The sequence below is a fragment of the Pseudomonas sp. yb_9 genome (assembly GCF_043103635.1).
Taxonomy (GTDB): domain Bacteria; phylum Pseudomonadota; class Gammaproteobacteria; order Pseudomonadales; family Pseudomonadaceae; genus Aquipseudomonas; species Aquipseudomonas monteilii.
This window is the reverse complement of record NZ_JBICKA010000056.1, coordinates 1-57,085: the sequence shown is the minus strand read 5'-3', so window position 1 is coordinate 57,085 and position 57,085 is coordinate 1. Positions and strand designations below refer to the sequence as shown.

Genomic DNA, 57,085 nt, shown 5'->3' with positions numbered 1-57,085 from the left:
CTGCCGAACAGCCAGGCTTCACCGTCCTTGAGCAGCACGTAGCTGTCCGTCAGGTGTGCCTTGCCGGCGCGCAGGCTTTTTACTTCCCAGCCGGACAGGACCAGCCCGGCCTCGAACTTGTGTTCGATGAAGTAATCGTGTCGCGCTTTTTTATTCTGCGCGATGGTCCCGGTCGGATGTTTTTTTTGCTTAGCCATAGGGGCGGCATTATAGGCAAGTCCGCGCGTCGTCCGCTATGGGATTTCGGTGTGCTTGAGCCACTGGAATGAATACCGGACAATACAAACCCTGTCATACGCACAGAACCTGTTTTCGGCACGCTGCGAAGCGCCGCCACCCAGCCTTGGAAGTGACTCCTGGATGACTACCCATATTCAACGCTCTGCCCTGCTGCCATACCCCGCCCAGGCGCTCTACGATCTGGTCAACGATGTGGCCAGCTACCCTGAGTTTCTGCCGTGGTGCTCGGCCTCGACGGTAATGGAAGCCAGCGAGACGCATATGCGCGCCAGGCTCGAAGTGGCCAAGGGGGGCATGAGCCAGCACTTCGTCACGCGTAACGTGCTGGTACCGGGGCAGTCCATCGAGATGAACCTCGAAGAAGGGCCGTTCACCCAGCTGCATGGTGTGTGGGTGTTCAAGCCGCTCGGTGAAAAGGCCTGCAAGATCAGCCTCGACCTGTCCTTCGACTATGCTGGGCCGATTGTGCGCGCCACGTTAGGCCCGCTGTTCAACCAGGCGGCCAACACCTTGGTTGATGCTTTCTGCCAGCGGGCCAAGCAGCTGAATGCCTGATTAAGCCAGCGAAAATAAAAAGCCCGGAACACGTCCGGGCTTTTTTGTGCCTGCTGGCCCGATTAGCGGGTTTCCAGCGGTGCAGGGGTCGGGACCGGGGTGGTCTCGATGGTGTCGATTTCGCGCTGGATGGACTCTTCGGTCGAGCCAGGCTTGGCTGGTTTTTCCGCGGGCTGCGCGGCTGGCTGTTCGGCCTGGCCAGGCTCGGTGGCCGGGCTGACCGTGGTGTCGCTGCTGCCGCCGAGGATTTCCTGGTCACGGCTGACACCTGGCATGAAGTCGCCAGACAGGCTGACCAGCTGGTCGCTTTCGTTGAAGAACACGCTCATGCGTTCTTGCTGACGTTTACCGCCACCTGGCTGCAGGCTGTACAGGTAGTCCCAACGGTTGGTGTTGAAGGTGTCCTGAATCAGCGGGTTGCCCATGATAAACCTTACTTGCCGTCGGGTCATTCCGGGGCGTAATTGGTCTATCATGTCTTGCGTTACGACATTGCCCTGCTGGATGTCGATTTTGTAAACCCCGGGAAACGAGCAACCGGCGAGTGCGAGCAGTCCCGCGAGGGCGAGGCTGTTTAGCAAGAGCTTGGTGTTTTGCATCGGTGGGCGACTTCCACTATCTTGGCTGGACAACGTAAACCCCGATCATACCCGTATTAAGAGAAGCTGCGAAGCAGCATCGGCGAGAAAGCTGACCATGGTTGAAAATAGCGAATTGCGCAAAGCCGGTCTCAAGGTGACCCTGCCTCGAGTCAAGATCCTTCAGATGCTCGACTCCACCGAGCAGCGTCACATGAGCGCCGAAGATGTCTACAAGGCGCTGATGGAGGCAGGCGAGGACGTAGGCCTGGCCACTGTCTATCGCGTACTGACCCAGTTCGAAGCGGCGGGCCTGGTGGTTCGCCACAACTTCGACGGCGGCCACGCCGTGTTCGAGTTGGCCGATGGTGGTCACCACGACCACATGGTGAACGTGGATACCAGTGAAGTCATCGAGTTCATGGACGCCGAAATCGAGAAGCGCCAGCGCGAGATCGTGGCCGAGCATGGCTACGAGCTGGTGGACCACAATCTGGTCCTGTATGTGCGTAAGAAGAAGTAACGATTTTTATCGTTATGAATGGCAAAGGCGACCCTAGGGTCGCCTTTGTGCTTTTGGAGGAGCCGAACAAGAAGGGGTCAGGCTTTGCCGCTCACGACCATCTTGCGCGCATGCGCCAGGGATTCTTTGGTCAGGTCGATGCCGCCTAGCATTCGCGCCACTTCCTCGACCCGCTCACGCTTGCCCAGGCTGGCCACGGCGGTGTGTGTGGTATCGCTGTTGCGCACCTTGTGCACGAACAGGTGGTGATGCCCTTGCGCAGCCACCTGTGGCAGGTGGGTTACGGTCAATACTTGCCCGCGCTCGCCCAGGCGGCGCAGCAGTTGGCCGACAATTTCGGCGGTAGGGCCGCCGATGCCCACGTCGACTTCGTCGAACACCAGGGTAGGAATGCGTGATGTCTGCGCGGTGATCACTTGAATCGCCAGGCTGATACGCGACAGTTCGCCCCCCGAGGCTACCTTTGCCAGCCCTTTGAGCGGTTGGCCGGGGTTGGCGCTGACCAGCAGTTCGATCTGCTCCAGGCCGTGAGGCGACAGGTCTGAGCCTTCGTTGGGTGTCAGTTCGATGCAGAAGCGCCCACCAGGCATGCCCAGGCGTTGGATTTCTTGCTCCACCGCGCCTGCCAGCTGCTGCGCCGCTTGCTGGCGCAGGCCGCTGAGTTCGCGAGCCTTCTCTTTATAGTGCTGGGCGAAGGCGGCAAGCTCTTCGCCCAATCGTTCGATTGACTCGTCGCTGGCGTTCAGGCCTTCGATCTCTTCCATCAGCTGCTGCTGCAGATGAGGCAGCTCGGTAGGGTGCACGCGATGTTTGCGCGCCAGCGTATAGATGGTGTCGAGGCGTTCTTCCAAGGCTTGCAGGCGCATAGGGTCGGCGTCGAAGTTGTCGAGGAAGCGGTTGAGCTCGCCCACGGCTTCTTCTACCTGGATCTGCGCGCTGGCAATCAGGTTGGCTGCTTCACCCAGGGCTTTGGGTGAGTGGGTGGCTGCACCCAGCCGGTTGAGGCTGGAGGTGAGGGCGCTCAGCACGTTGCCCGAATCGCTTTCGCTGCACTGATCAATAACCTGGCGGCAGATGCCGAACAGCGCTTCGGCGCTGGTCAGGTTCTTGTGCTCCTGCTCCAGGTGTTCCAGTTCGTGTTCACCCAGGCCAAGGTTGTCCAGCTCTTCCAGTTGGTAGCTCAGCAACTGGTGTCGGGCGCGCTGCTCATCGCCTGAGTTGGACAGGCGTTCCAGCTCCAGGCGCGTCTGGGTCCAGCGCTTGGCCGCCAGTTGCACCTGGCGGGCCAGGTCGACGGCACCCGCGTACTCGTCGAGCAGGCGGCGGTGAGTATCGGTCTTGAGCAGCGACTGGTGTTCGTGCTGGCTGTGGATATCGATCAGCAGTTCGCCCAGCGCCTTGAGGTCGCCGAGCGGGCAGGGCGTGCCGTTGATGTAGCCGCGGCTACGGCCTTCGGCGGTGATGACCCGGCGCAGGATGCACAGGCCGTCGTTGTCCAGGTCGCGTTCGGTCAGCCAGGCATGGGCCTCGGGAATGTCCACCAGGTCGAAGGTGGCGAGGATGTCCGCCTTGTCGGTGCCGGGGCGCACCACGCCGCTGTCGGCCCGGTCGCCCAGGGCAAGGCCGAGGGCGTCGAGCATGATCGATTTGCCGGCACCGGTCTCGCCGGTGATGACGGACATGCCGCGGGCAATTTCGAGGTCGAGGTGCTCGACGATGGCGTAGTTGTGAATGGACAGGTGCACCAGCATGGGGGCGGCTCCCGAAAGTCAGGTCTGGTTATTTATACAGTACTTTTTTCAGGCCTGCCAATGCTCCTTGGCAGATTCTGTTACTGCCCGGAAAACCACCTTGCCCCTTGAAGCTGGTTTTTCCGGCCCCATATAGCCGACATCCAAGGCGAGCCTGGCTCGCAGTCCACAAAATTGCGCAGGAGAGACCCCATGGCTGACGAACAGCTGAACGAAAAAGACCTTAACGTTGAAGAAACCGGTGCAGAAACCACTGCAGATGCCCGTGTTCTGGAACTCGAGGAGCAGCTGGCCGCCGCCAAGGATCAGTCGCTGCGTGTCGCTGCGGAAGCGCAGAACAGCATTCGTCGCGCTGAGCAGGAAGTCGACAAGGCCCGCAAGTTCGCCCTGGAGAAATTCTCCAGCGACCTGCTGCCGGTGATCGATAGCCTGGAGCTGGCCCTGGCGCACTCCAGTGCCGAGGATGAGCACGTCAAGCAGATCCGTGAAGGCGTCGAGCTGACCTTGAAGATGTTCCAGGACACCCTCAAACGCTACAACCTCGAAGTTGTCGATCCGCACGGCCAGCCATTCAATCCTGACCACCATCAGGCCATGGCCATGCAGGAAAACGCTGAAGTAGAGCCAAACAGCGTGCTGAACGTGTTCCAGAAGGGTTACCTGTTGAACGGCCGCCTGCTGCGCCCCGCCATGGTGGTGGTCAGCAAGGCGCCGAGCGCGGCGCAACCCTCGATCAATGAAAAGGCTTGAAATCCATCGGGGCATCCCCATCTAGGTGTCAAGCCTTCAAGTATTACCGCAGTTGGCCAAAGTAGTCGCTGCTACCAAATTCAAGTTTCGGGAGAGTTAACATGGGCAAAATCATCGGTATCGACCTGGGGACCACCAACTCGTGCGTCTCCGTTCTGGAAAACGGTAACGTCAAGGTGATCGAAAACGCCGAGGGTGCGCGTACCACCCCTTCGATCGTGGCCTACGCCAACGACGGCGAAATCCTGGTTGGCCAGTCGGCCAAGCGCCAGGCCGTCACCAACCCGCACAACACCCTGTTCGCAGTGAAGCGCCTGATCGGCCGCCGCTTCGAAGAAGACGTCGTGCAGAAAGACATCAAGCTGGTGCCGTACAAGATCGTCAAGGCCAATAACGGCGACGCTTGGGTGCAGGCCAGCGGCAAGGACATGGCACCGCCGCAGATCAGCGCCGAAGTCCTGAAAAAAATGAAGAAAACCGCCGAAGACTACCTCGGCGAGCCAGTCACCGAAGCGGTCATCACCGTTCCGGCCTACTTCAACGACAGCCAGCGTCAGGCCACCAAAGACGCCGGCCGTATCGCTGGTCTGGACGTAAAACGTATCATCAACGAGCCGACCGCCGCTGCGCTGGCCTACGGCATGGACAAGGCCAAGGGCGACCACACCGTCATCGTTTATGACCTGGGTGGCGGTACCTTCGACGTGTCGGTCATCGAGATCGCCGAAGTCGACGGTGAGCACCAGTTCGAAGTACTGGCCACCAACGGTGACACCTTCCTGGGTGGTGAAGACTTCGACATGCGCCTGATCGACTACCTCGTCGACGAGTTCAAGAAAGAGTCCGGCATGGACCTGAAGAACGATCCGCTGGCTCTGCAGCGCCTGAAAGAAGCTGCTGAAAAGGCCAAGATCGAGCTGTCGTCCGCCCAGTCGACCGACGTCAACCTGCCGTACATCACTGCAGACGCCACCGGTCCGAAGCACCTGAACGTGAAGATCTCCCGCGCCAAGCTGGAGTCGCTGGTCGAAGACCTGGTCAACCGTACCATCGAGCCTTGCCGCATCGCCCTGAAAGACGCTGGCATCGATGCCAGCAAGATCGACGACGTGATCCTGGTCGGTGGCCAGACCCGTATGCCGCTGGTGCAGAAAGCCGTTGCTGACTTCTTTGGTAAAGAAGCTCGCAAGGACGTCAACCCGGACGAAGCCGTTGCCATGGGTGCTGCCATCCAGGGCGCCGTTCTGGCTGGTGACGTGAAAGACGTACTGCTGCTGGACGTCAGCCCGCTGACCCTGGGCATCGAAACCATGGGTGGCGTGATGACTTCGCTGATCGAGAAGAACACCACCATCCCGACCAAGAAGTCGCAGGTGTTCTCGACTGCCGACGACAACCAGGGCGCCGTGACCATTCACGTGCTGCAAGGTGAGCGTAAGCAGGCTGCGCAGAACAAGTCGCTGGGCAAATTCGACCTGGCTGACATTCCGCCAGCGCCGCGTGGCGTGCCGCAAATCGAAGTCACCTTCGACATCGACGCCAACGGCATCCTGCACGTTAGCGCCAAAGACAAGGCCACCGGCAAGTCGCAGTCGATCGTGATCAAGGCCAACTCCGGCCTGTCGGACGACGAAATCGAGCGCATGGTGCGTGACGCCGAGGCCAACGCCGAGGAAGACCGCAAGTTCGAAGAGCTGGCTGCTGCCCGTAACCAGGGTGATGCGCTGGTTCACTCGACCCGCAAGATGGTCGCTGATGCAGGTGACAAGGTTACCGCTGAAGAGAAAACCGCCATCGAGGCTGCCGTTGTTGCCCTGGAAGCCGCTGTCAAAGGCGACGACAAGGCCGCAATCGATGCCAAGGTTGAAGAGCTGTCCAAGGTCTCTGCCCCGGTTGCCCAGAAGATGTACGCCGAGCAGTCGGCTGAGCAGCCTCAAGGTGGCGCGCAGCAGGCCGAGCCGGAAGCCAAGCACGATGACGTGGTTGACGCCGAGTTCGAAGAAGTGAAAGACAACAACAAGCAGTAATCCCTGCATGTTGTCGGCCAGTTCACCGCCGTTTGGCGGTGAGCTGGTAGGATGTCGCCGCGCGGGGGCTTGCTCCCGCGTTGGCGTATCTGGAATTCGAGAATTTTTACAGTATCTGTCAGAGCCCCTGGAGGGGCGGCAGGTGCTGATGGCGCGGCGCAGATGCCAGACGCCCAACAAGGTGCAAATGACCTATGTCCAAGCGTGATTACTATGAGGTTCTGGGTGTCGAGCGCGGCGCCAGCGAAGCTGACCTCAAAAAGGCTTACCGCCGACTGGCGATGAAGTACCACCCGGACCGCAACCCGGGCGATAAAGAGTCGGAAGACAAGTTCAAAGAGGCCAACGAGGCCTACGAAGTGCTGTCTGATGCCAGCAAGCGTGCGGCGTTCGACCAGTACGGCCATGCCGGCGTAGACCCAAGCATGGGTGGCGGCGGTGCTGGTTTCGGCGGCGCCAACTTCTCCGACATCTTCGGCGATGTATTCAGCGACTTCTTCGGTGGTGGCCGTGGTGGTGGTCGTGGCGGTGCCCAGCGTGGCAGCGACCTGCGCTACACCCTGGAGCTGAACCTGGAAGAAGCGGTGCGTGGTACCACCGTGAGCATCCGCGTACCTACCCTGGTCAACTGCCAGCCTTGCGATGGTTCCGGCGCCAAGAAGGGCTCGACTCCATCGACTTGCCCGACTTGCGGTGGCATCGGCCAGGTGCGCATGCAGCAAGGTTTCTTCTCGGTGCAACAGACCTGCCCGCGCTGCCATGGCCAGGGCAAGATCATCACCGACCCATGCACTTCATGCCACGGCGAAGGCCGGGTCGAGGAATACAAGACGCTGTCGGTCAAAGTGCCGGCGGGCGTCGATACGGGCGACCGCATCCGCCTGTCTGGCGAGGGCGAGGCGGGTACCCATGGTGGCCCGACCGGCGACCTGTATGTGGTGATCAGTGTGCGTGAGCACGAGATCTTCCAGCGTGATGGCAAGCACTTGTATTGCGAGGTGCCGATCAGCTACACCGATGCTGCCCTGGGTGGCGAGCTGGAAGTGCCGACCCTGGATGGCCGCGTGAAGCTGAAAATTCCGGAAGGTACCCAGACCGGCAAGCAGTTCCGCCTGCGTGGCAAGGGTGTGGCGCCGGTGCGTGGCGGTGGTGCGGGTGACCTGCTGTGCCGTGTGGCGGTGGAAACCCCGGTCAACCTCAGCCGTCGCCAGCGCGAGCTGCTGGAAGAACTGCGTGACTCGCTGGAAGGCGACAGCTCACACTCGCCCAAGGCCAGTGGCTGGTTCGATGGCGTGAAGCGCTTCTTCGGCGATCTCTGACAAGGAAAAGGCTATGCGACGTATTGCAGTGATGGGTGCGGCGGGGCGGATGGGCAAGACCCTTATCGAAGCCGTGCAACAAGCGCCGGGTGCTGGGTTGACGGCGGCGATCGATCGCCCTGACAGCTCGCTCGTTGGGGCCGATGCTGGAGAGCTGGCGGCGCTTGGTCGGATTGGTGTGTTGTTGTCTGACGATCTGGCCAAGGTCGCCGACGAATTCGACGTGCTGATCGACTTCACTCACCCTTCGGTGACCCTGAAAAACCTCGCATTCTGCCGCAAGCACGGCAAGGCGATGATCATCGGTACCACCGGTTTTACGGTTGAAGAAAAGCAGTTGCTGGCTGAGGCAGGTAAGGACATTCCAATTGTGTTCGCCGCCAACTTCAGCGTGGGAGTGAACCTTAGCCTCAAGCTGCTTGATCTGGCCGCTCGGGTGTTGGGCGATGATGTCGATATCGAGATCATCGAGGCGCATCACCGCCACAAAGTCGATGCCCCGTCGGGTACGGCGCTGCGCATGGGTGAAGTGGTTGCCAACGCGCTGGGCCGAGACCTGCAGGAAGTGGCCGTGTATGGCCGTGAAGGACAGACGGGTGCACGTGATCGCAAGACGATCGGTTTCGCCACCGTGCGTGCCGGCGATGTGGTGGGTGATCACACCGTGCTGTTCGCGGCAGAAGGCGAGCGCCTTGAGATTACTCATAAAGCTTCCAGCCGCATGACCTTCGCCAAGGGGGCTGTACGTGCAGCGCTGTGGCTGGATGGGCGCGAGCCTGGGCTGTATGACATGCAGGATGTGCTTGAACTGCATTAAGCAGCTCGAGCGGTGTTGGCTTCTTCGCGGGCTTGCCCGCTCCCACAGGTATTGCACAAGCCTGAGGGTTTGTGGGGCCCCTGTGGGAACGGGCGAGCCCGCGAAGAAGCCAGCGCCAATGTCAGCCTGTCGCAATCTTGTGTTTTAGAGACACATCCGCGGTAGACCCAAAACGCACTTTTCTGTAAGCTACAGCTTTAGTGTGTCCACTAAAAGCGCGCAGCGAATTGAATTCAGCACATGAAAGCGGGGTGACGTGTCCATACGTCACTCCGCTTTTTTGCAACCTGCGATCGCCCTTTCATGCTTGATTTACGGGAGGTCTTCTTGACAAAGCCAGCCATACTCGCCCTTGCCGACGGCAGTATTTTCCGCGGTGAAGCTATCGGTGCCGACGGTCAGACCGTTGGTGAGGTGGTATTCAACACCGCTATGACCGGCTACCAGGAAATCCTTACAGACCCTTCCTACGCGCAGCAAATCGTTACCCTGACCTACCCGCACATCGGCAACACCGGCACCACGCCGGAAGATGCCGAGTCGAACCGTGTCTGGTCCGCTGGCCTGGTCATCCGTGACCTGCCGCTGCTGGCCAGCAACTGGCGTAACACCCAGTCGCTGCCTGAGTACCTCAAGGCCAACAACGTCGTTGCCATCGCCGGCATCGACACCCGTCGCCTGACCCGAATCCTGCGTGAAAAGGGCGCTCAGAACGGTTGCATCCTCGCCGGTGACAACATCAGCGAAGAAGCCGCCATCGCCGCCGCCCGCGGCTTCCCGGGCCTGAAGGGCATGGACCTGGCCAAGGTCGTTTCCACCAAGGAACGCTACGAGTGGCGCTCCAGCGTGTGGGAGCTGAAAACCGACAGCCACCCGACCATCGACGCGGCCGACCTGCCGTACCACGTGGTTGCCTTCGACTACGGCGTCAAGCTGAACATCCTGCGCATGCTGGTGGCCCGTGGCTGCCGCGTGACTGTGGTACCAGCCCAGACCCCGGCCAGCGAAGTGCTGGCACTCAACCCGGACGGCGTGTTCCTCTCCAACGGCCCTGGTGACCCTGAGCCGTGCGACTACGCGATCCAGGCGATCAAGGAAATCCTCGAAACCGAGATCCCGGTATTCGGCATCTGCCTCGGCCACCAGTTGCTGGCCCTGGCTTCCGGCGCCAAGACCGTGAAAATGGGCCACGGTCACCACGGTGCCAACCACCCGGTCCAGGACCTGGACACCGGCGTGGTCATGATCACCAGCCAGAACCACGGCTTTGCCGTTGACGAGGCCACCCTGCCGGGCAACGTCCGCGCCATTCACAAGTCGCTGTTCGACGGCACCCTGCAGGGTATCGAGCGCACCGACAAGAGCGCGTTCAGCTTCCAGGGCCACCCTGAAGCGAGCCCAGGCCCGACCGACGTCGCGCCACTGTTCGATCGTTTCACCGATGCCATGGCCAAGCGCCGCTGAGCATCCTGCTTCAAGGCCCCGGGCCGGCTCGCGCCGCGCCCGGAAGCGCCTGACCCAGATTGTTCAAAGCGGCTTGCCGACTGACCCCGGATTTGAGTGACAACCATGCCAAAACGTACAGACATCAAAAGCATCCTGATTCTTGGCGCTGGCCCGATCGTGATCGGCCAAGCCTGCGAATTCGACTACTCCGGCGCCCAGGCTTGTAAAGCCCTGCGCGAGGAAGGTTTCCGCGTCATCCTGGTGAACTCCAACCCAGCCACCATCATGACCGACCCGGCCATGGCCGACGCTACCTACATCGAGCCGATCAAGTGGCAGTCGGTGGCCAAGATCATCGAGAAAGAGCGCCCGGACGCCGTCCTGCCGACCATGGGTGGCCAGACCGCACTGAACTGCGCCCTGGACCTGGAGCGCCACGGCGTTCTGGAGAAGTTCGGCGTAGAGATGATCGGTGCCAACGCCGACACCATCGACAAAGCCGAAGACCGTTCGCGCTTCGACAAGGCCATGAAAGACATCGGCCTGGAGTGCCCGCGCTCCGGTATCGCCCACAGCATGGAAGAGGCCAACGCGGTTCTCGAGAAGCTGGGCTTCCCATGCATCATTCGTCCATCGTTCACCATGGGCGGCACTGGCGGTGGTATCGCCTACAACCGTGAAGAGTTCGAAGAAATCTGCACCCGTGGTCTGGACTTGTCGCCGACCAAAGAGCTGCTGATCGACGAATCGCTGATCGGCTGGAAAGAGTACGAGATGGAAGTGGTCCGCGACAAAAAGGACAACTGCATCATCGTCTGCTCGATCGAGAACTTCGACCCGATGGGCGTGCACACCGGTGACTCGATCACCGTTGCTCCGGCACAGACCTTGACCGACAAGGAATACCAGATCATGCGCAACGCCTCGCTGGCGGTGCTGCGTGAAATCGGTGTTGAAACCGGCGGTTCCAACGTGCAGTTCGGGATTTGCCCGAACACCGGCCGCATGGTCGTGATCGAGATGAACCCACGCGTGTCGCGTTCCTCGGCACTGGCCTCCAAGGCTACCGGCTTCCCGATCGCCAAGATCGCTGCCAAGCTGGCCATTGGTTACACCCTCGACGAACTGCAGAACGACATCACCGGCGGCCGCACCCCGGCGTCCTTCGAGCCGTCGATCGACTACGTCGTCACCAAGCTGCCACGCTTCGCCTTCGAGAAATTCCCGAAAGCCGACGCCCGCCTGACCACCCAGATGAAATCCGTGGGTGAAGTCATGGCCATCGGCCGTACCTTCCAGGAATCCCTGCAGAAAGCCCTGCGCGGCCTTGAAGTCGGTGCCTGCGGCCTCGACCCGAAAGTCGACCTGGCCAGCCCGGAAGCTGCCAGCATCCTCAAGCGCGAGCTGACTGTGCCGGGTGCCGAGCGTATCTGGTACGTGGCTGACGCCATGCGTTCCGGCATGACCATCGAGCAAATCTTCGAACTGACCGGTATCGACCTGTGGTTCCTGGTGCAGATGGAAGACCTGATCAAGGAAGAAGAGAAGGTCAAGACCCTGGCCCTGTCGGCGATCGACAAGGACTACATGCTGCGCCTCAAGCGCAAGGGCTTCTCGGACCAGCGTCTGGCCAAGCTGCTGGGCATCACCGACAAGAACCTGCGCCGTCACCGTCACAAGCTGGAAGTGTTCCCGGTGTACAAGCGCGTCGACACCTGCGCCGCCGAGTTCGCCACCGACACCGCCTACCTGTACTCCACCTACGAGGAAGAGTGCGAGGCCAACCCGTCGACCCGCGACAAGATCATGATCCTGGGCGGTGGCCCGAACCGTATCGGTCAAGGTATCGAGTTCGACTACTGCTGCGTACACGCCGCACTGGCGCTGCGTGAAGACGGTTACGAGACCATCATGGTCAACTGCAACCCGGAAACCGTCTCCACCGACTATGACACCTCCGACCGCCTGTACTTCGAGCCGCTGACCCTGGAAGACGTGCTGGAAGTTTGCCGCGTCGAGAAGCCGAAAGGCGTGATCGTGCACTACGGCGGCCAGACTCCGCTGAAACTGGCCCGTGCCCTGGAAGAAGCCGGCGTACCGATCATCGGTACCAGCCCGGACGCCATCGACCGCGCCGAAGACCGTGAGCGTTTCCAGCAGATGGTTCAGCGCCTGAACCTGCTGCAGCCGCCAAACGCCACCGTACGCAGCGAAGAAGAAGCCATCAGCGCTGCTGGCGCCATCGGTTACCCGCTGGTGGTGCGCCCGTCGTACGTGCTGGGTGGCCGCGCCATGGAAATCGTCTACGAACTGGACGAGCTCAAGCGCTACCTGCGTGAAGCCGTACAGGTGTCCAACGACAGCCCGGTACTGCTCGACCACTTCCTCAACTGCGCCATCGAGATGGACGTGGATGCCGTGTGCGACGGTACCGATGTGGTGATCGGCGCAATCATGCAGCACATCGAGCAGGCTGGTGTTCACTCCGGTGACTCGGCGTGCTCGCTGCCACCTTACTCGCTGAGCAAGGAAGTGCAGGACGAAGTTCGCGTACAGGTCAAGAAAATGGCCCTGGAGCTGGGTGTCGTCGGCCTGATGAACGTGCAGCTGGCCCTGCAGGGCGACAAGATCTACGTGATCGAAGTCAACCCGCGCGCCTCGCGTACCGTGCCGTTCGTGTCCAAGTGCATCGGCACTTCCCTGGCCATGATCGCCGCCCGCGTGATGGCTGGCAAAACCCTGAAAGAGCTGGGCTTCACCCAGGAAATCATCCCGAACTTCTACAGCGTCAAGGAAGCCGTCTTCCCGTTCGCCAAGTTCCCGGGGGTTGACCCGATCCTCGGCCCTGAGATGAAATCGACCGGTGAAGTCATGGGCGTGGGTGACAGCTTCGGTGAAGCCTTCGCCAAGGCCCAGATGGGTGCCAGCGAAGTGCTGCCGACCGGCGGTACCGCGTTCATCAGCGTGCGTGACGACGACAAGCCACAAGTGGCTGGCGTTGCCCGCGACCTGATCGCCCTGGGCTTCGAAGTGGTTGCAACTGCTGGCACCGCCAAGGTTATCGAAGCGGCTGGCCTGAAAGTGCGCCGTGTGAACAAGGTGACCGAAGGTCGCCCGCACGTGGTCGACATGATCAAGAACGACGAAGTGTCGCTGATCATCAACACCACCGAAGGCCGCCAGTCGATCGCCGATTCCTACTCGATTCGTCGCAATGCGCTGCAGCACAAGATTTACTGCACCACCACCATTGCGGCCGGTGAAGCCATCTGCGAAGCGCTGAAGTTTGGTCCGGAAAAGACCGTTCGTCGCTTGCAAGATCTGCATGCAGGACTGAAAGCATGAGCATTACCAAGTACCCGATGACCGTCCAGGGCGCTCGCGCCCTGGAAGAGGAGCACCTGTTCCTGAGCAAGACCGAGCGCCCGCGCCTGAGCCAGGCAATCGGCGAAGCGCGCGAACTGGGCGACCTCAAGGAAAACGCCGAATACCATGCAGCCCGCGAAGAGCAGGGCATGGTCGAGGCGCGTATCCGCGATATCGAAGGCCGCCTGCAGAACTCGGTGGTGATTGATGTGACCACTATCCCTCACACCGGCAAGGTGATTTTCGGTACCACCGTGGTACTGGCCAACACCGAAACCGATGAAGAGGTGACCTACCAGATCGTCGGCGAGGATGAAGCCGACGTGAAACAGGGCAAGCTCTCGAGCGGTGCGCCGATTGCCCGTGCCATCATCGGCAAGGAAGAAGGTGATACTGTCGTCGTCAAGACGCCTAGCGGCACGGTCGAGTACGAGATTGTCGAAGTCAAGCACATCTGACCGGCGCCTGCGGGCGCCATCCCTCGAGGGGATCCTCTGGCAGCTGGCCCAGGTTTTCTGGGTCGGTGGCCTGTGGGTTTTTCATGTAGGGCTGGTGCCTGCGCTCAAGGTCAGTGGCCTGGCGCCGCTGCTGGTGCAGGATATCGCCGGGCAGATCGACCGCTGGTTGATCGGTGTGGCGTTGCTTGGCTTGTTGACCCAGCTGGCAGTGCTGGCAAGGGTGGACGGCCTGGCGGCCTGGTGGCGGCAGTTCCGTGGCCAGATGCTATTGCTCGGCTTCGGCGCCTGCGTGGGGTACTACACCTTGCGCTACGGTATTTCCGTGGGCGAGCGCTGGCAGATGTTCTGCTTCCTGGTACTGGGCTTTTCCGGCATCGTGCTGGTGGCCCAGCCGGTGCCGGTCAGGGCGCGTTCGCCGCGCCACTGACCGGAGCCACCGTTACTTGTAGCGGTGGATGTTGGACAGCTGCTTGTTCGGCTGTGGATTCTTGCGGTAGATCAGGGCTTTCTTGCCAATGGTCTGCACCAGCTCGGCACGGCCAGCCTTGCACAGCTCGGCAATGGTTTCGGCGCGTTCTTCGCGGTCTTCCGAGCGAATCTCGACCTTGATCAGTTCATGGTCGACCAGCGCGCGTTCCAGTTCGGCGATGACGCCTTCATTCAAACCGTTGCCAGCAACGATCAGGACCGGCTTCAGGTCATGACCAATGGACTTGTATTGCTTCTTCTGCTCGTTATTGAGCGGCATAATCTGACCCTTTCCGTCTGATTCTGTAAAATTGACGGGCATTTTACCCGAGGGCCACCGGCTCCGCCCAGTCAATCACGACGCATATCATCGAGGTGCCCCGTGGTACAACGTTCCAAAAGCAGCGCAAACTGGCTGCGAGAGCATTTCAACGATCCTTTTGTGAAACAGGCGCAGAAGGATGGCTACCGCTCGCGTGCGAGCTACAAACTGCTTGAGATCCAGGAAAAAGACCGCCTGATCCGTCCAGGCATGAGCGTAATCGATCTCGGTGCGGCCCCGGGGGGCTGGTCGCAGGTGACCAGTCGTCTGATTGGTGGCCAGGGCCGGCTGATCGCGTCCGACATCCTGGAAATGGACTCGATCGCCGACGTGACCTTCATCCAGGGCGATTTCACCCACGACGAAGTCCTGCAGCGCATTCTCGAAGCGGTCGGTGATTCGCACGTAGACCTTGTGATTTCCGACATGGCCCCCAATATGAGTGGTACGCCTGCGGTGGACATACCGCGCGCCATGTTCCTCTGCGAGCTGGCCCTCGATCTGGCGACCCGCGTGCTCAAGCCCGGCGGCGACTTCCTGATCAAGATTTTCCAGGGCGAAGGTTTTGACGTGTACCTGAAGGACGTGCGCAGCAAGTTCGACAAGGTGCAGATGCGCAAGCCGTCGTCGTCGCGGGATCGTTCCCGTGAGCAGTACCTGTTGGGTAGGGGCTTCAAAGGGGCGTGAAAGGTGTGAAGCGGGGTGGCCGATAGTTAATTCCAATCGGCCACTGCGTCAGGATTGTCCGAACTTCGTGTAGTCTAGCTTTCACAAAGGGTTACAGACGGTGCCTGCGGCTGCGTGGGTAATGTAGTAAGTTAGGGCGATGAATATCATGCGAGGCACGGCTGCGTCGTGCGCCGGCCTCAGAGGGTAGCGAATTGAACGACATGGCAAAGAATCTGATCCTGTGGTTGATCATCGCAGCTGTCCTGGTGACAGTGATGAACAACTTCTCCAGCCCTAACGAGCCGCAGACCCTCAACTACTCCGACTTCATTCAGCAGGTCAAGGATGGCAAGGTCGAGCGTGTGACCGTCGACGGCTACATCATTACCGGCAAGCGCGCCGACGGCGACAACTTCAAGACCGTGCGCCCGGCCATTACCGACAATGGCCTGATCGGTGACCTGGTCGATAACCACGTCATCATCGAAGGCAAGCAGCCAGAGCAGCAGAGCATCTGGACGCAACTGCTGGTGGCCAGCTTCCCGATCCTGGTCATCATTGCCGTGTTCATGTTCTTCATGCGCCAGATGCAAGGCGGTGCGGGCGGCAAGGGCGGGCCGATGAGCTTTGGCAAGAGCAAGGCGCGCCTGCTATCCGAAGACCAAGTCAAGACCACGCTGGCCGATGTTGCCGGCTGCGACGAGGCCAAGGAAGAAGTTGGCGAGCTGGTCGAGTTCCTGCGTGATCCGGGCAAATTCCAGCGTCTGGGCGGCCGCATTCCGCGCGGTGTGTTGATGGTAGGTCCGCCAGGTACCGGTAAGACCCTGCTGGCTAAGGCAATTGCCGGCGAAGCGAAAGTACCGTTCTTCACCATTTCCGGTTCGGACTTCGTGGAAATGTTCGTAGGTGTCGGTGCCAGCCGTGTGCGCGACATGTTCGAGCAGGCCAAGAAGCATGCCCCGTGCATCATCTTCATCGACGAGATCGACGCTGTGGGTCGCCACCGTGGCGCCGGCATGGGCGGCGGTCACGACGAGCGTGAGCAAACCCTCAACCAGTTGCTGGTAGAGATGGACGGCTTCGAGATGAACGATGGCATCATCGTCATCGCTGCTACCAACCGACCGGACGTACTCGACCCGGCGCTGCTTCGTCCTGGTCGTTTCGACCGCCAGGTGGTGGTAGGCCTGCCAGACATCCGCGGTCGCGAACAGATCCTCAAGGTGCACATGCGCAAAGTGCCGGTCGGCGAAAACGTCAACCCGGCGGTCATTGCTCGTGGTACTCCTGGCTTCTCCGGTGCTGACCTGGCCAACCTGGTCAACGAAGCCTCGCTGTTTGCCGCACGCTCCAACAAGCGCCTGGTCGAAATGAAAGAGTTCGAGCTGGCCAAGGACAAGATCATGATGGGCGCCGAGCGCAAGACCATGGTCATGTCCGAGAAAGAAAAGCGCAACACGGCCTACCACGAGGCTGGCCACGCCATTGTTGGTCGCCTGGTGCCTGAGCACGACCCGGTCTACAAGGTTTCCATCATTCCGCGCGGTCGCGCCCTGGGTGTGACCATGTTCCTGCCGGAAGAAGACCGCTACAGCCTGTCCAAGCGTGCGCTGATCAGCCAGATCTGCTCGCTGTACGGTGGCCGTATCGCCGAAGAAATGACCCTGGGCTTCGATGGCGTCACTACCGGTGCGTCCAACGACATCATGCGTGCCAGCCAGATCGCTCGGAACATGGTTACCAAATGGGGACTGTCCGAGAAGCTCGGGCCGCTGATGTACGCTGAAGAAGACGGTGAGGTGTTCCTCGGTCGTAGCGCCGGCAGCCAGCACGCCAGTGTTTCTGGCGAGACTGCCAAGCTGATCGACTCCGAGGTGCGCAGCATCATTGATCACTGCTACGCCACAGCCAAGCAGTTGCTGATCGACAACCGCGACAAGCTCGAAGCGATGACCGAAGCACTGATGAAGTATGAGACCATCGATTCCGATCAGATCGACGACATCATGGCTGGGCGTACGCCGCGTGAACCGCGTGACTGGGACGATGACAAGGATTCGGGCACGCCTGCCGCCCAGAATGACCGTCCGGAATCGCCAATCGGCGGCCCAGCAGCTCAACACTAAGGGCATCTATGAGCTCAGCGCAGTACCCGACCCGGTTGCCTTGCGGCAACCGGGTTCTTGATTTGTCGCGTACCCATGTCATGGGTATTCTCAATATCACCCCCGACTCCTTTTCCGATGGCGGGCGCTTCAGTCAGCGCGACGAGGCTCTGCGCCATGCCGAGGCAATGGTCGCCGCCGGCGCCACGCTGATCGACATCGGTGGCGAGTCCACACGCCCTGGTGCCCGGGCAGTATCGGTCATTGAGGAGCTGGAGCGTGTCGCGCCGATGGTCGAGGCAATCAACAGCCGCCTCGATGTGGTCATCTCGGTCGATACCTCCACGCCTGCCGTCATCCGTGAGTCGGCCCGTCTCGGTGCCGGGCTCATCAATGACGTGCGGGCACTGGAGCGCGATGGCGCTCTGGACGCTGCGGCAGATACCGGCCTGCCGGTGTGCCTCATGCACATGCGTGGTGAGCCGGGTAACATGCAGGACGACCCGCATTACGATGATGTGACCGCTGACGTTACGCGTTATCTTGAGCAGCGGATGGCCGCCTGTGCGGCGGCGGGCATCGACGCAAACAGAATCATCCTTGACCCGGGCTTTGGTTTCGCCAAGACACTGGCGCACAACCTGAGCCTGTTCAAGCACATGGAAGCGCTCTATTGCCTTGGGCGCCCACTGCTTGTGGGCGTTTCACGAAAGAGCATGATCGGCCTGACGCTGGAACGTCCGGTCGGCGAGCGGTTGTACGGCAGCCTTGCGCTGGCGGCGTTGGCCATGACCAAGGGGGCGAGCATCCTTCGTGTCCATGACGTGGCTGAAACTGTCGATGTGGTGCGCATGATTGCTGCGGTACAAAACGCCGAATAAGAACATTGGAGTCCCTATGAGCAGAAAATACTTTGGTACCGACGGCATTCGTGGCCGTGTCGGCGAATACCCGATCACGCCTGACTTCATGCTGAAGCTGGGTTGGGCGGCCGGCATGGCCTTCCGCAAGCAAGGCCATTGCCGGGTGCTGGTGGGCAAGGACACGCGTATCTCCGGCTACATGTTCGAGTCTGCACTCGAAGCCGGCCTGGCCGCGGCGGGTGCCGACGTCATGCTGCTGGGGCCAATGCCTACGCCGGCCATCGCCTATCTGACGCGCACGTTCCATGCCCAGGCTGGCATTGTCATCAGTGCCTCGCACAATCCGCATGAAGACAACGGCATCAAGTTCTTCTCGGGCCAGGGCACCAAGCTGCCGGACGAAGTCGAGCTGATGATCGAAGAGCTGCTTGACCAGCCGATGTCCGTGGTCGACTCGGGCAAGCTGGGCAAGGTTTCGCGCATCAACGACGCTGCTGGCCGTTATATCGAGTTCTGCAAGAGCAGCGTACCCACGGGTACTGGCTTTGAAGGCCTCAAGCTGGTGGTCGATTGCGCCCACGGTGCCACCTACAAGGTTGCGCCGAGCGTGTTCCGTGAATTGGGCGCCGACGTGACCGTGCTGCATGCGCAGCCGGATGGCCTGAACATCAACGAAGGGTGCGGCTCGACGCACATCGAATCGCTGCAGGCCGCCGTGCTGGTGGGGCATGCCGATCTCGGTATCGCCTTCGACGGTGACGGCGATCGCGTGTTGATGGTCGACCACACCGGCGCCATCGTCGATGGTGACGAGTTGCTGTTCATCATCGCCCGGGATCTGAACGACCGCGGCAAGCTGCAGGGCGGGGTAGTGGGTACGCTGATGAGCAACCTGGGCCTGGAGTTGGCGCTGAAGGACCTGGATATCCCGTTCGTGCGGGCCAAGGTCGGTGACCGTTACGTCATGGCCGAGCTGCTTGAGCGTGAGTGGCTGGTCGGTGGTGAAAACTCCGGTCACGTCGTGTGCTGCAACCACACCACTACCGGTGATGCGATCATCGCCGCGCTGCAGGTGCTGATGGCGCTCAAGCGCCGTGGCGAAACCCTTGCCCAGGCCCGCCAGGCACTGCGCAAGTGCCCGCAGGTGCTGATCAACGTGCGCTTCGGCGCCAGCAAGGTCGACCCGCTGGAGCACCCGGACGTCAAGGAAGCCAGTGCCAAGGTGACCGAGGCGTTGGCTGGCCGTGGCCGTGTGCTGTTGCGCAAATCCGGTACCGAGCCACTGGTTCGGGTCATGGTCGAGGGCGAGGACGAAAACCAGGTGCGTATGCACGCTGAAGCGCTGGCCAAACTGGTCAGCGAAGTTTGTGTCTGAAGGCGCTTGCCAGCGCAGATCTGGTTGGGTAAGATCTGCGCCCACTTTGACCGACGAGGTAAAGCATGCGTCGCCCTATGGTAGCTGGTAACTGGAAGATGCACGGTACCCGCGCTAGCGTCGCTGAGCTGACCGAAGGCTTGAATAATCTCGCCTTGCCGAGCGGAGTGGAAGTCGCGGTATTTCCACCGGCCTTGTTCATCAATCAAGTGATCGATGGCCTGGCAGGTAAAGAAATTACTGTTGGCGCACAGAATTCTGCTGTACAGCCCGAACAGGGTGCGCTGACCGGGGAAGTTGCTCCCGAGCAGCTGGTTGAAGCGGGTTGCAAGTTGGTGTTGATTGGTCATTCGGAGCGTCGCCAGATCATTGGTGAAACCGACGAAGTGCTCAATCGAAAGTTTGCAGCAGCGCAGGCCAAAGGTTTGAAGCCAGTGCTTTGCATCGGGGAAACCCTTGAAGAGCGCGAGGCTGGCAAGACGCTTGAAGTTGTCGGGCGTCAACTAAGCAGTATCATCGAAGCATTCGGTGTTAAGGCTTTTGCCAATGCAGTAATTGCCTATGAGCCTGTATGGGCCATCGGTACTGGCCTGACGGCCACGCCACAGCAGGCCCAGGATGTGCACGCCGCCATCCGCGGCCAGCTGGCGGCAGAAGATGCTGAAGTGGCTGCGAAGGTGCAGTTGCTCTACGGCGGCAGCGTGAAGGCGGCCAATGCGGCCGAACTGTTCGGCATGCCGGATATCGATGGGGGTCTCATTGGTGGGGCTTCCCTGAACGCAGACGAATTCGGTGCAATTTGTCGCGCCGCAGGAAACTGAACAAATGCTGGAAACAGTCATCGTTGTTTTTCATCTGTTGGCAGCGCTGTCGCTAGTAGTGCTGGTTCTGTTGCAACAGGGTAAAGGTGCTGAAGCAGGTGCATCTTTCGGCGCGGGTGCCTCAAACACCGTGTTCGGAAGCCAGGGATCTGCAACGTTCCTAAGTAAATTAACTGCTATACTCGCTGCCACTTTCTTTTTGACAGCACTTGGGTTAGGATACTTCGCGAAGCAACAAGCTCACCAGCTTAGCCAAGCAGGTCTTCCAGATCCAGCAGTGCTTGAAGTGAAAGAGCCGCAGAAACCGGCAGTTAATGATGATGTACCGGTGCTCCAGCAGCAGAAGAGCGAAAACACCAGCAACTCGGGTGATGTACCTCCTCCGGCACAAGAGCAGAAGTAACGGGTTTCAAGTAGTAGTATTGCCGAGGTGGTGGAATTGGTAGACACGCAACCTTGAGGTGGTTGTGCCCATAGGGTGTAGGGGTTCGAGTCCCCTTCTCGGTACCAATTAAAGCTTGAGAGCCCGCTTTAGCGGGCTTTCTTGCAGGTGAAGGTTCTGATTTGACCCTCAACAGGGTTCGGTCTTATACTTTCGCCCCAGCTTTGTCGCGGGGTGGAGCAGCTTGGTAGCTCGTCGGGCTCATAACCCGAAGGTCGTTGGTTCAAATCCAGCCCCCGCAACCAGCTTCAGCGGAGCCCCTTTTCAGGGGCTTTTTGCTAACCGAACAGTTTTCGGCGTCGTTGTCCAACGGCGCTTTCAGGGATGGGCGCTTCGCCCATTTTTTATTTGCACAGCATGCACGAGGGGGTTCAGGTGTCGAGCAAGCTAGAACAGTTGCAGGCCTTGTTGGCCCCGGTTGTCGAGGGTCTGGGCTATCAGTGCTGGGGGATCGAGTTCGTTTCCCAGGGTAAGCATTCGGTACTGCGCATCTACATCGACAAGGAAGGTGGCATCCTGGTGGACGACTGCGAAGCGGTCAGCCGTCAGGCCAGCGCAATCCTCGATGTGGAAGATCCAATCAGCAGTGAGTACACCCTCGAGGTGTCTTCTCCAGGCATGGATCGCCCACTGTTCACTCTGGAACAGTTTGCCTCGCATGCCGGCGAACAAGTGAAGATCAAGCTGCGCTCACCCTTCGAGGGTCGTCGTAACTTCCAGGGCCTTCTCCGCGGTGTGGAGGAGCAGGACGTGGTGGTCCAGGTGGACAACCAGGAGTTCCTGTTGCCGATCGACTCGATCGACAAGGCCAATATTATTCCCAGTTTTGACTGAGACGTGCCGGGCCCGGTGAACTGTCCGGGTCCAATGGCTTGCGCAAGGCGAGGCGTACGATGAGCAAAGAAGTACTGCTGGTTGTTGAATCGGTATCCAACGAAAAAGGTGTACCGCCCGGCGTCATTTTCGAAGCGCTGGAAGTGGCCCTGGCCACTGCAACCAAAAAACGTTTTGAAGACGAAGTCGACCTGCGTGTGGAAATCAACCGCCACACCGGTAGCTACGAGACTTTCCGTCGCTGGACCGTGGTCGACGAAGCCGATCTTGATGATCCGGCAATCGAGACCTGGCTGGACAAGATCAAGGACACCCACCCTGAAGCCAAGGTCGGTGACGTGATCGAAGAGAAGATCGAGTCTATCGAGTTCGGTCGTATCGCCGCCCAGACCGCCAAGCAGGTCATCGTGCAGAAGGTCCGTGAGGCCGAGCGTGCGCAGGTGGTCGATGCCTACCGTGAGCGCGTTGGCGAGATCATCTCCGGCACCGTCAAAAAGGTTACCCGCGACAACGTTATCGTTGACCTGGGCAACAACGCCGAGGCCCTGCTGGCCCGCGAAGACATCATTCCGCGCGAAACCTTCCGTGTTGGCGTGCGCCTGCGTGCGCTGCTCAAGGAAATTCGCACCGAAAACCGTGGCCCTCAGCTGATCCTGTCGCGCACCGCGCCGCAGATGCTGATCGAGCTTTTCCGCATTGAAGTGCCGGAAATTGCCGAGGGCCTGATCGAAGTCATGGCTGCTTCCCGTGATCCGGGTTCGCGAGCCAAGATCGCCGTCCGCTCCAAGGACAAGCGCATCGACCCGCAAGGCGCCTGTATCGGCATGCGTGGTTCGCGCGTCCAGGCCGTATCCGGGGAGCTGGGTGGTGAGCGTGTGGATATCGTCCTATGGGACGATAACCCGGCGCAGTTCGTCATCAACGCCATGTCGCCGGCTGAAGTCGCGGCGATCATCGTTGATGAAGATGCCCATGCCATGGACATCGCCGTCGCCGAGGACAACCTGGCCCAGGCCATTGGCCGTGGCGGTCAGAACGTTCGTTTGGCCAGTCAGCTGACCGGCTGGACCCTGAACGTGATGACCGAGAAGGACATCCAGGCCAAGCAACAGGCCGAAACCGGTGACATCCTGCGCAATTTCATCGATGAGCTGGAAGTCGACGAGGAGCTGGCCCAAGTGCTGGTCGACGAAGGCTTCACCAGCCTCGAAGAAATTGCCTACGTACCGTTGGAAGAAATGCTCAACATCGATGGCTTTGACGAAGATATCGTCAATGAGCTCCGCGCTCGAGCCAAGGACCGTTTGTTGACCAAGGCCATCGCTACCGAAGAAAAACTGGCAGACGCCCACCCGGCCGAAGACCTGCTCTCCCTTGAGGGTATGGACAAGGACCTGGCGGCTGAACTGGCGGTGCGCGGCGTGGTTAACCGCGAAGACCTGGCCGAGCAGTCGATCGACGATCTGCTCGACATCGACGGCATCGACGAAGAGCGTGCCGGCAAGTTGATCATGGCCGCCCGAGCCCATTGGTTCGAGTAATTAGGCGCGGCCTGAGGAGAGAAGTGCATGACGCAAGTCACGGTGAAAGAACTGGCCCAAGAGGTCGAGGCACCGGTAGAGCGCCTGCTGCAGCAGATGCGTGAGGCAGGTCTGCCGCACACCGACGCCGGTCAGGTAGTGACCGACAATGAGAAGCAGACCCTGCTGACTCATTTGAAGAGCAGCCACAAAAGCAAGGCGGAAGAGCCGCGCAAGATTACCTTGCAGCGCAAAACCACCAGCACGCTGCGTGTCGCCGGTAGCAAGAGCATCAGCGTAGAAGTACGCAAGAAGAAAGTATTCGTGCAGCGCAGCCCGGAAGAAATCCAGGCTGAGCAGAAGCGTGAGCTGGATGAGCGCCGCGCGGCTGAAAATGCCGCTCGCGACAAGGTCGAGGCCGAAGTTCGCCAGCGCAACGAAGAGCAGGCTCGCCGTCAGGCCGCCGAAGCTGCTGCATCCGCCCCTGCGCCAGCCGCCAAGCCTGAGCCGGCGCCTGCCGCTGCTCCGGCCCCGGTAGTCGCCGACGCCCCGGCGTCCGAAGACGCCGCAGCCCGTGCTGCCGAGCGCAAGAAAGACGAAGCCCGTCGCAACGAAGGCCGTACCCGTGACGAAGACCGTCGTGGCGGCGAGCGTCGTGGCGAAGCCCCGCGCGTGTCGATCAAGGTCAAGGTCAAGGAGAAGGAAAAGGCTCCGACTCCTCGTGCCGCACCGCGCACCACCGATGAAGAAAGCGATGGCGTACGCCGTGGCCGCGGTGGCAAGAGCAAGCTGAAGAAGCGCAACCAGCACGGCTTCCAGAACCCGACTGGCCCTATCATTCGTGATGTGACCATCGGCGAGACCATCACGGTCTCTGAACTGGCCAACCAGATGTCCGTCAAGGGCGCTGAAGTCGTCAAGTTCATGTTCAAGCTGGGCACCCCGGTTACCATCAACCAGGTGCTCGACCAGGAAACCGCTCAGCTGATCGCAGAAGAGCTGGGCCACAAGGTCACCCTGGTCAGCGATACCGCACTGGAAGACTCCCTGGCCGAATCGCTCAAGTTCGAAGGCCAGACCGAGTCGCGTGCACCGGTCGTTACCGTCATGGGTCACGTTGACCACGGTAAGACCTCGCTGCTGGACTACATCCGTCGTGCCAAGGTGGCTGCTGGCGAAGCCGGTGGTATTACCCAGCACATCGGTGCGTACCACGTGGAAACCGACCGTGGCATGGTCACCTTCCTCGACACCCCTGGCCACGCCGCGTTTACCGCCATGCGTGCCCGTGGTGCCAAGGCCACCGACATCGTCATCCTGGTGGTGGCGGCGGACGACGGCGTGATGCCGCAAACCCGCGAAGCGGTTCAGCATGCCAAGGCAGCTGGCGTTCCGCTGGTGGTTGCAGTGAACAAGATCGACAAGCCGGGTGCCGACCTCGATCGCATCCGCAACGAGCTGGCCGTCGAAGGCGTTACCTCCGAGGACTGGGGTGGTGACACGCCGTTCGTCAAGGTTTCGGCCAAGATGGGTACCGGTGTCGACGAGCTGCTCGAAGCCGTGCTGCTGCAGGCCGAGATTCTCGAACTGACCGCTACCCCGACCGCTCCAGGTCGTGGCGTGGTCGTTGAATCGCGCCTGGACAAGGGCCGTGGCCCGGTGGCGACCATCCTGGTTCAGGACGGTACCCTGCGTCAGGGCGACATGGTCCTGTGCGGTTCCAACTATGGCCGCGTGCGCGCCATGCTCGACGAGAACGGCAAGCCTGTGAAGGAAGCCGGCCCGTCGATCCCGGTCGAAATCCTCGGCCTGGACGGTACTCCGGAAGCCGGTGACGAGCTGTCCGTGGTTGCCGACGAGAAGAAAGCCCGCGAAGTTGCCCTGTTCCGTCAAGGCAAGTACCGCGAGGTCAAGCTGGCCCGTGCTCACGCCGGCAAGCTGGAAAACATCTTCGAGACCATGGGTCAGGAAGAGAAGAAGACCCTCAACATCGTCCTCAAGACTGACGTGCGTGGTTCCCTGGAAGCACTGCAGGGCTCGCTCGGCAGCCTGGGCAACGACGAAGTTCAGGTGCGCGTGATTGGTGGCGGCGTCGGTGGTATCACCGAAAGCGACGCCAACCTGGCGCTGGCTTCGAATGCAGTACTGTTCGGCTTCAACGTGCGTGCCGATGCCGGCGCCCGCAAGATCGTCGAGCAGGAAGGTCTGGATATGCGTTACTACAACGTGATCTACGACATCATCGAAGACGTCAAGAAGGCCCTGACCGGTATGCTGGGCAGCGATGTTCGCGAGAACATCCTGGGCGTTGCCGAAGTACGTGACGTGTTCCGTTCGCCGAAGTTCGGCGCCATCGCTGGCTGTATGGTCATCGAGGGTACCGTGTACCGCAACCGTCCGATCCGCGTACTGCGCGAAGACGTTGTGATCTTCGAAGGCGAGCTGGAATCGCTGCGTCGCTTCAAGGACGATGCCTCCGAAGTGCGTAACGGCATGGAGTGCGGTATTGGCGTCAAGAGCTACAACGACGTCAAGGTCGGCGACAAGATCGAAGTCTTCGAGAAAGTCCAGGTTGCTCGTACCCTCTAAGGGTGAGCTGGCTGCAAACCGCTTCTCTACGCGGCGGTTTTCAGCACCTCTACAGGTAGCGCCCGGTCAGGCATTGGTCTGACCGGGCGTTTGCCGCTTTAAGTTACAGGTAACAAGAATGGCCAAAGAATATAGCCGTACCCAACGTATTGGCGATCAGATGCAGCGTGAGCTGGCCGAGCTGATCCGTCGCGAAGTCAAAGATCCGCGTGTTGGCCTGGTGACCATCACCGCCGTGGACGTCAGCCGTGACCTGGGCCATGCCAAGGTGTTCATCACCGTCATGGGTGAGGAAACGCCAGATGCCGTGCAGCAGTCGCTGAAGGCGTTGAACAGCGCTGCCAGCTTCCTGCGTTTGCACCTGGGCCGCTCGATGCAGCTGCGCAGCGTGCCGCAACTGCACTTCCACTTCGATGAAAGCGTCAGTCGCGGTGTGCACCTGTCGGCGCTGATCGAACGTGCAGTGGCCGAAGACCGCCTGCACAAGGACGCCGACGAGCCGGACACCAAGGAGTAAGCGGTGGCCCAGGTCAAACGTATCCGCCGCAATGTCAGCGGCATCATCCTGCTCGACAAGCCGCTGGGTTTCACCTCTAATGCCGCCCTGCAAAAGGTGCGCTGGCTGCTCAATGCGGAAAAGGCCGGCCACACCGGTAGCCTCGACCCGTTGGCAACCGGCGTGCTGCCGCTGTGCTTCGGTGAAGCGACCAAGTTTTCGCAGTACCTGCTCGATTCCGACAAGGGCTACGAAACCGTCATGCAGATGGGGCAGACTACCAACACCGGCGATGCCGAAGGTGAGGTGCTGCAGACCCGCGACGTGACCGTTGGTCGCGCCGACATCGAGGCGCTGTTGCCGCGTTTTCGTGGCCAGATCAGCCAGATACCGCCGATGTACTCGGCGCTCAAGCGTGACGGCCAGCCACTGTATAAGCTGGCTCGTGCAGGAGAGGTAGTGGAGCGCGAGGCGCGTTCTGTTACTATTAACCGCTTGGAGTTGCTCGAGTGCGAAGGCACCCGTGCACGGTTGAGCGTAGGATGCAGCAAAGGCACCTATATCCGCACCCTGGTGGAGGATATTGGCGAGGCCCTTGGCTGTGGCGCCTATGTTGCTGAGCTGCGCAGGACCCAGGCCGGGCCTTTCGCGCTGGCACAGACGGTCACCCTCGAGGCACTCGAACATGCCCACGCCGAAGGTGGCAACGAAGCGCTCGATCGCTTCCTGATGCCATCGGACAGTGGCCTGCAGGACTGGCCTTTGGTGTGCCTGTCCGAACACAGTGCGTTCTACTGGCTGCATGGGCAGGCGGTACGCGCACCGGACGCGCCACAATTTGGCATGGTCCGGGTACAGGATCACAATGCGCGCTTCATCGGTATCGGTGAAGTGAGCGAAGACGGGCGCATTGCGCCGCGTCGGCTGATTCGGTCGGAATGACCGAAACCGGGGGGCCAGGCAGTAGCCGAACCCCACGGCATCAAGGGTGGCTGTCAGTAGGCACGGTCACACCTTTTTTATTAATACAGGGATTTGTCCCTGGCCTATTGGACCCCGCTTGCGGGATCCGTTATCAGGAGAAGCCAAATGGCCCTCAGCGTTGAAGAAAAAGCTCAGATCGTTGCCGAATACCAGCAAGCCGCCGGCGATACCGGTAGCCCGGAAGTGCAGGTTGCTCTGCTGACCGCCAACATCAACAAGCTGCAAGGCCACTTCAAGGCCAACGATAAAGACCACCACTCCCGTCGTGGTCTGATCCGTATGGTCAACCAGCGTCGTAAGCTGCTGGACTACCTGAAGGGCAAAGACACCACTCGTTACAGCGCCCTGATCGGTCGCCTGGGCCTGCGTCGCTAATAGCGGCCTGGTCAGTGGTGTGCATGGCGTGTCGCAGGCTTCGGCAGGGCTGTTTTGCAGCGCTGCCGTTGGACACGCCACGCGTATCTCCGAGGTTGGCAGCCTGGCAATGCTGAGCGGTTTTTCCGCTTGGTGCCAGGCTCCCAGCCTCGTGTTGTATCTGGACGGTCAACGGGGCCGATTCCCCGTTCTGCCCAAGAATTCGCAAGAAACCAGTTCCCCCAAGAGCCACTGAAAAAGGTAGGAAACCGTGAACCCGGTAATCAAGACTTTCCAGTTCGGTCAATCGACCGTTACTCTCGAAACGGGCCGTATTGCCCGTCAGGCAACCGGCGCTGTGCTGGTTACCGTCGACAACGACGTCACCGTGCTGGTGACTGTGGTAGGCGCCAAACAGGCTGATCCAGGCAAGGGCTTCTTCCCGCTGTCGGTTCACTACCAGGAAAAGACCTACGCCGCCGGCAAGATCCCGGGTGGCTTCTTCAAGCGTGAAGGCCGTCCTTCCGAGAAAGAGACGCTGACCTCGCGCCTGATCGACCGTCCGATCCGTCCGCTGTTCCCGGAAGGCTTCATGAACGAAGTGCAGGTCGTCTGCACCGTGGTTTCCACCAGCAAGAAGACCGACCCGGACATCGCCGCGATGATCGGTACCTCGGCTGCCCTGGCCATCTCCGGCATTCCGTTCGAAGGCCCGATCGGCGCCGCTCGCGTTGCCTTCCACGAAAGCACCGGCTACCTGCTGAACCCGACTTACGAGCAACTGGCTGCTTCGAGCCTGGACATGGTCGTAGCCGGTACTTCCGACGCCGTACTGATGGTTGAATCGGAAGCTCAAGAGCTGACCGAAGACCAGATGCTGGGTGCCGTACTGTTCGCCCACGACGAATTCCAGGCCGTTATCCAGGCTGTCAAGGAACTGGCTGCCGAAGCGGGCAAGCCGACCTGGGACTGGAAACCAGCCGTTGCCAACACCGAGCTGTTCAACGCCATCCGCGCCGAGTTCGGCGAAGCGGTTTCGCAGGGCTACACCATCACCGTCAAGGCTGACCGCTACGCGCGCCTGGGCGAGCTGCGTGACCAGGCCGTTGCCAAGTTCTCGGGTGAAGAAGGCCAGCCTTCGGCCTCCGAAGTCAAAGATATCTTCGGCGAAATCGAGTACCGCACCGTTCGCGAGAACATCGTAAACGGCAAGCCACGTATCGACGGCCGCGACACCAAGACTGTTCGCCCACTGAACATCGAAGTCGGCGTGCTGCCGAAAACTCACGGTTCGGCACTGTTCACCCGTGGCGAAACCCAGGCTCTGGTCGTTGCGACCCTGGGTACTGCCCGTGACGCCCAGCTGCTGGACACCCTCGAAGGCGAGAAGAAAGACCCCTTCATGCTGCACTACAACTTCCCACCGTTCTCGGTAGGTGAGTGTGGTCGTATGGGCGGTGCTGGTCGTCGCGAAATCGGCCACGGCCGTCTGGCCCGTCGTTCGGTCCAGGCCATGCTGCCGGCCGCCGACGTGTTCCCGTACACCATCCGCGTGGTTTCGGAAATCACCGAATCCAACGGTTCCAGCTCCATGGCTTCGGTCTGCGGTGCGTCCCTGGCCCTGATGGACGCTGGTGTGCCGATGAAGGCGCCAGTTGCCGGTATCGCCATGGGCCTGGTCAAGGAAGGCGACAAGTTCGCGGTCCTGACCGACATCCTCGGTGACGAAGACCACCTGGGCGACATGGACTTCAAGGTAGCCGGTACCGCCAAAGGCGTTACTGCGCTGCAGATGGACATCAAGATCAACGGCATCACCGAAGAGATCATGGAAATCGCCCTGGGCCAGGCCCTGGAAGCGCGTCTGAACATCCTCGGCCAGATGAACCAGATCATTGGTCAGTCGCGTACCGAGCTGTCGGCCAACGCCCCAACCATGATCGCGATGAAGATCGACACCGACAAGATCCGTGACGTCATCGGTAAAGGCGGCGCCACCATTCGCGCCATCTGTGAAGAGACCAAGGCTTCGATCGATATCGAAGACGATGGCTCGATCAAGATCTTCGGCGAAACCAAGGAAGCTGCAGATGCTGCCAAGCAGCGCATCCTGGGCATCACCGCCGAGGCCGAAATCGGCAAGATCTACGTCGGCAAGGTTGAGCGTATCGTCGACTTCGGCGCCTTCGTCAACATCCTGCCTGGCAAGGACGGCCTGGTGCACATCTCGATGCTGAGCGATGCTCGCGTCGAGAAAGTCACCGACATCCTGAAAGAAGGCCAGGAAGTGGAAGTACTGGTACTGGACGTGGATAACCGCGGCCGTATCAAGCTGTCGATCAAGGACGTTGCCGCGGCCAAGGCCTCGGGCGTCTAAGCGATTGCAACGCAACAGGAAAAGGGTCCTTCGGGGCCCTTTTTTCATGGGCTGCGGGAACCTTTTGCGGACTTGCATCTTGCATGCAGGTTTACCGTGCAGATTGCAAAATGCACGACACTGAAAGTGATGTATTTTTGCTAACTTATTGATTTAAAAAGATTAATTTTAGGCGATAGAGCTGGCACAGCACATGCAACTACCTTCATACCTGCCGCCAGGACATACGGCGCAGACCTTTCGACAAACAGGAGTGACCCACATGAAGAAGTTCGCCATTGCTGCCGCTACTGCTACCGCTCTGACCCTGACCATGGCTAACGCGGCATTCGCCCAACAGTCCACCCAGGCCCCCATGACGCTGGCGGCCGGTGAGGTGACCAAAGCCAAGGAAGCTACCTCTGATACCTGGATCACCACCAAGGTCAAAGCCGACCTGATGACCGAGAAAGGTGTGCCAGGCAGTGACATCAAAGTCGAGACTAATAAAGGTGTCGTGTCGCTGTCGTCCGACGTGGCCATTACCGATGCACAGAAAGAGATGGCAGTCGCCATCGCTAAGAAGATCAAAGGCGTTCAGGCCGTTTCGGCTGATGGCCTGAAGTCCGAATAAGGGATGTCCCGTCGGCCAAACGGATTTGGCCACCTCTACCGAAGCCCTGGCCTGTGCCGGGGCTTTGCTTTTGCACTCAGTAGCCCGGGTTGAGGGCGATTACATCGCTTTCGAAGCATTCCTGCTCGACGATCAGCGGCTCTACCAGTGGGCGGCTATCACGAAAGTGTGCGGTCTGGGTATGCGCTTCATACGCGGCATCATCGCGGTAGATTTCGTACAGGTAGATTACCTGCGGATCGAGTCGGTCCTGCGACACATCGAATACCAGGCAGCCTGGCTCGTTGGTGACAGAAGCTGCGGCATTGACCTTGATCGCTGTCAGGAAATCCTCGGCGCAACCGGGCTTCACACGGGTCTTGATAAACAGGCTATACACAAGTCGCTCCTTTTGTTTTAAATTCATTATTGAATTGTATACAAAAATGGAGTCTCGCCAATGTCCGAATTGCCTGCACGCCCCGGCCGCCTGAATGGCTTGCGCCATATCGCCTTGCTGGTACCCAACCTGGAAGAGTGCGAACGCTTTTATGTCGATGTGCTGGGTATGGAGGTATTGAACCGTGCCAACGAAGACCTGGTGTACCTCACCTGTGGCAACGACAACCTTTCGCTGGGACGTGGGGCAGGGGCGTCCAATGGGTTGCAGACGCTCGATCATTACGGGTTCATTGTGGACAGCGTGGAGGAGCTGGAGGCGTGGTACCAGTACTTCAAGGCCCACGGTGTCACGCTGCTGGACCGGCCGTTCAACCACGGTGACGGAGCGCGTAGCTTCCACCTGCTGGACCCGGCGGGGAACAAGGTGCAGCCGCTGTATCACCCGGCAGTGTCTGGGCAACGGTTGGTCTGATGCCTGTTCCGGCCCATTCGCGGGCAAGCCCGCTCCCACAGGTACTGCACAGGCCTTGAACTGCGCTCGATTCCTGGGGGAGCGGGCTTGCCCGCGAAGAGGCCAGACCTGCTAAAAAAGATTATTCAGCATCCAGGTGCATCGGCGTCACCACCCGCCCATCGCTCTCAGGCTGCCCCAGGCTGGTATCGATGAAATACACCCGGTCATCTTCCAGCTTGCCCTTGTCCACCAGGTAATCCTTGATACTGCTGGCCCGCTCCTGGCCCAGCGTGCGCAGCAAGGCGGTGCTCTCGGCCCACGACTTGATCACTGCCTCGCGCAGCTTGGCGGTACGTTCGTCGCGGCCCAGTTGCTCCCATTCGGCAGGTGGCTGCTGCTTCAGGCGAGTGCGGTAAATGCCTTCGAGCATTGCCGGTTTGTCGCTGTCGTCCACCACCAGCATCGAGGCATTGGCCGGCACCTTGTCGCCCCGGCGCTGCAGGATCTTGTACCAGGTGGCCTGGTACTCACGCTCCAGGCGCTGCTGGGCGATCAGCGGGCCATCGCTGGCCTGGGCGCTGGTGCCTTCGATTTCCAGGCGCAGCTCCGGGCGTTCTTTCAGCGCGGATGCCAGCTTGTCCAGGGACGACTGGGCATCGCCACTGAGCTCGCTGGACCCAGGGGCGAACGCCACGTTGCCCAGGTCTTCCGAGCCACCGCCGGTAATCAGCCCGCCGATGAACTTGAACGGCGCCTGTGCCGCGCGCAGTACCAGGTTGCGCAGGGTTTGCCAGACGATCGGCATCACACTGAATTGCGGGTTGTTGAGGTCGCCAGACACTGGCAGCTCGATCGAAATCTTGCCCTCGGTATCTTTCAGCAGCGCTACTGCAAGGCGGATCGGCAGGTCGACTGCGTCCGGGCTGTCGACTTTTTCGCCCAGCTGCAGTTGCTCCACCACCACCTTGTTCTCGGCCTTGAGCTGGCCGTTGATAATCAGGTAGTGCAGGTCGAGGTTGAGCCTGCCTTTGCGAATGCGAAAGCCCGCGAACTTGCCGGAGTAGGGCGTGAGGGTGGTCAGTTCGACGCGCTTGAAGCTGGTGGCGATATCCAGGCTGGCCAGCGGGTTGAACGGGTTGAGCGCGCCCTTGATGGTGACCGGTGCGTAGCGGTCGACCTTGCCCTTCACGTCGACCTTGGCCGGCACCGGCTTGCGGTTGTCGATGGTGCCGATCTGGCCATTGAGCTGCTGAATGGCCGTGGCGAAGTTGGGGGTGAGGGAGAGGTCGGCGAAGTTGGCCGAGCCGTCGTTGATGTCGATCTGGCCGATGTGGATACCCAGCGGCTTGTCGCTGCTGGTTGCGGCCGGCTTGGCTTGGCTTTTCGCCGGGGTGCCAGCCGGTTGCGGGATCAACAGGTCATTGACGTTGGTGGTGCGGTCTTCGTTGATGATGAAGCGTGCATAGGGTTGCAGCAGGGTTACCTTGTCGATCGACAACGCATCGCCGTGTACATAAGACAAGCCATCGACGTTCACCTGCTGCCATTTGACGAAGTCGCGGCTCTTGATGGTGTCGAGGGTGTGCAGCTGGTTTACCTGGGCTTTGCCCGTGATATTGAAGGCCAGCGGTGCGGTGTTCTTCAGGTCGACCTTGAGGTCGCTGGAGAGCATGCCACTGCGCAGTTCCAGCAGGATGAACGGGCTGATATAGGCCTGTGCTACGCGCAGGTCGATATCGCGGGTGCTTACGTCCAGCTTGGCCCATATCGGCGCCAGGTTGACCTGGCCGGCAGCCTGCAGCTTGCCTTGCTTGCCTACGCCCGTATCGAGCTTGAGCGTGAAGGGCGACTGGTTGAGGCTGTCGAAGCCTTGCAGGTCGGCGTTGAGCGGGCCGATGTCCAAGGCTACCGGCTCTTTCTGGCTGCGGTCTGCCAGGTGCACCAGGTAGTTGCGCAATTGCACGTCCTTGAGCAGCACTTGCCAAGGCTTGCTCGGCTCTTTGGCGGCTTGCTGCTCAGGTGTCGGCTCGGCGGCAGCCGGCTCTGCCTTTTCCTTCGGCGTGGCTTTGGCAGGCTGGCTGGCAAACAGCTTTTGCCAATCGAGCTGGCCGTCTTTTTCCAGCTCAGCCCAGGTTTCGAGTTTCTCGCTGCGGATTTTGCCTACGGTGACCTGTTGCTTGACCAGGTCAACGGAGGTTTCGCTCACCTCCAGGCTGGCCAGGCGTGCCAAGGGGCGGCCATCCGGGGCCTTGATGGCGAACGGCGCAATGCGCACGGAGGCGTTTTCCAGCAACAGCTCGGTCTGTTTGGCGAGGTTGAGCTTGTAGTGCGTGTCGAGGCTGACCACGCCGTCTTCCAGCACCAGTGGCACAGCATCACGTACGTACGGCCAGAAGGCCTTCATTTTGCCTTCCGTGATCTTCAGCGTGCCTTCAGAGGCGATCGGTGACAGGCTCAGGGTCCCGTTCCAATCAATGCGCCCGCCATTGGGGCCGTTGGCCACCAGGGTCATGTCGGCACTGTCGTCAGGCAAGGTGCTGAGGTTTTTCAGCTCCAGGTTCATGTTGTCGTAGAGGAACTCAATCGGCTCGCTGGGGCGCAAGTCCTCGAAATGCAGGTAGCCGTCGATGAGCTTGATGCTACCGATGCGCAGCGGGAACGGCTCGCTGGGTGGCTCGTCAGGTTTGGCTTCGCTGGCGGGCAGCTTGAACAGGCCGGTCAGGTTAAGGCTACCGTCCTTGGCAAACAGCACCTCGTTACGCGGTTTGTCGAGCTCTACGGCTTCCAGGTGCAGCGCTTTGGTCCACAGGCTGTCGAGCGAGAGGTTGGCGTACAGACGCTCGAACCCGACCTGTTCCTTGCCGGGCTCGCCGATCTGCAGGCCCCACAATGTCAGCTCCAGGCTGAAGGGGTTGAGTTCGACCCGTTCGAGGTGGGCCGGCACCGTCGCGTACTGGGCCAACTGCTGGTTGGCGATGCGCAGTGCCACACCGGGAAGAATGAGGAAGCCGAGCAGGCTGTAGAGGGCCACAAGGGCCAAGAGTGCGCCAGCGGCGCGAGTCAATCCTTTGTACATGTGTCGCTTCGTCTGTCTAAGCAGGAGTGCTTGGAGTATGGCACGTTAAATCAGTTCCGCAGGGGCGACCATTTGACCTTATTCGATGCCCATGCGCCGTTTGGCCCGGTGCGCCGAACCGTCTCGCATGGCCCAGCGCAATACCGGTGCGGTGCGTCGCAGGCCCAGGCGTATCATGCGCTGCTGCAAGGGCCCGTGCTGCAGACCGAGCAGGGTCTGGGCCCAATCCGGCAACAGGTCGATACCGGCGTGCAGCATCAGTTTGCCCACCGGCTGTGCCAGGCGGCTGGGGGCAGGGGCGTCGAGCAGAATCCCGACTACCTCGTGGCTGCGGCTGTCGCAGCGCAACTGCGCACGCATGCGCAGCAGGTAGTCTTCGATCTGCTGGCACGAACGTGGCACATCCCGGGCGCCAAGGCGCTCGGCAATCAGGGCAATTTCGGCGTAGTAGGCATCTTGCTCGGCGCGCGACAGCTGCGGGTTGCGGTAGCGCAAGTGGGCAGCGAGAAAGCTGCTGACTTCTGCCACATGAACCCAGGTCAGCAGGTCGGGGTCGCTGGCCGCATAAGGGCGCCCATCCGGCGCAGTGCCGGTGACCTGCAGGTGGATGGTGCGCACTTTGTCGATCAGCCATTCGGCATCGCGCGTGGAACCGAAGGTGGTACCGGAAATAAACTGACTGGTACGGCGCAAGCGGCCGATCAGGTCTTCACGGAAATTGGAGTGGTCCCACACACCGGCCAGGGCCAGCGGGTGCAGTAACTGCAGCATGAGTGCACTGATGCCGCCGACAAGCATGCTCGGGAAGTCGCCATGCACTTGCCAACTGATGCTGTGGGGGCCGAACAGGCCGGGGTCGCCCTTGGGCGATTCCAGGTCGAGCTGGCCGAGGGCCAGCCCGGTGAGGCTCATGACCTGGGTTTCGATACGGCGACGAAGGGCTTCCATGGCGACCTGCGGTGCAGGGCGGCCATGGGCAGCGGCCGCCGGTTACTGGTTGAGGCGTTTGTCGATCAGGCCTTGGACTACGCTGGGGTCGGCCAGGGTAGAGGTGTCACCCAGGTTGTCCAGCTCGTTGCAGGCGATTTTGCGCAGTATACGCCGCATGATCTTGCCTGAGCGGGTCTTGGGTAGCGCCGGGGCCCACTGGATCAGCTCGGGCTTGGCAAAACTGCCAATTTCCTTGCTGACGAGGGCCAGCAGTTCGGCCTTCAGCGTGTCGTCTGGCGTCACGCCATTCATCGGCGTGACGAAGGCGTAGACGCCTTGGCCTTTGAGGTCGTGGGGGTATCCGACCACTGCCGCTTCGGCGACGCTGTCATGCAGCACCAGTGCGCTTTCCACTTCGGCGGTGCCGATGCGGTGGCCCGAGACATTGATCACATCGTCGATGCGGCCGGTAATCCAGTAGTCGCCGTCGGCATCGCGGCGGGCACCGTCGCCAGTGAAGTAATAGCCGGGCATGGGCTTGAAGTAGGTATCCACCATGCGCGGGTGGTCGCCATACACGCTGCGAATCTGCCCTGGCCAACTGGCCTTGATCACCAGCAGGCCGGCGCCGGGGCCTTCGATCAGCTTGCCCTGTTCGTCCAGCAGTACCGGTTGCACGCCGAACATGGGCTGGGTCGCGCAGCCGGGCTTGAGTGACTGGGAGCCGGGAAGCGGGGTAAGCATGATGCCGCCGGTTTCGGTCTGCCACCAGGTGTCGACGATGGGGCAGCGCTTTTGCCCGACTTCCTCGAAATACCATTCCCAGGCTTCGGGGTTGATCGGTTCGCCGACGCTGCCCAGCAGCCGCAAGCTTTTGCGCGAAGTGCTTTGCAGTGGCGCGGAGCCCTCGCGCATCAGTGCGCGCAGGGCGGTCGGGGCGGTGTAGAAGATGTTCACCTGATGCTTGTCCACCACCTGCCAGAAGCGTGAGGTGTCCGGGTAGTTGGGCACGCCTTCGAACATCAGCGAAATCGCGCCATTGGCCAGTGGGCCGTAGACGATGTAGCTGTGGCCGGTGACCCAGCCGACGTCGGCGGTGCACCAGAACACCTCGCCGTCACGGTAGTCGAACACCACCTTGAAGGTCATCGTCGCCTGCAGTAGGTAACCGGCGGTGGTGTGCAGCACGCCCTTGGGTTTACCGGTGCTGCCAGAGGTGTAGAGGATGAACAGCGGGTCTTCGGCCTCCATCGGTTCGGGGGCGCAGTCGTTGCCGGCATTTTCTGTTGCCTCGTGGTACCAGAGGTCACGGCCTTCGACCCAGGTAACATCGCCACCGGTGCGGCGCACCACGAATACGCTGCTGACGGCAGGGCAACTGGCAAGGGCCTTGTCGACATTCTGTTTCAGCGGGATGCGTTTGCCGCCGCGCACGCCTTCATCGGCGGTGATCACGGTGCGGCAGTCGGCATCGAGAATACGGTCACGCAGGGCATCGGGGGAGAAGCCGCCGAACACCACCGAGTGGATGGCACCTATGCGGGTGCAGGCAAGCATGGCGAAGGCGGCCTCCGGGATCATCGGCATGTAGATGCATACCCGGTCGCCTTTCTTTAACCCGCGTGCCTTCAGGGCGTTGGCCAGGCGGCAGACCTGGCGGTGCAGCTCGCGGTAGGTGATGGCTTTTGAGTCGTTTGGGTCGTCACCTTCCCACAATAGGGCAGTTTGCTCGCCACGCAGGGCCAGGTGGCGATCAATGCAGTTGTAGCTGACATTGAGTTGGGCACCGTCGAACCAACGGGCCTTGCCGATTTTCAGGTCGCATTGCTGCACGCTGGACCAAGGTTTGATCCAGTCCAGGCGCTTGGCCTGTTCGGCCCAGAAGGTGTCAGGGTCGTCTACCGACTGGCGGTAGAGGCGGCGGTATTCGTCGGGGGTGAGGGCGGCAGACTGGCTGACGGCCAGGGCCTCGGGGTAATTGCGGATATCGAACATGGCGGGTGGTCCTGCTCTTGTAAGGGGCGATGGACTGCAACGGCTATTCGATAGGAGAGTGTAGCTGGGAGAGGTGTTCAACCTGTGCCGGCCTCTTCGCGGGTTTACCTGCGAAGAGGCCGGTGCAGGTATCGGATTACCCGCGGTGACGGCCGCGGAAGTAGTTGATCAGGCCTTGGGTAGAGCCATCTTCGGCGCTGTCTTCCAGGCTGCCGACCAGGCGTTGGTAAACGCCTTTGCCCAGCTCCTTGCCCAGCTCTACGCCCCACTGGTCGAACGCGTTGATACCCCAGATCACGCTTTGGACGAACACCTTGTGTTCGTACATCGCCACCAGCGCACCCAGGCGGCGAGGGCTGATGCGCTCCACGACCAAGGTGTTGCTCGGGCGGTTGCCCGGGATCACCTTGTGCGGGGCCAGTTTTTCGATGTCCGCTTCGTTCAGGCCTTTGCTGCGCAGCTCGGCTTCGGCTTCTTCACGGGTTTTGCCCAGCATCAGCGCCTGGCTCTGCGACAGGCAGTTGGCGTAAAGCCACTGGTGATGGTCGGCCACCGGGTTGAAGCTCACCACCGGCACGATGAAGTCGGCCGGAATCAGCTGGGTGCCCTGGTGCAGCAACTGGTGATAGGCGTGCTGACCGTTACAGCCAACGCCGCCCCAGATCACCGGGCCGGTATCAACCTTCACCGGGGTGCCGTCCTGCAGCACGCTCTTGCCGTTGGACTCCATGTCCAGCTGCTGCAGGTGCTTGGTGATGTTACGCAGGTAGTGATCGTACGGCAGGATCGCATGGCTGTTCGCGTCCCAGAAGTTGCCGTACCACACGCCTAGCAGGGCCAGCAGCACTGGCATGTTCTTGTCGAACGGCGCGGTCTGGAAGTGCTGGTCCATGGTGTAGGCACCCGACAGCAACTCCTTGAAGTTGGCCGTACCAATGGCCAGGGCAATCGGCAGGCCGATGGCCGACCACAGCGAGTAACGCCCGCCTACCCAGTCCCACATCGGGAAGATGTTCTCTTCGCGGATACCAAAGGCCACGGCGGCAGCCTTGTTGCTGGAAACGGCGATGAAGTGGCGGTACAGCTCGGCTTCCGAGCCGCCCTGGGCCAGGTACCAGGTGCGTGCGGCCATGGCGTTTTTCAGGGTCTCGAGGGTGTTGAACGACTTGGACGAGACAATGAACAGGGTGGTTTCGGCACGCAGGTTGGCCGACAGCTCGTGGAACTCACTGCCGTCTATGTTCGCCAGGTAGTGGCAACGCACGCCGCGTTGGGCGTACGGCAGCAGTGCTTCGGACACCAGTTCGGGGCCGAGGAACGAGCCGCCGATGCCGATGTTGACCACGTCGGTGATCGGCTTTTCGCTGTAGCCGCGCCAGAGGCCGTCGTGGATGCGACCGACCAGTTCGGTGATCTGGTTGAGCACCTTGTGCACTTCCGGCATGACGTTCACGCCGTTGACGCTGAGCTTGTCGCCCACCGGTCGGCGCAGCGCAGTGTGCAGCACGGGGCGGCCTTCGGAGGCGTTGATGATTTCGCCGCCGAACATCGATTTGATGGCGTCTTGCAGGCCCACTTCGTTGGCCAGGTTGACCAGCAGGTCGCGGCTTTGTTCGGTGATCAGGTTTTTCGAGTAGTCCAGGAACAGGCCGCAGCAGCTCAGGGAGAACTGGTCGAAGCGTTTGGCATCGGCGGCAAAGGCTTCGCGCATGCTGAAACCTTGCATGGCGTCGCGGTGTTGCTGAAGCGCCTGCCAGGCGGGCAGGGCCGTCACATCGTGGGGTGTACGGTAATACGCCATTGCGCGGGGTTCCCTTGGTGCGTGGTGATGCCTTGGACACGGCAGTCATTGCCGGGTTCAGGCTGGCATCATTATAGGCAAAGGCCACGCGCTGGGAATGGGTAGGGCAGGGTGATTTTGGGGCTGCAAAGCAGCCCCAGGCTCTTACGCGGTCTTGTCTTCGACGTGCAGGTAAAGGTTGTCGATCAACCGGGTGTTACCGAGGTAAGCCGCCGCGATCACAACCAGGTCGCGATCATCGATCATTGCCGGGCGCAGGCTCACGGCATGACGGACTTCCAGGTAGTCCGGGCGCAAACCCGCAGTGCTCAGTTGCGCCTGGCCTTCAGCGACCAGCGCGGCAAAATCCCGTTGGCCACGGCGGATGCCCGCTGCAATGTGCTGCAGTGTGCGGTACAGCGCGGGCGCTGCAATACGCTGCTCGGGCGTGAGGTAACCATTGCGCGACGACAGCGCCAGGCCATCTTCAGCACGCACGGTGGGCTCGCCGATGATCTGGACCGGCATGTTCAGGTCGCGCACCATGGCACGGATCACTGCCAGTTGCTGAAAGTCCTTTTCACCGAATACGGCAAGGTCCGGCTGGACCATGTTGAACAGCTTGTTGACCACTGTGGCCACGCCTTCGAAATGCCCAGGCCGGCTGGCGCCGCAGAGGCCTTCGGAAAGCTGCGGTACGCTGACGCGGGTTTGCACGCTCATGCCGTCGGGGTACATCTCTTGCACGGTGGGCGCGAACAGCAGGTTGCAGCCGGCTTGCAGCAGGCGTTCCTGGTCGGCGGCCAGGGTGCGCGGGTATTTGTCCAGGTCTTCGTTGGCGCCGAACTGCAGCGGGTTGACGAAGATGCTGGCCACCACAAAGTCGGCGCGTTGTGCAGCTTTGGTCACCAAGGCTACGTGGCCGCTGTGCAGGTTGCCCATGGTCGGCACGAAGCCGATGCGTTTGCCTTCACCGCGGGCGCGGGCAACGGCTGCACGCAGTTCACGGACGGTTTTGACTGTATTCATGCACTGAACCCGTGTTCGCTACCTGGGAAGCTGACTTGCTTGACGGCCTCGACATAGGCGACAAGGGCGCCTTGAATGCCTGGCTGGCCTTCCATGAAGTTCTTCACGAACTTCGGTACCCGGCCGCTCAGCGACAGGCCGAGCATGTCGTGCAGCACCAGCACCTGGCCATCGGTGGCGCTGCCAGCGCCGATGCCGATTACCGGGATGCCCACGGCATTCGTGATTTCTGCCGCCAGTTCGCTGGGTACGCATTCAAGCAGCAGCATGGCCGCACCAGCCTGCTCCAGGGCGATGGCGTCGGCACGCATCTGCCGGGCCTGGGCCTCCTGGCGGCCCTGCACCTTGTAGCCGCCCAGTACGTTGACGGTCTGCGGGGTCAGGCCCATGTGCGCGCACACCGGCACGCCACGCTCGGCCAGCAGGCGGATAGTTTCTGCCAGCCAGGCAGCGCCTTCGATCTTGATCATGTGGGCGCCGGCTTGCATCAGCGTGGCGCTGTTGGCGAAGGCCAGTTCCGGGGTGGCATGTGCCATGAACGGCAGGTCGGCAAGGATCAGGGCGCCGTCATTGCCGCGTTTGACACAGGCAGTGTGGTAGGCCATGTCTGCTGTGGTGACCGGCAAGGTGCTGTCGTGGCCCTGCAGGACCATCCCCAGCGAGTCGCCCACCAGCAACACTTCGACACCGGCCTGGCTGGCGGCCTTGGCGAAGGTCGCGTCGTAGCAGGTCAGCATGGTGATTTTTTCACCCTTGGCCTTGAGGCCATTGAGGGTGGTGAGGGTTACTTCAGGCATGTAGGAAATTCCTCGTTCAGGCGCTGTAAAAAACGACTGCATTCAACGCGTGTAGTCATCTTCCGGAGCGGCACATCATCGCGGGTGATGTTCGGGCACAGGTCCGTCCGGGCCTAAATACGGGTATGCGGCACTTTGGTGCCACACGGGACGCCTATAGTCGTGAGCGAGGTGGGGGAAGTCAATCACCCTGTTACCGCATTGTTACGATCAGGGTGTTACTGGCGTTACCGCAGTGGCGTGGCAGGCTGGAACGCCCGGTTTACAGGCGTTCCAGGCCGACGAACGGACAGTCTGCGAGTAACTGCGCGAGGGCGCGGCCATCGGCCAGGCGGAAATCGCCCGGGACCAGTTCGGCCAGCGGGTACAGCACGAAGGGGCGGGCGTGCATGTGGTAGTGCGGCACTTTCAGGCGTGGCTCGTCGAGTACCTGATCACCGAACAGCAGGATGTCCAGGTCCAGCGTGCGCGGGCCCCAGCGTTCCTTGCGCACGCGGCCCTGGTCGTTCTCGATGGCCTGCAGCGCATCGAGCAGGGCCAGGGGCGGCAGAGCAGTGTCCAGGGCAGCAACTGCGTTGGTGTAGCGCGGTTGGCCGGGCAGCAGCGAGTCGCTGGTGTACAGGGCAGAGGCCGCTACCAGGCGGGTGCTGTCCACCTGGTCAAGCGCCTGCAAGGCGCTGCGCAGCTGCTCGGCAGGTGCGTCCAGGTTGCTGCCCAGGCCGACGTAGGCGCGGGTCTTCACTCGAACGCCTCGTCGCCACTGCGTTTGCGCTTGCTGCCGCTGCGTTTGCGTTTACGCGGGCCGGCACCGGTGCCTTCGTCACGGCTGCCCAGCTCGCGGATCATCTCGCGGCGCTCGCTGTCGTTGGCATCCTGGTAGTCGGTCCACCACTGGCCGAGGTCGTCGGTTTCTTCGCCTGCGCTTTCACGCAGCAGCAGGAAGTCGTAACCGGCGCGGAAGCGGGGGTTGTCCAGCAGCATGTCGGCACGCTTGCCACTGCGACGTGGCAGGCGCTCCTGCATGTCCCAGATCTCGCGGATCGGCAGGGTGAAGCGCTTGGGGATGGCAATGCGTGCGCATTGCTCGGCGATCAAGTCGTGAGCGGCACCGTTCATGGCCGGAATCGGCGGTACACCCTGGTTCTGCAGGTGCAGCACGCGGGATGGCAAGGCTGGCCACAGCAGTGCAGCGAACAGGAACGCCGGCGTGACCGGCTTGCCTTGCTTCACGCGCAGGTCGGTGTTGTTCAGTGCCTGGCTGATCAGCGTGTGGGTGTAGGTCGGGCGCTCGTCCAGGGCGTGGGCACTGGCCGGGAACAGCGGCTCGAACAATTGCAGGTCGACCAGCATTTCGAACGCGATGGCGCCTTGGCCGGAAAGGAACAGCTTGAGGCTTTCTTCGAACAGGCGCGCTGGCGGGATCTCGCGCAGCAACGGGGCCAGTTCGCGAATCGGCTGGACCGTGTGCTTTTCGATGCCGAAGTCGAGCTTGGCGGCGAAACGCACCGCACGCAGCATGCGCACCGGGTCTTCCTGGTAGCGGTGGGTCGGGTCGCCGATCAGCCGCAACAGGCGGTTGCGCACGTCGTGCACACCGTTGGCGTAATCGAGAATGCGCTCGCTGACCGGGTCGTAGTACAAGGCGTTGATGGTGAAGTCGCGGCGTTGCGCGTCTTCTTCCAGGGTGCCGTACACGTTGTCACGCAGGATGCGGCCACTGGCATTGTGCGACGAACGGTGGCTGTCGCCCTGATCTTCTTCCGAGTGAGGAGCGCGGAAGGTGGCGACTTCGATGATCTCACGGCCGAAATGCACGTGGACCAGCTTGAAGCGGCGACCAATGATGCGCGCGTTGCGGAACTCGGCACGGACCTGTTCGGGAGTGGCACTGGTGGCGACGTCGAAGTCTTTCGGCGTGATGCCCAGCATCAGGTCGCGGACACAGCCCCCGACCAGGTAAGCCTGGTAGCCGGCGCTTTGCAGGCGTTCCACGATGTTCACCGCATGGCGGCTGAACTGGTGGCGCTGCAGCGAGTGCTGGCTCTTGTTGATCACCTCAGGCGTGGTGCGCCTGTGGTGCTGGCCCGGTACGGGCGGGCGGAACGACTGGAACAGCTTCTTCAGCATGGGATGCACTGTTTGAAGGAATGTTCGGCCAAGAATAGGAGAATGGCCGCATGATGGGCGGGGATTCTAGCATTTACTCAGGGAATGGTGTAGGCGGGTAGCAGGATGCCTGCCAGAAGGGTAGAAACGACAAGGGGAGCCTAAGCTCCCCAAGAAGTCGTTGCGTGCTCTTATTGTTTTTTTGCTGGGCTTCTTGTTTTTGTTGAGTGCCCTGTCCACAAATCTCGAAGCTTGTGGACGACCCCCAATCCAGGGGTTAAGAGCAAACGGATTGCTTTGGCCGCTGATGTCACGTTGATCTGTCGATCCAACCAGTTCAGGCGCTGCTTTTTAGTGCAGTTTTTGTTGTTCTCTGCCTGGTTGTGGGGCAAGCCCCAAACACGCATCCTCTCCAAAAGAATCAGTTAGCTGCGCCTCCGCCGTCTTGTTTTTATTGTGCGTGAGCCGTTTCGTCTTGTTCTTATTCTGAGTTGCAGTGCTTGTTATTGTTTTTGTACTAAGCATATAGCAGGTGCCGTGCCAACTTTTGCAAGTCCAGTAAAATCAAGGGTTTGAGGCGTTCTGGTGATTTTCGAGGGGCTGAAAATGTCGGGATTTCGTTACCGTACGCCTCGGGAACTGTTACGACCCAAAGGTTGGGTAACAGATTTTTGTGGGGACTGATGTGTTACCTGGGGTGTTCGTCGTGACAGGTTCAGCGCCTGTGAGATCGAGCGCCGCCCGCGCGGCGCATCGCGAGCTGCGCTCGCTCCTACGTTTGTTTTTGGCCAGTAACGCCTGTGGCAGGCGCGCGCGACCGCCTGGTTTGTACTACGCAATATCGCGCCATGCACCAAGGCGTACGCGCGCAAATACCCCAGGAATGATTGGCCCTAAACAGACGTAGGAGCGAGCGCAGCTCGCGATGCGCCGCGCGGGCGGCGCTCGGTCTCACCCCACCGCATATGCTGCGGCGTACGCCAGGCAGGTCAGTTATCGCTGGTAACGTTGCTTTTGCGCCGTGGAATACCCAGGCGCTGACGGCGTTCCCACAGGCACTTGCGGCTGACGCCAAGCTTGCGTGCCAGCTCGGTCTCGGTCATGTGGTCCTGGTGTTCGAGCACGAAGTGCTGGAAGTAGTCTTCCAGCGACAGGTCTTCGGTCGGCTCGTGGCTGGCATTTGCAGCACTGGCTGCAACCAGGGCGTTGTTGAGGATCTCGTCCTCCTCCAGGTCGCCCAGTTCAATGTCGATGCCCAGCAGGTCTGCCGAAATTTCTGCGCTCTCGCTAAGAATCACCGCACGCTCCACGGCGTTTTCCAGCTCTCGCACGTTACCTGGCCAGCTGTAATGGCGAATGGCTTGCTCGGCCTCGGCCGAGAAGTGCAGGTCGTCGCGACCGATACGCGCGCGTTGGCGGGCGAGGAAGGCGCTGGCGATCTCGTTCACGTCACTGCCGCGCTCGCGCAGGGCAGGCAGTTTCAGGGCGATGACGTGCAGGCGATAGTAAAGGTCTTCGCGGAACTGGCCGGCCTTGGCCAGGTTCTTCAGGTCGCGGTGGGTCGCGGCGATCAGGCGCACATCGACCTTTTGCGACTGCACCGACCCCACCCGGCGAATCTCGCCTTCCTGCAGTACACGCAGTAGACGGGCCTGGGCTTCCAGTGGCAGTTCACCGATTTCGTCAAGGAACAGCGTGCCACCGTCGGCGGCCTCTACCAGGCCCGCACGCCCGGCGCTGGCACCGGTGAACGCACCTTTCTCGTGGCCGAACAGTTCGGACTCGATCAAGGTCTCGGGGATGGCCGCGCAGTTCACCGAGATCATCGGTGCCTTGGCCCGGCGTGACAGGTTGTGCAGGGCGCGGGCCACCAGCTCTTTACCGGTACCCGACTCACCCTGGATCAGCACATTGGAGTCGGTGGGCGCCACCTTGCGGATCTTGCTGTACATGTCCTGCATGGGCGGGCATGAACCGATGATGCCGATTTCGCCATTGGCCGCAGCCGCGCTGCCTTTGTCGGCCGCGGCGGCCTTGCCGTTGGTGGCGCGTGGCTCGGCAGCCAGTGCGGCGGCCGGAGCGTTCTGCCGGTCGCGCAGAATACGCGCCACGGCCTGCAGCATCTCGTCGTGGTCGAAGGGCTTGGCGATGTAGTCCACCGCGCCCATTTTCATCGAGTCCACCGCCGAGCGTAGGCTGGCGTAGCTGGTCATGATCAGCACCGGGGTACCTTGGCCGAGCTTGATCAGCTCGGTGCCGGGCGCACCTGGCAGGCGCAGGTCGCTGACGATGAGGTCGAAGGTGGCAATGCTGAAGCGTTCCTGGGCTTCCTGCACCGAGCCGGCTTCGCTGACCTGGTACTGGTTCCGCTCGAGCAGGCGACGCAAGGCCGAGCGGATGATGGTTTCGTCTTCGACGATCAGAATGTGCGGCATTGATTCAATTCTCTCGACGGTCTCGAATTTCAGGGGACGTCGCTACGACATGCCGGGGCAGGGTCACGCGGATCCGGGTGCCACGTTGCCGTTCGATATCGGCCGGGCTGTCGATGGTGATTTGCCCATAATGCTCTTCCACGATGGAATAGACCAGAGCGAGCCCCAGTCCGGTTCCTTCGCCCGGGTCTTTGGTGGTGAAGAAGGGTTCAAACAGGCGGTCCATGATGCTCTTCGGTATCCCGCTGCCCTCGTCCTCGACGATCAGGTCGACGGTGTGCTCGCTCACTTCGCTGCGCACGCGCACGGCGCTGCCGGGCGGTGAGGCATCGCGGGCGTTGGAGAGCAGGTTGATCAGCACCTGGGCCAGGCGCTGCGGGTCCCCTTCGGCCCAGTGGTCCGGGTCGCAGAGGTTGAAGAACTGTACTTCGAAATTGCGCCGGTTCAACGCCAGCAGACCGATGGCGTCCTGCGCCACTTCGGCCAGGCACACCGGCTCTTCACTGTTCTGGTGGCTGCCGCCGGCATGGGCGAAGCTCATCAGCGACTGGACGATGCGCGATACCCGCTTGGTCTGGTCGAGGATCTGGCTGGACAGCTCGATGATTTCGCCATCACCTTCACGTTCTTCACGAAGGTTTTGCGCCAGGCAGGCGATGCCGGTAATCGGGTTGCCGATTTCGTGGGCTACGCCAGCGGCCAGGCGGCCGATGCTGGCCAGGCGCTCGGAGTGCACCAGCTTGTCTTCCAGTGCCTGGGTTTCGGTCAGGTCTTCCACCAGCAGCACCAGGCCGCTGTTTCCGGGTGCCAGCGGCTCGTCGATGGCGGCCTTGTGCAGGTTCAGCCAGCGCGGCTGGCCGTCCAGCGCCAGGCGCTGCTTGTGCAGGTGCTCGTCGGGCACGTTGATGAAGCCTTGCAGCAGGCCGCGCCAAGGCTCGTCGATGGTGACCAGGCGCGAGCCGACCACATGCTTGGCGGCGATGCCGGTGAGCTCTTCCATGGCCTTGTTCCACATCAGGATTTCCTGGTCTTTGGCCAGCGAGCAGACGCCCATGGGCAGCTCCTGCAGGGTCTGGCGGTGGTAACGGCGCAGGGCATCGAGCTCTGCGGCAAGGCCGGTCAGGCGCGAGTGGTAGTCTTCCAGGCGGCTTTCGATGAAATGGATGTCTTCGGTCACGTAGTTTTCGTTACCGGATTTGTACGGCAGGAAGGTCTCGACCATGTCCTGGGCCACGCTCGGCCCCATCAGCCCGGACAGGTTGGCTTCGATGCGGTCTCGCAGGCGGCGCAGGGCATAAGGGCGGCGCTCGTCGAACGGCAGGTAGAGGTCGCGCAGGGCCTGCTCCACTTCCTTTTGTGCGGCCTTGGCGCCCAGCGGTTTGGCCAGCTGGGTGGCGAATTCCTGGGGCGAGGCTGCGTGCAGCTCGCGGCGCTGCGGACGGCGCACGTTGTCCACCGCACAGGCTTCGGCGGCGCTGACTTCTTCGTTGCTGGCGTTGGTGAACAGCGAGATCAGGGTAAACAGCAGCACGTTGGCCGCCAGCGAGGCAATGGCCGCCATGTGCCAGCTGGTGTCGTCCAGCACATAGATCATGTCCAGCATCGGGATGTAGAAGCCCTGCAGGTTGCCCAGCAGCGGCAGCAGCATGGTCACCATCCACACCAGGGTGCCGGCCAGCAACCCGGCAATGAAGCCGCGGCGGTTGGCGGTGGGCCAGTACAGCACCGACAGCACGCCTGGCAGGAACTGCAGGGTGGCGACGAAGGCGACGATGCCCAGGTTGGCCAGGCTCTGGTGGTTGTTCTGGGTCAGGTAGAACATGAAGCCGGCGGTGATGATGGCAACGATCAGCGCGCGGCGGGTCCACTTCAGCCAGCGGTAGATGTTGCCTTCGGCCGGGGGTTGATACAGCGGCAGTACCAGATGGTTGAGGGCCATGCCCGACAGCGCCAGAGTGGTGACGATGATCAGGCCGCTGGCGGCCGACAAGCCGCCGACGTAGGCCAGCAGTGCCAGTGCCTCGTTGTTGGCGGCAATACCCAGGCCCAGGGTGAAGTACTCGGGGTTGGTGCTGGCGCCCAGGCGCAGGCCGGCCCACAGCACCAGCGGCACGGCCAGGCTCATCAGCAGCAGGAACAGCGGCAGGCCCCAGCTGGCGCTGACCAGTGAGCGCGGGTTGAGGTTTTCGGTGAAGGCCATGTGGTACATGTGCGGCATGACGATGGCCGAGGCGAAGAACACCAGCAGCAGGGTGCGCCATGGCCCTTCCTGCAACGGGGTGTGCAGGGCGGCCAGAGCGGTCTGGTTCTGCAGCAGCCAGACTTCCAGTTCGTGCGGGCCGCCAAATACGCCATAAAGGGCGTAAAGGCCGATGCCGCCCAAGGCCAGCAGCTTGATCACCGATTCGAAGGCGATGGCGAACACCAGCCCTTCGTGTTTCTCACGCGTGGCGATGTGCCGCGAACCGAAAAAGATGGTGAACAGGATGATCAGCGTACAGAAGGCGAATGCCACCCTTGCCTTGACCGGCTCACCGGTGAGGATGCTGATCGAGTCGGCCACCGCCTGGATTTGCAGCGCCAGCAAAGGCAACACGCCAATCAGCATGATGATGGTGGTCAGCGCCCCCGCCCAGGTACTGCGGAAGCGGAACGCCAGCAGGTCGGCCAGGGAGGACAGCTGGTAGGTGCGGGTGATCTTGAGGATCGGGTATAGCAGCACCGGTGCCAGCAGGAACGCGCCGGACACGCCCAGGTAACAGGCAAGGAAGCCGTAGCCGTACTGGTAGGCCAGGCCGACTGAGCCATAGAAGGCCCAGGCACTGGCGTATACGCCCAGCGACAGGGTGTAGGTAAGCGGGTGGCGAATGATCGAGCGCGGGATGACCCCCCGCTCGCTGATCCAGGCCACGCCGAACAGCACCATGAGGTACCCGGCGCTGATCAGGATCATCTGGGTCAGGCTAAAGCTCATCGGCATCTCGTTGGCTCTGCAGGATGAAGGTGACGACGATCAGGATCAGCCAGAGCAGGTAAGGGCGGTACCAGGCTCCGGTCGGTTCGATCCACCAGTCCATGATGGCCGGGGAGAACAGGTAGATCCCCACGACCAGAAGCAGGACCAAACGATAGATGTACATGCTGGCCTCGATGGTTGGGCGCTGCGGGCTTGGACTTATTATTGGCGCAAATGGCTGGGGGGATGCTAGCGGGAATCGGTGAGGTTAGCCAAGAGTTTGAATTTGTTGAGCTTTTGTTTTTGAGAGTTGTTTTGCCTGTGCCCGCGAAGAGGCCGCTAAAGCCTCAGCGCAACTCAGCCTCTGGCACCGTGGTCCGCTGCGCAATCGCCTCCGGCCGCCACTGCTTGCGCGCCACCGCCAGCACTTCAGCCGGTGTTGCCAGCAGTAACTCGGGGTCTGCTTCTTGCCCCAGCGCCCGCAACGCGCGCAGCAACAACGGCGTAGCATGCTCTGCCTGCAACGGCGGCGAGCGGTACGACTTGCCCAGCTTGTGCCCGTCCGGTTGCACGATCAGCGGAATATGCAGGTAGCGCGGCTGTGAAAAGCCCAGCAGCTCTTGCAGGTACAGCTGGCGCGGGGTGTTGTCGAGCAGGTCGGCGCCACGCACGATATCGGTAACCCCCTGCCAGGCATCGTCCAGCACCACCGCCAGCTGGTAGGCATACAGCCCGTCACGGCGCTGGATGACAAAGTCGCCCACCTCACGCCCCAGGTGCTGCTGGTACTCACCCTGTACCCGGTCGGTAAAGCGGTAGATCAGCTCGGGCACGCGCAAGCGGATTGCTGCACCTTCACGGGCGTGCCCGGCGTTGCGGCACAGACCCGGGTAAATCCCGTTGTAACCCTCCAGTTGCTTGCGCGAACACGTACAGGCATAAGCCAGGCCCATGTTGAACAGGCGGTCGACCACTGCCGCGTAGGCGTCGTGGCGCTGGCTCTGGAACACAACCTCGCCATCCCATTCCAGGCCGTAACGTTCAAGGGTTTGCAGGATGGCATCGCGGGCGCCGGGCATTTCGCGGGGTGGGTCGGTGTCTTCCATGCGCAGCAGCCAGCGGCCGTTGACGGCGCGGGCATCGAGCCAGGAGGCGAGGGCGGCGACCAGCGAGCCGAAGTGCAGGAAGCCGCTGGGGGTGGGGGCGAAACGCCCGATGTAGCTGGAGTCGGTCATGGTCTGGCTGGGCATATAAATGAATCGGGGCGCATCGAGCGCCCCGTTCAGGTGGAAGAAAGATCAGCCTTTGCCGATCGTTTTTTCCTTTTTCTCGGCGATTTCCTTGCAGTCGAAGCACAGATCCGCGGTCGGACGGGCTTCCAGGCGGCGCAGGCCGATTTCGATACCGCACGACTCACACCAGCCGTATTCGTCGGCCTTGATCTTGTCGAGGGTCTTGTCGATTTTCTTGATCAGCTTGCGCTCGCGGTCGCGGTTGCGCAGTTCCAGGGCGAACTCTTCTTCCTGGCTGGCGCGGTCGGCCGGGTCGGGGAAGTTGGCTGCTTCGTCCTTCATGTGGTCCACAGTGCGGTCCACGCTGGTCATCAGCTCTTGCTTCCAGGCGCCGAGAAGCTTGGTGAAGTGTTTTTTCATGGGCTCGCCCATGTACTCTTCACCCTTGGTTTCTACGTATGGCTCGACACCGTACATGGTCTGGGCTTTTTGCTTTTCTACGGTGGACATGAATAGACCGCCTCTCACTCATCTGATCCAATGCGCAGGCTGCTCCATCTCCGGCACCCGCCGGCCCTGCGACTGCGAGCCGCCGAACTTACCAGATAGATCGGGGGTGCGCTACCCCGCCTGTTACTGGCAATTGACAGCGGCCTGAGCCGTACGTTCGGTGGCGTGCAGAGGTAGAATCTCCAGTTTAGACCCAATTGAGAGAAGGTCATGGCCCACCCCTACAGTGCGCGCAGTCGCGCCATCGAACCCTTCCATGTCATGGCACTGCTGGCCCGGGCCAACGAGCTGCAGGCGGCCGGGCATGACGTGATCCACCTGGAAATCGGTGAGCCGGACTTCACCACGGCCGCGCCCATCGTCGCGGCCGGCCAGGCGGCACTGGCCGCTGGACACACCCGCTACACCGCAGCGCGCGGGCTGCCACAACTGCGCGAAGCCATCGCCGGCTTTTATGGCCAGCGGTATGGGCTGAGTATCGACCCGGAGCGCATCCTCATTACCCCGGGTGGCTCAGGCGCATTGCTGCTGGCCAGCAGCCTGTTGGTTGACCCGGGCAAGCACTGGCTGCTGGCCGACCCGGGCTACCCGTGCAACCGCCACTTCCTGCGCCTGGTCGAGGGGGGCGCGCAGTTGGTGCCGGTAGGGCCGGACGTGAATTACCAACTGACAGCCGACCTGGTCGACCGTTACTGGGACAAGGACACGGTGGGCGCTCTGGTCGCTTCGCCGGCCAACCCGACCGGCACCGTGCTGGGGCGTGACGAGCTGGCCAGCCTTGCCAGGGCCACCCATGAGCGTCACGGTCACCTGGTGGTGGATGAGATCTACCATGGCCTTACCTATGGCATGGACGCGCCAAGCGTGCTGGAAGTCGACGACTCGGCGTTCGTTCTGAATAGTTTTTCCAAGTATTTCGGCATGACCGGTTGGCGCCTCGGCTGGCTGGTGGCGCCGCCTGGCGCAGTGGCTGATCTGGAAAAACTGGCGCAGAACCTGTACATCAGCGCACCTAGCATGGCGCAGCATGCTGCTCTGGCATGCTTCCAGCCGGAAACCCTGGCCATTTTTGAAGAACGCCGCGCCGAATTCGCCCGCCGTCGCGACTATCTGTTGCCAGCCCTGCGCGAACTGGGCTTCCGCATTGCCGTCGAGCCACAGGGCGCGTTCTACCTGTATGCCGACATCAGTGCCTTTGACGGTGATGCGTTCGCCTTCTGTCGGCACTTCCTGGAAACCGAGCACCTGGCCTTCACGCCGGGCCTGGACTTCGGCCGTCACCTGGCCGGCCACCATGTGCGCTTTGCCTACACCCAGAGCCTGCCACGCCTGGAAGAGGCGGTGCAGCGCATTGCCCGTGGCCTGCGGAGCTGGCAAGGCTGATGCGTTTCTCTCCTTCACTTGAACAGGGCAGCCTGCTGCGCCGCTACAAGCGCTTTCTGGCCGATATCGAACTGGCCAATGGTGAACATCTGACCATTCACTGCCCGAACACCGGCTCCATGCTCAACTGCATGCGTGAAGGTGGGCAGGTGTGGTTCAGCCGCTCCACCGACCCCAAGCGCAAGCTGCCGGGTACCTGGGAAATCAGCGAAACGCCGCAGGGGCGGCTGGCCTGTGTGAATACCGGGCGGGCCAATGCGCTGGTCGAGGAGGCGCTGAGGGCAGGCGTGATTGCCGAGCTGGCCGGTTTCACGGCGCTCAAGCGCGAAGTGGCTTACGGCGAGGAAGGCAGCCGGATCGACTTTCGCCTGGAGTTTGACGGCGCGCCCGTGTATGTCGAGGTCAAGAGCGTAACCTTGGGCTACCCCGACAGCACGGTCGCAGCGTTCCCGGATGCGGTAACCCAGCGCGGTGCCAAGCACCTGCGCGAGTTGGCCACGCTGGCCCGGCAGGGCGTACGGGCGGTACAACTGTACTGCGTGAACCTGACCGGTATCGATGCCGTGCGCCCGGCCGAGGAAATCGACGGTGCCTACGCTCAGGCCCTGCGTGCCGCGGTGGCCGACGGCGTTGAGGTACTGGCCTACGGTACCCGCCTGGACGCTGAAGGCATCGTCATCGACCGCCGCTTGCCAGTGCTGCTCAACCCTTGAACCAGATGCCCTGGCTGTCTTCGTGGCAGCCCATGGGCTGAAGTTGCTCTCCTTCACAGGGGCCTGCCACACATTCGCCGCTTTCTATCAGGAACAGCGCACCATGGTGGGCACAGTGGATGAGACTGGCGCTGTCATCGAGAAACGCATCTTCCGCCCAGTTCAGCGGGATGCCGCGGTGTGGGCAACGGTTGCGGTAGAGGAAAACCTGGCCTTGGCGACGCACGCCAAACAGTTCGACGCCGTCTACGCTGAAGGCGCGGCTTTGGCCTTCGGCCAGGCCGTGGGAGGTACAAAGGAAGTGCATGGCAAGGACGACTCGTGAAACAGATGATGGCTTGACGCGCCAATGCGAATAATTATCAAATTGCCCGCATTCGCTGCGTCCGGCTACCTATGGTGCGCAGTTCTGCCGCCCGCCACAAGGCGTGTGGTCCGCCTTCAGAAGGAACCCGATGATGCGCCGTCCCGTCGCCTTGCTCGCGCTGTGCGCAAGCCTTGTGCTCTCTACCCAGGCCCTGGCGGCCGAGCTGCCGCAACGCTGGGTCAGCGCCGGAGGTGCACTGAGTGAGTGGATAACTGCGCTGGGCGGTGAAGCGCGGCTGGTGGGGGTTGATACCACCAGCCAGCACCCGGCATCGTTGAAATCACTGCCTAGTGTGGGTTACCAGCGGCAACTGTCGGCGGAAGGCATCCTTAGCCTGCGCCCGGATGTGCTGGTGGGTACCGAAGAAATGGGCCCGCCACCGGTGCTGGCGCAAATCCGCAAGGCGGGTGTGCAGGTGGCGTTGTTTTCCAGCAGGGCCGAGCTGTCGGCGGTGGATGAAAACCTCAAGCACCTGGGCCAGTTGCTTGGCGCCGAGCAGCAAGCGTCGGCGTTGGCGGCCAGTTACCACCAGCAGCTTGAGGATTTGCAGGCCAAGGTCAAGCAGGCCCAGGCAGGGCATAAGGCGCCGGGCGTGCTGCTACTCGTCGGGCATGCCGGCGCCAAGCCGCTGATTGCCGGGCAGGGCACTGCGGGTGACTGGCTGTTGGGCCAGGCGGGTGGGCGTAACCTGGCAGCGCATCAGGGTTACAAGAATTTCTCCAACGAAGCACTGGCCGCGCTGGACCCGGATGTGATCGTGTTCTCCGACCGGGCGCTGGCCGATGAGCAGGCCTTGCAGGCGCTGCTGAAAGAAAACCCCGCGCTGGCGGCGTCCCGTGCCGTGCGTGAGAAGCGCCTTGTATCGCTTGACCCAACATTGCTGGTCGGCGGTCTTGGGCCACGCCTGCCGGCTACCTTGCAGTCGCTGGCTGCCAACTTCTACCCGGCGGCCAAGGCCAGCTTTGCACAATGAAGCAGCGGGTACAGCCACGTACGTTGTTCATTTGCCTGAGCCTGTTGTGCCTGTTGGCGGTCTGGCTGTCGTTGGCCTTGGGGCCGGTCAGCTTGCCGCTGTTCGACACCCTGCGTGCCGGCCTGCGCCTGCTGGGGCTGCCGATTGCGGCTGATGGCCTGCAACAGGCCGAGATGATCCTGGGCCAGATCCGTCTGCCGCGTACCCTGTTGGGGTTGGCGGTGGGCGCGGTGCTGGCGCTGTCCGGTGTGGCCATGCAGGGGCTGTTCCGTAACCCGTTGGCCGACCCAGGGCTGGTGGGGGTGGCCGCCGGGGCTGCGATGGGGGCTGCGGTCGCCATTGTCGGCGGTGCCTGGTTTGGCGGCATGCCGGAGGCCTTCGCGCCCTATTTGCTGTCCTTTTGCGCGTTTGTCGGGGGGCTTGGGGTAACCGCGCTGGTTTACCGCCTGGGGCGGCGCGATGGGCAGACCAACGTGGCCACGATGCTGCTGGCCGGTGTGGCCATGACCGCGCTGGGCGGCGCGGCGGTGGGGCTGTTCTCTTACCTGGCCGACGACGCTACCCTGCGCACACTGACGTTCTGGAACCTCGGCAGTCTGAACGGTGCCAGCTACGAGCGGCTGTGGCCGTTGCTGCTGGTGGCCGCGGGTGTGGCGGTGTGGTTGCCACGCCGGGCCAAGGCGCTGAATGCGCTGTTGTTGGGTGAGTCGGAGGCACGCCACCTGGGCGTTGATGTCGAGCGGCTCAAGCGTGAGCTGGTGTTCTGCACGGCGCTGGGGGTGGGGGCAGCGGTGGCTGCCGCCGGGCTGATCGGTTTCATCGGCCTGGTGGTACCACACCTGGTGCGCTTGCTGGCCGGGCCTGATCACCGGATGGTGCTGCCGGCTTCGTTGCTGGCGGGCGGCGTGCTGATGCTGTTCGCCGACCTGGCTGCGCGGCTGCTGCTGGCGCCTGCCGAGTTGCCGATCGGTATCGTCACGGCCTTTATCGGTGCGCCGTTCTTTCTGTTCCTGCTGATACGAGGGCGCAGCTGATGTTGCAAGTGGAAGGGCTGCACCTGCGGCGGGGCAGCAACGAGGTGCTTCACGACATTCACCTGCAACTGAGCCCGGGGCAGGTTGTGGGTGTGCTAGGCCCTAACGGTGCCGGCAAAAGCAGCCTGTTGGGGGTGTTGTGTGGCGAACTGGCACCGGACCGTGGGCAGGTAACGCTACAGGGACGGCCATTGGCTGACTGGGGTGGGCAGGAGCGTGCCAGGCGCCTGGCGGTGCTGCCGCAGGTGTCCAGCCTGGGCTTCTCGTTCCGGGTCGAAGAGGTTGTGAGCATGGGGCGTATGCCGCATGGCACCGGGCAGCGGCGCGATGCAGAAATTGTCGAGGCGGCCTTGCAGGCTGCAGATGCCTGGCATCTGGTGGATCGCAGTTACCTGGCCTTATCGGGAGGTGAGCGGCAGCGAGTGCACCTGGCTCGCGTGCTGGCGCAGTTGTGGCCGGGCGAAGAGGGCACCACGCTGCTGCTCGACGAGCCGACCTCAATGCTCGACCCGCTGCACCAGCACACAACGCTGGAGTCTGTACGCCGCTTCGCCGACCGTGGCGCCGCAGTGCTGGTGATCCTGCACGACTTGAACCTGGCGGCGCGTTACTGTGACCGTATCCTGCTGCTGGAACAGGGGCGCTGCCATGCCTTTGCCACGCCCGAGGCGGTGTTGACTCCCGCAGCGTTGAAAGCGGTATACGGTATTGACGTGCTGGTGCAGGCGCACCCGGAGCGTGGGCATCCACTGATCATCACCCGCTAGGAGGCATTGCCGATGCGTCATCTGCTGCTGTCTGGTCTCATGCTATGCCTGATGCTGTCACTGGGTGGCTGCCAGGCCAGCTTGCCGCCATTACCCGCCTGGCAGAGCAGTGAAGGGCGCACGCATGCCGAGTTGGGGCACATCATCGACCTTGCCAGTGGTCAGGTGATCAGCCCTGAGCAGCTGGTGCAGCGCTTGGCAGAGGCTCCCCGAGTCATGGTGGGCGAGAAGCACGACAACCCCGATCATCATGCGCTGCAGCTTTGGCTGCTACGCGCTTTGCACGCTCGGCGCGCGCAAGGCAGCCTCTTGCTGGAAATGCTGCAGCCCGAGCAGCAACCGCTGGTCGACAAGGTGCAGGCGCATGCTTTGCCGGCAGACTTGCCCAAGGCCCTGGCGTGGCAAGAGGGTTGGGACTGGACGTTGTACGGGCCGATCGTGCGTGAGGCCTTGCAGCAGCGCGTGCCGCTGCTGGCGGCCAACCTGTCGCCTGGCGAGATGCGCCAGGCTTATCGGCAGCCCGCTTTGTTAAAGGGTGATAAGTCCAATGCGCCTGCGGTAAAGGCTGCGTTGCTGGAGCAAGTGCGCGCTGGGCACTGCGGGATGCTGCCTGAAAGCCAGTTGCCAGCGATGCTGGCCGTGCAGCAACAGCGCGACCGGCGCATGGCCGAGCGCTTGCTGGCGGCACCGCAGCCGGCGTTGCTGTTCGCAGGGGCCTACCACGCGCGCAAGGACTTGGGCGTGCCGTTGCATCTGGCTGATCTGGGCGCATCGGGGGGGAGCAAGGTCCTGCTGCTTACCGAGGTGGGCGAGCAGGTTGAGCCAGGCGAGGCGGATTACGTGTGGTACACGGCGGCGATGCCGGAGCAGGACTATTGCGCGCAGTTTCGTCAGTAATGTGAGCGGTGACCGGGTCACGCCAGGCGACACAAACCTATAGGCAAAAAAAGACCCGGCAAATTGCCGGGTCAATAACCGTGATTAGCCTGATGAGGAGATAATCTGAGAGTCCGAACCAGGGGCTCTTAGCTTATCCAACCAGTCTCGCGACCAGTTGTGATAATCATAACAATTCTCATTTAGCAGTCAATCCCCTTTTCACGATTATTTTGGATTTTTTTGCGAAGGGTTCTTCGCGTCGAGTTGTTGGTTGAGGGCTTCTTTGCGTTCGAGCGGCAAATCGTTCCAGTGCATGTCCAGCAGGGCGCCTTCAATGGCGTACAACAGCACCTTTGATGCGCGAAACCCTCGTGTCTTCACGGCCTGGTATGCACCCACCGCGCCCAGGCGGCGCAGATCCGATGCACTGTGGATGCCGGCTGCGTGCAGCCACTGCGCAGAGGTCTTGCCAAGGTTCTTCAGATGCTGCAATTCATCGTTCATCGAGCCTCCTTGCGATGGCTGAACGGGTCTGGGGGATAAATCGCGAGCAGGTCAGAGAGGAGTGTAGCGGGGGTTGGGAAATGCGCGGCCTTTTGCCATCGGGGGTGACGAGATGCCTTGAG

The 57,085-nt window shown here is 61.5% G+C and carries 51 protein-coding genes and 2 tRNA genes (1 of these 53 cut by a window edge); 33 read left to right on the top strand and 20 right to left on the bottom strand.

The window, feature by feature from the left end; genetic code table 11:
- Nucleotides 1–197, bottom strand: partial view of an SsrA-binding protein SmpB gene (gene smpB / locus ACF8MI_RS16210; RefSeq protein WP_012274261.1) — the 5' portion only. Its footprint begins 286 nt before the window's first position; the window shows 197 of its 483 coding nt (coding positions 1–197); its start codon is at nt 195–197; its stop codon lies off the left edge, out of view.
- Between the two features lie 163 nt (nt 198–360).
- Here smpB and ACF8MI_RS16205 point away from each other — a divergent pair, with 163 nt between their 5' ends.
- Nucleotides 361–795: a type II toxin-antitoxin system RatA family toxin gene (locus tag ACF8MI_RS16205; protein WP_060498454.1), complete on the top strand. Its 435-nt coding sequence runs from the start codon at nt 361–363 to the stop codon at nt 793–795.
- A gap of 62 nt (nt 796–857) precedes the next feature.
- On the opposite strand, the gene ACF8MI_RS16200 is transcribed toward ACF8MI_RS16205, so the two are convergent.
- A complete protein-coding gene (locus ACF8MI_RS16200; protein WP_060498453.1) occupies nt 858–1,394 on the bottom strand; it encodes an outer membrane protein assembly factor BamE in 537 nt (178 codons plus the stop codon).
- Between the two features lie 97 nt (nt 1,395–1,491).
- On the opposite strand from ACF8MI_RS16200, the gene fur reads away from it, so the two are divergent.
- Nucleotides 1,492–1,896 carry a ferric iron uptake transcriptional regulator gene (gene fur, locus ACF8MI_RS16195; protein WP_012274258.1) on the top strand — a complete coding sequence of 135 codons (405 nt, stop codon included), beginning with the start codon at nt 1,492–1,494 and terminating at the stop codon, nt 1,894–1,896.
- 77 nt (nt 1,897–1,973) lie between these two features.
- Here fur and recN read toward each other — a convergent pair whose 3' ends face one another.
- Nucleotides 1,974–3,647, bottom strand: a complete 1,674-nt coding sequence (gene recN, locus ACF8MI_RS16190; protein WP_104833933.1) for a DNA repair protein RecN — start codon at nt 3,645–3,647, stop codon at nt 1,974–1,976.
- A 192-nt stretch (nt 3,648–3,839) separates the two neighbouring features.
- Here recN and grpE point away from each other — a divergent pair, with 192 nt between their 5' ends.
- The 8 genes from grpE (at nt 3,840) to ACF8MI_RS16150 (ending at nt 14,257) form a co-directional block, all read left to right on the top strand.
- Complete coding sequence (grpE, locus tag ACF8MI_RS16185; RefSeq protein ID WP_060498451.1) at nt 3,840–4,397, top strand: nucleotide exchange factor GrpE; 558 nt, start codon at nt 3,840–3,842, stop codon at nt 4,395–4,397.
- Between the two features lie 101 nt (nt 4,398–4,498).
- Nucleotides 4,499–6,424: a molecular chaperone DnaK gene (gene dnaK / locus ACF8MI_RS16180; RefSeq protein ID WP_060498450.1), complete on the top strand. Its 1,926-nt coding sequence runs from the start codon at nt 4,499–4,501 to the stop codon at nt 6,422–6,424.
- Nucleotides 6,425–6,618: 194 nt separating this feature from the next.
- Nucleotides 6,619–7,743, top strand: coding sequence for a molecular chaperone DnaJ (dnaJ, locus tag ACF8MI_RS16175; RefSeq protein WP_012274254.1), 1,125 nt, complete (start codon nt 6,619–6,621; stop codon nt 7,741–7,743).
- Nucleotides 7,744–7,756: 13 nt separating this feature from the next.
- Nucleotides 7,757–8,560: a 4-hydroxy-tetrahydrodipicolinate reductase gene (gene dapB, locus ACF8MI_RS16170; protein WP_200928809.1), complete on the top strand. Its 804-nt coding sequence runs from the start codon at nt 7,757–7,759 to the stop codon at nt 8,558–8,560.
- A gap of 327 nt (nt 8,561–8,887) precedes the next feature.
- Nucleotides 8,888–10,024 (top strand): glutamine-hydrolyzing carbamoyl-phosphate synthase small subunit, encoded by a 1,137-nt coding sequence (carA, locus tag ACF8MI_RS16165; protein ID WP_003249935.1) that lies wholly within the window; start codon nt 8,888–8,890, stop codon nt 10,022–10,024.
- Nucleotides 10,025–10,129: 105 nt separating this feature from the next.
- A complete protein-coding gene (gene carB / locus ACF8MI_RS16160) occupies nt 10,130–13,351 on the top strand; it encodes a carbamoyl-phosphate synthase large subunit (protein WP_060498449.1) in 3,222 nt (1,073 codons plus the stop codon).
- A 2-nt stretch (nt 13,352–13,353) separates the two neighbouring features.
- Nucleotides 13,354–13,830, top strand: coding sequence for a transcription elongation factor GreA (gene greA, locus ACF8MI_RS16155; RefSeq protein ID WP_024717413.1), 477 nt, complete (start codon nt 13,354–13,356; stop codon nt 13,828–13,830).
- Nucleotides 13,808–14,257: a hypothetical protein gene (locus ACF8MI_RS16150; protein ID WP_012053750.1), complete on the top strand. Its 450-nt coding sequence runs from the start codon at nt 13,808–13,810 to the stop codon at nt 14,255–14,257. The genes greA and ACF8MI_RS16150 overlap by 23 nt, the downstream gene beginning before the upstream one ends.
- Before the next feature lie 12 nt (nt 14,258–14,269).
- Here the strand turns inward: ACF8MI_RS16150 and yhbY are convergent, their stop codons facing one another.
- A complete protein-coding gene (gene yhbY / locus ACF8MI_RS16145) occupies nt 14,270–14,578 on the bottom strand; it encodes a ribosome assembly RNA-binding protein YhbY (protein ID WP_003249945.1) in 309 nt (102 codons plus the stop codon).
- 102 nt (nt 14,579–14,680) lie between these two features.
- Here yhbY and rlmE point away from each other — a divergent pair, with 102 nt between their 5' ends.
- The 16 genes from rlmE (at nt 14,681) to ACF8MI_RS16065 (ending at nt 30,662) form a co-directional block, all read left to right on the top strand.
- Nucleotides 14,681–15,307, top strand: a complete 627-nt coding sequence (gene rlmE / locus ACF8MI_RS16140; protein ID WP_012274251.1) for a 23S rRNA (uridine(2552)-2'-O)-methyltransferase RlmE — start codon at nt 14,681–14,683, stop codon at nt 15,305–15,307.
- Between the two features lie 203 nt (nt 15,308–15,510).
- Nucleotides 15,511–17,415 carry an ATP-dependent zinc metalloprotease FtsH gene (gene ftsH / locus ACF8MI_RS16135; protein WP_200928808.1) on the top strand — a complete coding sequence of 635 codons (1,905 nt, stop codon included), beginning with the start codon at nt 15,511–15,513 and terminating at the stop codon, nt 17,413–17,415.
- Between the two features lie 8 nt (nt 17,416–17,423).
- Nucleotides 17,424–18,275 carry a dihydropteroate synthase gene (gene folP / locus ACF8MI_RS16130; protein ID WP_060498446.1) on the top strand — a complete coding sequence of 284 codons (852 nt, stop codon included), beginning with the start codon at nt 17,424–17,426 and terminating at the stop codon, nt 18,273–18,275.
- Nucleotides 18,276–18,291: 16 nt separating this feature from the next.
- Nucleotides 18,292–19,632 (top strand): phosphoglucosamine mutase, encoded by a 1,341-nt coding sequence (gene glmM / locus ACF8MI_RS16125; RefSeq protein WP_060498445.1) that lies wholly within the window; start codon nt 18,292–18,294, stop codon nt 19,630–19,632.
- A gap of 65 nt (nt 19,633–19,697) precedes the next feature.
- Complete coding sequence (gene tpiA, locus ACF8MI_RS16120) at nt 19,698–20,453, top strand: triose-phosphate isomerase (RefSeq protein ID WP_060498444.1); 756 nt, start codon at nt 19,698–19,700, stop codon at nt 20,451–20,453.
- Between the two features lie 4 nt (nt 20,454–20,457).
- Complete coding sequence (secG, locus tag ACF8MI_RS16115; RefSeq protein WP_060498443.1) at nt 20,458–20,856, top strand: preprotein translocase subunit SecG; 399 nt, start codon at nt 20,458–20,460, stop codon at nt 20,854–20,856.
- Nucleotides 20,857–20,877: 21 nt separating this feature from the next.
- Nucleotides 20,878–20,963: transfer RNA gene (locus ACF8MI_RS16110), tRNA-Leu, on the top strand.
- 100 nt (nt 20,964–21,063) lie between these two features.
- Nucleotides 21,064–21,140 (top strand) — tRNA-Met (locus ACF8MI_RS16105).
- A 130-nt stretch (nt 21,141–21,270) separates the two neighbouring features.
- The gene (rimP, locus tag ACF8MI_RS16100) at nt 21,271–21,729 is read left to right on the top strand and encodes a ribosome maturation factor RimP (protein WP_009685348.1); all 459 of its coding nucleotides are present in this window, start codon (nt 21,271–21,273) and stop codon (nt 21,727–21,729) included.
- A 59-nt stretch (nt 21,730–21,788) separates the two neighbouring features.
- Nucleotides 21,789–23,270 carry a transcription termination factor NusA gene (nusA, locus tag ACF8MI_RS16095; protein ID WP_009685349.1) on the top strand — a complete coding sequence of 494 codons (1,482 nt, stop codon included), beginning with the start codon at nt 21,789–21,791 and terminating at the stop codon, nt 23,268–23,270.
- 27 nt (nt 23,271–23,297) lie between these two features.
- Nucleotides 23,298–25,838, top strand: a complete 2,541-nt coding sequence (gene infB, locus ACF8MI_RS16090; protein ID WP_060498442.1) for a translation initiation factor IF-2 — start codon at nt 23,298–23,300, stop codon at nt 25,836–25,838.
- Between the two features lie 118 nt (nt 25,839–25,956).
- Nucleotides 25,957–26,355, top strand: coding sequence for a 30S ribosome-binding factor RbfA (rbfA, locus tag ACF8MI_RS16085; protein WP_028632620.1), 399 nt, complete (start codon nt 25,957–25,959; stop codon nt 26,353–26,355).
- 3 nt (nt 26,356–26,358) lie between these two features.
- A complete protein-coding gene (gene truB / locus ACF8MI_RS16080; RefSeq protein ID WP_060498441.1) occupies nt 26,359–27,276 on the top strand; it encodes a tRNA pseudouridine(55) synthase TruB in 918 nt (305 codons plus the stop codon).
- A 147-nt stretch (nt 27,277–27,423) separates the two neighbouring features.
- The gene (gene rpsO, locus ACF8MI_RS16075; protein WP_003249971.1) at nt 27,424–27,693 is read left to right on the top strand and encodes a 30S ribosomal protein S15; all 270 of its coding nucleotides are present in this window, start codon (nt 27,424–27,426) and stop codon (nt 27,691–27,693) included.
- 250 nt (nt 27,694–27,943) lie between these two features.
- Nucleotides 27,944–30,049: a polyribonucleotide nucleotidyltransferase gene (gene pnp, locus ACF8MI_RS16070; RefSeq protein ID WP_014859357.1), complete on the top strand. Its 2,106-nt coding sequence runs from the start codon at nt 27,944–27,946 to the stop codon at nt 30,047–30,049.
- Nucleotides 30,050–30,311: 262 nt separating this feature from the next.
- On the top strand, nt 30,312–30,662 hold the full coding sequence (locus ACF8MI_RS16065) for a BON domain-containing protein (RefSeq protein WP_016712080.1): 351 nt from the start codon (nt 30,312–30,314) through the stop codon (nt 30,660–30,662).
- Between the two features lie 76 nt (nt 30,663–30,738).
- Here ACF8MI_RS16065 and ACF8MI_RS16060 read toward each other — a convergent pair whose 3' ends face one another.
- Complete coding sequence (locus ACF8MI_RS16060) at nt 30,739–31,041, bottom strand: putative quinol monooxygenase (RefSeq protein WP_060498440.1); 303 nt, start codon at nt 31,039–31,041, stop codon at nt 30,739–30,741.
- Between the two features lie 60 nt (nt 31,042–31,101).
- Between ACF8MI_RS16060 and ACF8MI_RS16055 the strand changes: the two genes are divergently transcribed.
- Entirely contained in the window at nt 31,102–31,515 is a 414-nt protein-coding gene (locus ACF8MI_RS16055) for a VOC family protein (protein WP_016391800.1), read from the top strand.
- 121 nt (nt 31,516–31,636) lie between these two features.
- Here ACF8MI_RS16055 and ACF8MI_RS16050 read toward each other — a convergent pair whose 3' ends face one another.
- From ACF8MI_RS16050 to dksA, 13 genes are all read right to left on the bottom strand, one after another.
- Nucleotides 31,637–34,573: a DUF748 domain-containing protein gene (locus ACF8MI_RS16050; protein ID WP_200928807.1), complete on the bottom strand. Its 2,937-nt coding sequence runs from the start codon at nt 34,571–34,573 to the stop codon at nt 31,637–31,639.
- A gap of 78 nt (nt 34,574–34,651) precedes the next feature.
- Nucleotides 34,652–35,521 (bottom strand): oxygenase MpaB family protein, encoded by an 870-nt coding sequence (locus ACF8MI_RS16045; protein WP_060498438.1) that lies wholly within the window; start codon nt 35,519–35,521, stop codon nt 34,652–34,654.
- Nucleotides 35,522–35,563: 42 nt separating this feature from the next.
- Nucleotides 35,564–37,498 carry an acetate--CoA ligase gene (gene acs, locus ACF8MI_RS16040; protein ID WP_060498437.1) on the bottom strand — a complete coding sequence of 645 codons (1,935 nt, stop codon included), beginning with the start codon at nt 37,496–37,498 and terminating at the stop codon, nt 35,564–35,566.
- Nucleotides 37,499–37,634: 136 nt separating this feature from the next.
- A complete protein-coding gene (gene pgi, locus ACF8MI_RS16035) occupies nt 37,635–39,299 on the bottom strand; it encodes a glucose-6-phosphate isomerase (protein ID WP_060498436.1) in 1,665 nt (554 codons plus the stop codon).
- 144 nt (nt 39,300–39,443) lie between these two features.
- On the bottom strand, nt 39,444–40,307 hold the full coding sequence (gene panC, locus ACF8MI_RS16030) for a pantoate--beta-alanine ligase (protein ID WP_060498435.1): 864 nt from the start codon (nt 40,305–40,307) through the stop codon (nt 39,444–39,446).
- Entirely contained in the window at nt 40,304–41,104 is an 801-nt protein-coding gene (panB, locus tag ACF8MI_RS16025) for a 3-methyl-2-oxobutanoate hydroxymethyltransferase (protein ID WP_060498434.1), read from the bottom strand. The genes panC and panB overlap by 4 nt, the downstream gene beginning before the upstream one ends.
- Before the next feature lie 262 nt (nt 41,105–41,366).
- Nucleotides 41,367–41,846, bottom strand: a complete 480-nt coding sequence (gene folK, locus ACF8MI_RS16020) for a 2-amino-4-hydroxy-6-hydroxymethyldihydropteridine diphosphokinase (RefSeq protein ID WP_060498433.1) — start codon at nt 41,844–41,846, stop codon at nt 41,367–41,369.
- Complete coding sequence (locus ACF8MI_RS16015) at nt 41,843–43,231, bottom strand: polynucleotide adenylyltransferase PcnB (protein ID WP_060498432.1); 1,389 nt, start codon at nt 43,229–43,231, stop codon at nt 41,843–41,845. The genes folK and ACF8MI_RS16015 overlap by 4 nt, the downstream gene beginning before the upstream one ends.
- Before the next feature lie 968 nt (nt 43,232–44,199).
- A complete protein-coding gene (locus ACF8MI_RS16010) occupies nt 44,200–45,645 on the bottom strand; it encodes a sigma-54 dependent transcriptional regulator (RefSeq protein ID WP_060498429.1) in 1,446 nt (481 codons plus the stop codon).
- 4 nt (nt 45,646–45,649) lie between these two features.
- The gene (locus ACF8MI_RS16005; RefSeq protein ID WP_164525092.1) at nt 45,650–48,625 is read right to left on the bottom strand and encodes a sensor histidine kinase; all 2,976 of its coding nucleotides are present in this window, start codon (nt 48,623–48,625) and stop codon (nt 45,650–45,652) included.
- The gene (locus ACF8MI_RS16000; RefSeq protein ID WP_003250005.1) at nt 48,609–48,785 is read right to left on the bottom strand and encodes a hypothetical protein; all 177 of its coding nucleotides are present in this window, start codon (nt 48,783–48,785) and stop codon (nt 48,609–48,611) included. The genes ACF8MI_RS16005 and ACF8MI_RS16000 overlap by 17 nt, the downstream gene beginning before the upstream one ends.
- 163 nt (nt 48,786–48,948) lie before the next feature.
- Complete coding sequence (gluQRS, locus tag ACF8MI_RS15995) at nt 48,949–49,836, bottom strand: tRNA glutamyl-Q(34) synthetase GluQRS (protein WP_060498431.1); 888 nt, start codon at nt 49,834–49,836, stop codon at nt 48,949–48,951.
- A 63-nt stretch (nt 49,837–49,899) separates the two neighbouring features.
- Nucleotides 49,900–50,343, bottom strand: coding sequence for an RNA polymerase-binding protein DksA (gene dksA / locus ACF8MI_RS15990; RefSeq protein ID WP_060498427.1), 444 nt, complete (start codon nt 50,341–50,343; stop codon nt 49,900–49,902).
- Between the two features lie 210 nt (nt 50,344–50,553).
- Between dksA and ACF8MI_RS15985 the strand changes: the two genes are divergently transcribed.
- Together ACF8MI_RS15985 and sfsA are read left to right on the top strand one after the other, a co-directional pair.
- Nucleotides 50,554–51,726 (top strand): pyridoxal phosphate-dependent aminotransferase, encoded by a 1,173-nt coding sequence (locus tag ACF8MI_RS15985; RefSeq protein ID WP_200928806.1) that lies wholly within the window; start codon nt 50,554–50,556, stop codon nt 51,724–51,726.
- On the top strand, nt 51,726–52,439 hold the full coding sequence (sfsA, locus tag ACF8MI_RS15980; protein ID WP_060498425.1) for a DNA/RNA nuclease SfsA: 714 nt from the start codon (nt 51,726–51,728) through the stop codon (nt 52,437–52,439). The genes ACF8MI_RS15985 and sfsA overlap by 1 nt, the downstream gene beginning before the upstream one ends.
- Here the strand turns inward: sfsA and ACF8MI_RS15975 are convergent.
- Nucleotides 52,429–52,746 carry a Rieske (2Fe-2S) protein gene (locus tag ACF8MI_RS15975; protein ID WP_060498424.1) on the bottom strand — a complete coding sequence of 106 codons (318 nt, stop codon included), beginning with the start codon at nt 52,744–52,746 and terminating at the stop codon, nt 52,429–52,431. The genes sfsA and ACF8MI_RS15975 overlap by 11 nt on opposite strands.
- A 148-nt stretch (nt 52,747–52,894) precedes the next feature.
- Between ACF8MI_RS15975 and ACF8MI_RS15970 the strand changes: the two genes are divergently transcribed.
- From ACF8MI_RS15970 to ACF8MI_RS15955, 4 genes are read left to right on the top strand one after another with little or no spacing between them, the layout of a single operon-like run.
- Nucleotides 52,895–53,779 (top strand): hemin ABC transporter substrate-binding protein, encoded by an 885-nt coding sequence (locus ACF8MI_RS15970; RefSeq protein WP_060498423.1) that lies wholly within the window; start codon nt 52,895–52,897, stop codon nt 53,777–53,779.
- A gap of 50 nt (nt 53,780–53,829) precedes the next feature.
- Nucleotides 53,830–54,813 (top strand): iron ABC transporter permease, encoded by a 984-nt coding sequence (locus ACF8MI_RS15965; RefSeq protein WP_200929489.1) that lies wholly within the window; start codon nt 53,830–53,832, stop codon nt 54,811–54,813.
- Nucleotides 54,813–55,580, top strand: coding sequence for a heme ABC transporter ATP-binding protein (locus ACF8MI_RS15960; RefSeq protein ID WP_028699679.1), 768 nt, complete (start codon nt 54,813–54,815; stop codon nt 55,578–55,580). Before ACF8MI_RS15965 ends, ACF8MI_RS15960 begins: the two co-directional genes overlap by 1 nt.
- Nucleotides 55,581–55,592: 12 nt before the next feature.
- Entirely contained in the window at nt 55,593–56,477 is an 885-nt protein-coding gene (locus ACF8MI_RS15955) for a ChaN family lipoprotein (protein ID WP_200928805.1), read from the top strand.
- A gap of 207 nt (nt 56,478–56,684) precedes the next feature.
- Here the strand turns inward: ACF8MI_RS15955 and ACF8MI_RS15950 are convergent, their stop codons facing one another.
- Nucleotides 56,685–56,963 carry a TfoX/Sxy family protein gene (locus ACF8MI_RS15950; RefSeq protein ID WP_060498420.1) on the bottom strand — a complete coding sequence of 93 codons (279 nt, stop codon included), beginning with the start codon at nt 56,961–56,963 and terminating at the stop codon, nt 56,685–56,687.
- Nucleotides 56,964–57,085: the final 122 nt, after the last annotated feature.

Excerpts from the sequence above, each read along its gene's own strand:
- ACF8MI_RS16000 (WP_003250005.1), bottom strand. The coding sequence starts at position 48,785 with ATGTACATCTATCGTTTGGTCCTGCTTCTGGTCGTGGGGATCTACCTG.
- grpE (WP_060498451.1), top strand. The coding sequence starts at position 3,840 with ATGGCTGACGAACAGCTGAACGAAAAAGACCTTAACGTTGAAGAAACC.
- yhbY (WP_003249945.1), bottom strand. The coding sequence starts at position 14,578 with ATGCCGCTCAATAACGAGCAGAAGAAGCAATACAAGTCCATTGGTCAT.
- ftsH (WP_200928808.1), top strand. The coding sequence starts at position 15,511 with ATGGCAAAGAATCTGATCCTGTGGTTGATCATCGCAGCTGTCCTGGTG.
- acs (WP_060498437.1), bottom strand. The coding sequence starts at position 37,498 with ATGTTCGATATCCGCAATTACCCCGAGGCCCTGGCCGTCAGCCAGTCT.
- infB (WP_060498442.1), top strand. The coding sequence starts at position 23,298 with ATGACGCAAGTCACGGTGAAAGAACTGGCCCAAGAGGTCGAGGCACCG.
- pgi (WP_060498436.1), bottom strand. The coding sequence starts at position 39,299 with ATGGCGTATTACCGTACACCCCACGATGTGACGGCCCTGCCCGCCTGG.
- ACF8MI_RS16065 (WP_016712080.1), top strand. The coding sequence starts at position 30,312 with ATGAAGAAGTTCGCCATTGCTGCCGCTACTGCTACCGCTCTGACCCTG.
- ACF8MI_RS16055 (WP_016391800.1), top strand. The coding sequence starts at position 31,102 with ATGTCCGAATTGCCTGCACGCCCCGGCCGCCTGAATGGCTTGCGCCAT.
- ACF8MI_RS15985 (WP_200928806.1), top strand. The coding sequence starts at position 50,554 with ATGGCCCACCCCTACAGTGCGCGCAGTCGCGCCATCGAACCCTTCCAT.
- ACF8MI_RS16205 (WP_060498454.1), top strand. The coding sequence starts at position 361 with ATGACTACCCATATTCAACGCTCTGCCCTGCTGCCATACCCCGCCCAG.
- gluQRS (WP_060498431.1), bottom strand. The coding sequence starts at position 49,836 with ATGACCGACTCCAGCTACATCGGGCGTTTCGCCCCCACCCCCAGCGGC.
- dnaK (WP_060498450.1), top strand. The coding sequence starts at position 4,499 with ATGGGCAAAATCATCGGTATCGACCTGGGGACCACCAACTCGTGCGTC.
- ACF8MI_RS15955 (WP_200928805.1), top strand. The coding sequence starts at position 55,593 with ATGCGTCATCTGCTGCTGTCTGGTCTCATGCTATGCCTGATGCTGTCA.
- rbfA (WP_028632620.1), top strand. The coding sequence starts at position 25,957 with ATGGCCAAAGAATATAGCCGTACCCAACGTATTGGCGATCAGATGCAG.
- carB (WP_060498449.1), top strand. The coding sequence starts at position 10,130 with ATGCCAAAACGTACAGACATCAAAAGCATCCTGATTCTTGGCGCTGGC.
- recN (WP_104833933.1), bottom strand. The coding sequence starts at position 3,647 with ATGCTGGTGCACCTGTCCATTCACAACTACGCCATCGTCGAGCACCTC.
- rpsO (WP_003249971.1), top strand. The coding sequence starts at position 27,424 with ATGGCCCTCAGCGTTGAAGAAAAAGCTCAGATCGTTGCCGAATACCAG.
- ACF8MI_RS16050 (WP_200928807.1), bottom strand. The coding sequence starts at position 34,573 with ATGTACAAAGGATTGACTCGCGCCGCTGGCGCACTCTTGGCCCTTGTG.
- sfsA (WP_060498425.1), top strand. The coding sequence starts at position 51,726 with ATGCGTTTCTCTCCTTCACTTGAACAGGGCAGCCTGCTGCGCCGCTAC.
- folP (WP_060498446.1), top strand. The coding sequence starts at position 17,424 with ATGAGCTCAGCGCAGTACCCGACCCGGTTGCCTTGCGGCAACCGGGTT.
- ACF8MI_RS16010 (WP_060498429.1), bottom strand. The coding sequence starts at position 45,645 with ATGCCGCACATTCTGATCGTCGAAGACGAAACCATCATCCGCTCGGCC.
- dnaJ (WP_012274254.1), top strand. The coding sequence starts at position 6,619 with ATGTCCAAGCGTGATTACTATGAGGTTCTGGGTGTCGAGCGCGGCGCC.
- panC (WP_060498435.1), bottom strand. The coding sequence starts at position 40,307 with ATGAATACAGTCAAAACCGTCCGTGAACTGCGTGCAGCCGTTGCCCGC.
- ACF8MI_RS16005 (WP_164525092.1), bottom strand. The coding sequence starts at position 48,625 with ATGCCGATGAGCTTTAGCCTGACCCAGATGATCCTGATCAGCGCCGGG.
- fur (WP_012274258.1), top strand. The coding sequence starts at position 1,492 with ATGGTTGAAAATAGCGAATTGCGCAAAGCCGGTCTCAAGGTGACCCTG.
- ACF8MI_RS15960 (WP_028699679.1), top strand. The coding sequence starts at position 54,813 with ATGTTGCAAGTGGAAGGGCTGCACCTGCGGCGGGGCAGCAACGAGGTG.
- ACF8MI_RS15970 (WP_060498423.1), top strand. The coding sequence starts at position 52,895 with ATGATGCGCCGTCCCGTCGCCTTGCTCGCGCTGTGCGCAAGCCTTGTG.
- ACF8MI_RS15975 (WP_060498424.1), bottom strand. The coding sequence starts at position 52,746 with ATGCACTTCCTTTGTACCTCCCACGGCCTGGCCGAAGGCCAAAGCCGC.
- nusA (WP_009685349.1), top strand. The coding sequence starts at position 21,789 with ATGAGCAAAGAAGTACTGCTGGTTGTTGAATCGGTATCCAACGAAAAA.
- dksA (WP_060498427.1), bottom strand. The coding sequence starts at position 50,343 with ATGTCCACCGTAGAAAAGCAAAAAGCCCAGACCATGTACGGTGTCGAG.
- tpiA (WP_060498444.1), top strand. The coding sequence starts at position 19,698 with ATGCGTCGCCCTATGGTAGCTGGTAACTGGAAGATGCACGGTACCCGC.
- ACF8MI_RS16045 (WP_060498438.1), bottom strand. The coding sequence starts at position 35,521 with ATGGAAGCCCTTCGTCGCCGTATCGAAACCCAGGTCATGAGCCTCACC.
- panB (WP_060498434.1), bottom strand. The coding sequence starts at position 41,104 with ATGCCTGAAGTAACCCTCACCACCCTCAATGGCCTCAAGGCCAAGGGT.
- dapB (WP_200928809.1), top strand. The coding sequence starts at position 7,757 with ATGCGACGTATTGCAGTGATGGGTGCGGCGGGGCGGATGGGCAAGACC.
- ACF8MI_RS16015 (WP_060498432.1), bottom strand. The coding sequence starts at position 43,231 with ATGCTGAAGAAGCTGTTCCAGTCGTTCCGCCCGCCCGTACCGGGCCAG.
- ACF8MI_RS15950 (WP_060498420.1), bottom strand. The coding sequence starts at position 56,963 with ATGAACGATGAATTGCAGCATCTGAAGAACCTTGGCAAGACCTCTGCG.
- secG (WP_060498443.1), top strand. The coding sequence starts at position 20,458 with ATGCTGGAAACAGTCATCGTTGTTTTTCATCTGTTGGCAGCGCTGTCG.
- glmM (WP_060498445.1), top strand. The coding sequence starts at position 18,292 with ATGAGCAGAAAATACTTTGGTACCGACGGCATTCGTGGCCGTGTCGGC.
- ACF8MI_RS16200 (WP_060498453.1), bottom strand. The coding sequence starts at position 1,394 with ATGCAAAACACCAAGCTCTTGCTAAACAGCCTCGCCCTCGCGGGACTG.